Source organism: Oerskovia enterophila (assembly GCF_044748475.1).
In the GTDB taxonomy this organism is placed as follows: Bacteria; Actinomycetota; Actinomycetes; order Actinomycetales; family Cellulomonadaceae; genus Oerskovia; species Oerskovia enterophila.
In genome coordinates, this window is the sequence record NZ_JBIVFZ010000003.1 from 56598 (window position 1) to 113768 (window position 57171).

54 protein-coding genes (1 of these 54 cut by a window edge) are annotated in these 57171 nt (G+C 72.7%); 13 read left to right on the forward strand and 41 right to left on the reverse strand.

The window, feature by feature from the left end; genetic code table 11:
* Window positions 1-74: 74 nt before the first annotated feature.
* From aroB to aroC, 3 genes are read right to left on the reverse strand one after another with little or no spacing between them, the layout of a single operon-like run.
* Complete coding sequence (gene aroB, locus ACIPWA_RS09620) at window positions 75-1241, reverse strand: 3-dehydroquinate synthase (RefSeq protein ID WP_400290716.1); 1167 nt, start codon at window positions 1239-1241, stop codon at window positions 75-77.
* 17 nt (window positions 1242-1258) lie between these two features.
* Window positions 1259-1831, reverse strand: a complete 573-nt coding sequence (locus tag ACIPWA_RS09625) for a shikimate kinase (protein WP_400289756.1) — start codon at window positions 1829-1831, stop codon at window positions 1259-1261.
* A gap of 1 nt (window position 1832) precedes the next feature.
* Complete coding sequence (gene aroC / locus ACIPWA_RS09630) at window positions 1833-3050, reverse strand: chorismate synthase (protein ID WP_400289758.1); 1218 nt, start codon at window positions 3048-3050, stop codon at window positions 1833-1835.
* 141 nt (window positions 3051-3191) lie between these two features.
* Here aroC and ACIPWA_RS09635 point away from each other — a divergent pair, with 141 nt between their 5' ends.
* The gene (locus ACIPWA_RS09635) at window positions 3192-3890 is read left to right on the forward strand and encodes a prepilin peptidase (RefSeq protein ID WP_400289760.1); all 699 of its coding nucleotides are present in this window, start codon (window positions 3192-3194) and stop codon (window positions 3888-3890) included.
* A 1-nt stretch (window position 3891) separates the two neighbouring features.
* Here the strand turns inward: ACIPWA_RS09635 and ACIPWA_RS09640 are convergent, their stop codons facing one another.
* The 8 genes from ACIPWA_RS09640 to ACIPWA_RS09675 form a co-directional block, all read right to left on the reverse strand.
* A complete protein-coding gene (locus tag ACIPWA_RS09640) occupies window positions 3892-4794 on the reverse strand; it encodes a shikimate dehydrogenase (protein ID WP_400289762.1) in 903 nt (300 codons plus the stop codon).
* Window positions 4791-5933 carry an endolytic transglycosylase MltG gene (gene mltG, locus ACIPWA_RS09645; RefSeq protein WP_400289764.1) on the reverse strand — a complete coding sequence of 381 codons (1143 nt, stop codon included), beginning with the start codon at window positions 5931-5933 and terminating at the stop codon, window positions 4791-4793. The genes ACIPWA_RS09640 and mltG overlap by 4 nt, the downstream gene beginning before the upstream one ends.
* Before the next feature lie 55 nt (window positions 5934-5988).
* Entirely contained in the window at window positions 5989-6519 is a 531-nt protein-coding gene (gene ruvX, locus ACIPWA_RS09650; RefSeq protein ID WP_400289766.1) for a Holliday junction resolvase RuvX, read from the reverse strand.
* A gap of 11 nt (window positions 6520-6530) precedes the next feature.
* Complete coding sequence (gene alaS / locus ACIPWA_RS09655) at window positions 6531-9224, reverse strand: alanine--tRNA ligase (RefSeq protein ID WP_400289768.1); 2694 nt, start codon at window positions 9222-9224, stop codon at window positions 6531-6533.
* A 157-nt stretch (window positions 9225-9381) separates the two neighbouring features.
* On the reverse strand, window positions 9382-9723 hold the full coding sequence (locus ACIPWA_RS09660) for a hypothetical protein (protein WP_056652041.1): 342 nt from the start codon (window positions 9721-9723) through the stop codon (window positions 9382-9384).
* On the reverse strand, window positions 9723-10097 hold the full coding sequence (locus ACIPWA_RS09665; protein ID WP_056652045.1) for a DUF948 domain-containing protein: 375 nt from the start codon (window positions 10095-10097) through the stop codon (window positions 9723-9725). The genes ACIPWA_RS09660 and ACIPWA_RS09665 overlap by 1 nt, the downstream gene beginning before the upstream one ends.
* A gap of 142 nt (window positions 10098-10239) precedes the next feature.
* Window positions 10240-10866 (reverse strand): 30S ribosomal protein S4, encoded by a 627-nt coding sequence (gene rpsD / locus ACIPWA_RS09670; RefSeq protein ID WP_056652049.1) that lies wholly within the window; start codon window positions 10864-10866, stop codon window positions 10240-10242.
* Window positions 10867-11154: 288 nt separating this feature from the next.
* Entirely contained in the window at window positions 11155-12687 is a 1533-nt protein-coding gene (locus ACIPWA_RS09675; protein WP_400290718.1) for a replication-associated recombination protein A, read from the reverse strand.
* A 263-nt stretch (window positions 12688-12950) separates the two neighbouring features.
* Between ACIPWA_RS09675 and ACIPWA_RS09680 the strand changes: the two genes are divergently transcribed.
* Entirely contained in the window at window positions 12951-15194 is a 2244-nt protein-coding gene (locus ACIPWA_RS09680; RefSeq protein WP_400289772.1) for an MMPL family transporter, read from the forward strand.
* Window positions 15195-15286: 92 nt separating this feature from the next.
* Here ACIPWA_RS09680 and ACIPWA_RS09685 read toward each other — a convergent pair whose 3' ends face one another.
* Window positions 15287-16132, reverse strand: coding sequence for a GNAT family N-acetyltransferase (locus ACIPWA_RS09685; protein ID WP_400289774.1), 846 nt, complete (start codon window positions 16130-16132; stop codon window positions 15287-15289).
* Window positions 16129-17961 (reverse strand): aspartate--tRNA ligase, encoded by a 1833-nt coding sequence (gene aspS / locus ACIPWA_RS09690; RefSeq protein WP_400289776.1) that lies wholly within the window; start codon window positions 17959-17961, stop codon window positions 16129-16131. The genes ACIPWA_RS09685 and aspS overlap by 4 nt, the downstream gene beginning before the upstream one ends.
* Window positions 17962-18099: 138 nt before the next feature.
* Between aspS and ACIPWA_RS09695 the strand changes: the two genes are divergently transcribed.
* Window positions 18100-18567 (forward strand): PPOX class F420-dependent oxidoreductase, encoded by a 468-nt coding sequence (locus tag ACIPWA_RS09695; protein WP_056652064.1) that lies wholly within the window; start codon window positions 18100-18102, stop codon window positions 18565-18567.
* A 27-nt stretch (window positions 18568-18594) separates the two neighbouring features.
* Here the strand turns inward: ACIPWA_RS09695 and ACIPWA_RS09700 are convergent, their stop codons facing one another.
* The 4 genes from ACIPWA_RS09700 to ACIPWA_RS09715 form a co-directional block, all read right to left on the reverse strand.
* Complete coding sequence (locus tag ACIPWA_RS09700; RefSeq protein WP_400289778.1) at window positions 18595-18807, reverse strand: hypothetical protein; 213 nt, start codon at window positions 18805-18807, stop codon at window positions 18595-18597.
* A gap of 586 nt (window positions 18808-19393) precedes the next feature.
* The gene (locus ACIPWA_RS09705; RefSeq protein WP_400289780.1) at window positions 19394-21580 is read right to left on the reverse strand and encodes an intein-containing Rv2578c family radical SAM protein; all 2187 of its coding nucleotides are present in this window, start codon (window positions 21578-21580) and stop codon (window positions 19394-19396) included.
* A gap of 56 nt (window positions 21581-21636) precedes the next feature.
* Window positions 21637-22323: a flavodoxin gene (locus ACIPWA_RS09710; RefSeq protein ID WP_400289781.1), complete on the reverse strand. Its 687-nt coding sequence runs from the start codon at window positions 22321-22323 to the stop codon at window positions 21637-21639.
* Window positions 22320-23255, reverse strand: a complete 936-nt coding sequence (locus tag ACIPWA_RS09715; protein WP_400289782.1) for a helix-turn-helix transcriptional regulator — start codon at window positions 23253-23255, stop codon at window positions 22320-22322. Before ACIPWA_RS09715 ends, ACIPWA_RS09710 begins: the two co-directional genes overlap by 4 nt.
* Before the next feature lie 148 nt (window positions 23256-23403).
* Between ACIPWA_RS09715 and ACIPWA_RS09720 the strand changes: the two genes are divergently transcribed.
* On the forward strand, window positions 23404-24444 hold the full coding sequence (locus ACIPWA_RS09720; protein WP_400289783.1) for a zinc-binding dehydrogenase: 1041 nt from the start codon (window positions 23404-23406) through the stop codon (window positions 24442-24444).
* A 103-nt stretch (window positions 24445-24547) separates the two neighbouring features.
* Window positions 24548-25429, forward strand: coding sequence for an aldo/keto reductase (locus tag ACIPWA_RS09725; RefSeq protein ID WP_400289784.1), 882 nt, complete (start codon window positions 24548-24550; stop codon window positions 25427-25429).
* Window positions 25430-25564: 135 nt separating this feature from the next.
* On the opposite strand, the gene hisS is transcribed toward ACIPWA_RS09725, so the two are convergent.
* Together hisS and ACIPWA_RS09735 are read right to left on the reverse strand one after the other, a co-directional pair.
* A complete protein-coding gene (gene hisS, locus ACIPWA_RS09730; RefSeq protein WP_400289785.1) occupies window positions 25565-26962 on the reverse strand; it encodes a histidine--tRNA ligase in 1398 nt (465 codons plus the stop codon).
* 44 nt (window positions 26963-27006) lie between these two features.
* The gene (locus tag ACIPWA_RS09735; RefSeq protein ID WP_400289786.1) at window positions 27007-27795 is read right to left on the reverse strand and encodes an MBL fold metallo-hydrolase; all 789 of its coding nucleotides are present in this window, start codon (window positions 27793-27795) and stop codon (window positions 27007-27009) included.
* Between the two features lie 189 nt (window positions 27796-27984).
* On the opposite strand from ACIPWA_RS09735, the gene ACIPWA_RS09740 reads away from it, so the two are divergent.
* From ACIPWA_RS09740 to ACIPWA_RS09760, 5 genes are all read left to right on the forward strand, one after another.
* Complete coding sequence (locus tag ACIPWA_RS09740) at window positions 27985-28701, forward strand: peptidylprolyl isomerase (RefSeq protein ID WP_400289787.1); 717 nt, start codon at window positions 27985-27987, stop codon at window positions 28699-28701.
* Window positions 28698-30461, forward strand: coding sequence for a DUF349 domain-containing protein (locus ACIPWA_RS09745; RefSeq protein WP_400289789.1), 1764 nt, complete (start codon window positions 28698-28700; stop codon window positions 30459-30461). Before ACIPWA_RS09740 ends, ACIPWA_RS09745 begins: the two co-directional genes overlap by 4 nt.
* A 105-nt stretch (window positions 30462-30566) precedes the next feature.
* Window positions 30567-31253, forward strand: a complete 687-nt coding sequence (locus ACIPWA_RS09750) for a hypothetical protein (RefSeq protein WP_400289791.1) — start codon at window positions 30567-30569, stop codon at window positions 31251-31253.
* A gap of 4 nt (window positions 31254-31257) precedes the next feature.
* Window positions 31258-32349 carry a non-homologous end-joining DNA ligase gene (gene ligD / locus ACIPWA_RS09755; RefSeq protein WP_400289793.1) on the forward strand — a complete coding sequence of 364 codons (1092 nt, stop codon included), beginning with the start codon at window positions 31258-31260 and terminating at the stop codon, window positions 32347-32349.
* A 107-nt stretch (window positions 32350-32456) separates the two neighbouring features.
* Complete coding sequence (locus ACIPWA_RS09760) at window positions 32457-33542, forward strand: protein kinase family protein (protein ID WP_400289795.1); 1086 nt, start codon at window positions 32457-32459, stop codon at window positions 33540-33542.
* Between the two features lie 89 nt (window positions 33543-33631).
* Here the strand turns inward: ACIPWA_RS09760 and ACIPWA_RS09765 are convergent, their stop codons facing one another.
* From ACIPWA_RS09765 to ACIPWA_RS09860, 20 genes are all read right to left on the reverse strand, one after another.
* Window positions 33632-34738 carry an ATP-dependent DNA ligase gene (locus ACIPWA_RS09765; protein ID WP_400289797.1) on the reverse strand — a complete coding sequence of 369 codons (1107 nt, stop codon included), beginning with the start codon at window positions 34736-34738 and terminating at the stop codon, window positions 33632-33634.
* 119 nt (window positions 34739-34857) lie between these two features.
* Window positions 34858-37173: a RelA/SpoT family protein gene (locus ACIPWA_RS09770; protein ID WP_068625169.1), complete on the reverse strand. Its 2316-nt coding sequence runs from the start codon at window positions 37171-37173 to the stop codon at window positions 34858-34860.
* Window positions 37174-37229: 56 nt separating this feature from the next.
* Window positions 37230-37802: an adenine phosphoribosyltransferase gene (locus ACIPWA_RS09775; RefSeq protein ID WP_400289800.1), complete on the reverse strand. Its 573-nt coding sequence runs from the start codon at window positions 37800-37802 to the stop codon at window positions 37230-37232.
* A 6-nt stretch (window positions 37803-37808) separates the two neighbouring features.
* The gene (secF, locus tag ACIPWA_RS09780) at window positions 37809-38927 is read right to left on the reverse strand and encodes a protein translocase subunit SecF (protein WP_056652101.1); all 1119 of its coding nucleotides are present in this window, start codon (window positions 38925-38927) and stop codon (window positions 37809-37811) included.
* Window positions 38927-40681, reverse strand: coding sequence for a protein translocase subunit SecD (gene secD, locus ACIPWA_RS09785; protein WP_400289803.1), 1755 nt, complete (start codon window positions 40679-40681; stop codon window positions 38927-38929). Before secD ends, secF begins: the two co-directional genes overlap by 1 nt.
* A 130-nt stretch (window positions 40682-40811) precedes the next feature.
* On the reverse strand, window positions 40812-41234 hold the full coding sequence (gene yajC / locus ACIPWA_RS09790) for a preprotein translocase subunit YajC (RefSeq protein ID WP_400289805.1): 423 nt from the start codon (window positions 41232-41234) through the stop codon (window positions 40812-40814).
* 116 nt (window positions 41235-41350) lie between these two features.
* Window positions 41351-42424, reverse strand: coding sequence for a Holliday junction branch migration DNA helicase RuvB (gene ruvB, locus ACIPWA_RS09795; protein WP_400290719.1), 1074 nt, complete (start codon window positions 42422-42424; stop codon window positions 41351-41353).
* 52 nt (window positions 42425-42476) lie between these two features.
* Window positions 42477-43124 carry a Holliday junction branch migration protein RuvA gene (ruvA, locus tag ACIPWA_RS09800; RefSeq protein ID WP_400289807.1) on the reverse strand — a complete coding sequence of 216 codons (648 nt, stop codon included), beginning with the start codon at window positions 43122-43124 and terminating at the stop codon, window positions 42477-42479.
* 167 nt (window positions 43125-43291) lie between these two features.
* A complete protein-coding gene (ruvC, locus tag ACIPWA_RS09805) occupies window positions 43292-43855 on the reverse strand; it encodes a crossover junction endodeoxyribonuclease RuvC (RefSeq protein WP_400289810.1) in 564 nt (187 codons plus the stop codon).
* 86 nt (window positions 43856-43941) lie between these two features.
* Window positions 43942-44700, reverse strand: coding sequence for a YebC/PmpR family DNA-binding transcriptional regulator (locus tag ACIPWA_RS09810; protein ID WP_056652119.1), 759 nt, complete (start codon window positions 44698-44700; stop codon window positions 43942-43944).
* A gap of 7 nt (window positions 44701-44707) precedes the next feature.
* Window positions 44708-45355, reverse strand: coding sequence for a pyridoxal 5'-phosphate synthase glutaminase subunit PdxT (gene pdxT, locus ACIPWA_RS09815; protein WP_400290721.1), 648 nt, complete (start codon window positions 45353-45355; stop codon window positions 44708-44710).
* Between the two features lie 181 nt (window positions 45356-45536).
* On the reverse strand, window positions 45537-46178 hold the full coding sequence (locus tag ACIPWA_RS09820) for an NUDIX hydrolase (protein ID WP_400289812.1): 642 nt from the start codon (window positions 46176-46178) through the stop codon (window positions 45537-45539).
* A gap of 33 nt (window positions 46179-46211) precedes the next feature.
* The gene (pdxS, locus tag ACIPWA_RS09825) at window positions 46212-47138 is read right to left on the reverse strand and encodes a pyridoxal 5'-phosphate synthase lyase subunit PdxS (RefSeq protein ID WP_369800599.1); all 927 of its coding nucleotides are present in this window, start codon (window positions 47136-47138) and stop codon (window positions 46212-46214) included.
* A 134-nt stretch (window positions 47139-47272) separates the two neighbouring features.
* Complete coding sequence (locus ACIPWA_RS09830; RefSeq protein WP_068708420.1) at window positions 47273-47944, reverse strand: hypothetical protein; 672 nt, start codon at window positions 47942-47944, stop codon at window positions 47273-47275.
* Entirely contained in the window at window positions 47941-49152 is a 1212-nt protein-coding gene (locus ACIPWA_RS09835) for a glycosyltransferase family 4 protein (RefSeq protein WP_169834195.1), read from the reverse strand. The genes ACIPWA_RS09830 and ACIPWA_RS09835 overlap by 4 nt, the downstream gene beginning before the upstream one ends.
* A gap of 2 nt (window positions 49153-49154) precedes the next feature.
* Window positions 49155-50141 carry a phosphatidylinositol mannoside acyltransferase gene (locus tag ACIPWA_RS09840; protein ID WP_400290722.1) on the reverse strand — a complete coding sequence of 329 codons (987 nt, stop codon included), beginning with the start codon at window positions 50139-50141 and terminating at the stop codon, window positions 49155-49157.
* 1 nt (window position 50142) lies between these two features.
* Entirely contained in the window at window positions 50143-50793 is a 651-nt protein-coding gene (gene pgsA, locus ACIPWA_RS09845) for a phosphatidylinositol phosphate synthase (RefSeq protein ID WP_400289814.1), read from the reverse strand.
* Window positions 50794-51360: an HIT family protein gene (locus ACIPWA_RS09850; RefSeq protein ID WP_400290724.1), complete on the reverse strand. Its 567-nt coding sequence runs from the start codon at window positions 51358-51360 to the stop codon at window positions 50794-50796.
* Between the two features lie 81 nt (window positions 51361-51441).
* On the reverse strand, window positions 51442-53442 hold the full coding sequence (thrS, locus tag ACIPWA_RS09855; RefSeq protein ID WP_400289816.1) for a threonine--tRNA ligase: 2001 nt from the start codon (window positions 53440-53442) through the stop codon (window positions 51442-51444).
* A 130-nt stretch (window positions 53443-53572) separates the two neighbouring features.
* Entirely contained in the window at window positions 53573-53779 is a 207-nt protein-coding gene (locus ACIPWA_RS09860; protein WP_056652140.1) for a hypothetical protein, read from the reverse strand.
* 307 nt (window positions 53780-54086) lie between these two features.
* Here ACIPWA_RS09860 and ACIPWA_RS09865 point away from each other — a divergent pair, with 307 nt between their 5' ends.
* Window positions 54087-54938 (forward strand): DUF4184 family protein, encoded by an 852-nt coding sequence (locus tag ACIPWA_RS09865; protein ID WP_400289818.1) that lies wholly within the window; start codon window positions 54087-54089, stop codon window positions 54936-54938.
* Between the two features lie 27 nt (window positions 54939-54965).
* Here the strand turns inward: ACIPWA_RS09865 and ACIPWA_RS09870 are convergent, their stop codons facing one another.
* Window positions 54966-55634, reverse strand: a complete 669-nt coding sequence (locus ACIPWA_RS09870) for a DinB family protein (protein WP_400289820.1) — start codon at window positions 55632-55634, stop codon at window positions 54966-54968.
* A gap of 252 nt (window positions 55635-55886) precedes the next feature.
* Here ACIPWA_RS09870 and ACIPWA_RS09875 point away from each other — a divergent pair, with 252 nt between their 5' ends.
* Window positions 55887-56282 carry a DUF2255 family protein gene (locus ACIPWA_RS09875; protein WP_400289822.1) on the forward strand — a complete coding sequence of 132 codons (396 nt, stop codon included), beginning with the start codon at window positions 55887-55889 and terminating at the stop codon, window positions 56280-56282.
* 122 nt (window positions 56283-56404) lie between these two features.
* The gene (locus ACIPWA_RS09880) at window positions 56405-56995 is read left to right on the forward strand and encodes a DUF1349 domain-containing protein (RefSeq protein ID WP_400289824.1); all 591 of its coding nucleotides are present in this window, start codon (window positions 56405-56407) and stop codon (window positions 56993-56995) included.
* Window positions 56996-57067: 72 nt separating this feature from the next.
* Here the strand turns inward: ACIPWA_RS09880 and ACIPWA_RS09885 are convergent, their stop codons facing one another.
* On the reverse strand, window positions 57068-57171 hold the 3' portion of the coding sequence (locus ACIPWA_RS09885; RefSeq protein ID WP_400289826.1) for a TetR/AcrR family transcriptional regulator. 511 nt of this gene lie beyond the right edge of the window; 104 of the gene's 615 nt are visible here — the last part of the coding sequence; the start codon falls outside the window, past its right edge; the stop codon is at window positions 57068-57070.

Here is a 57171-nt window from a genome sequence, read left to right on the forward strand (position 1 = left end):
CCGTCCCCCCACCGGTGGGGGGGACGGGCCGTGGTGCGTCGTGGCGGCTCCGCAGGAGGCCCGACGACGTCGCGTCAGAGGGCGATCGGCCCACCGCGGGGCGCATCGATCGCGATCTCGGCGTACGCGGCCGCGAGGAGCGCCGGGTCCGGCCCCTCGAGGCGCGAGGGCTTGCCGACCCCGTCCAGCACCACGAAGCGCAGCAGGTCGCCGCGGGACTTCTTGTCGCGGCGCATGGCCGACAGGAGCTGCTCCCAGCGGTCCCCTCGGTACGTCAGGGGCAGCCCGAGGTTGCCGAGGATCTCGCGGTGCCGGTCCACGGTCGCGTCGTCGAGGCGTCCCGCGAGGCGCGAGAGCTCGGCGGCAAAGACCATGCCGACCGACACGGCCGCGCCGTGGCGCCACGCGTAGCGCTCGGTGAGCTCGACCGCGTGGCCCAGGGTGTGGCCGTAGTTGAGGATCTCGCGCAGGCCGGCCTCCTTGAGGTCCTCCCCCACGACGCGCGCCTTGACCGCGACCGAGCGTTCGATGAGCTCGACGACGACGGCCCACGTCGACGCGGGCACCGTGGCCCCGCCCCAGCTCTTGAGCTCGTCGATGTTCTCCTCGACGAGCTCGAGGATCCGCGGGTCGGCGATGAAGCCGGTCTTGACGATCTCGGCGAGCCCGGCGACGAAGTCGAACTTGGGCAGCGACTCGAGCGAGGCGACGTCGCAGAGCACGCCCGCGGGCGGGTGGAACGCGCCCACGAGGTTCTTGCCCTCGGCCGTGTTGATGCCCGTCTTGCCGCCCACGGCCGCATCCACCATGGCCAGCAGCGTCGTGGGGACGTGCACGACCTTGATCCCGCGCAGCCAGGTTGCCGCGACGAAGCCCGCGAGGTCCGTCGTGGCTCCCCCGCCGACCGAGACGATCGCGTCGCTGCGCGTGAAGTCCGCCTGTCCCAGGACCTGCCACAGGAACGCGGCGACCTGCGCGGTCTTGGCCTCCTCGGCGTCGGGGACCTCGGCGATGTACGCCTCGTAGCCCACCGCGAGCAGGTCCTCGCGGACCGTGTCCGCCGAGGTCGCGAGCGCGGCCGGGTGGATCACGAGCACCCGGCGGACGTCCGGCCCGAGCATCGAGGGCAGCTCGCCCAGGAGGTGCCGGCCGATGAGGACGTCGTAGGGCTGGTCGCCCTCCACCCGGACGCGGGCGGGCGTGGCCGGCCGGCCCTGCTCGTCCTCCGGTGCTGTGCTCACGGTCTCCTGCTGGTCGGTCACTGCTCGCTCCTCGTGGTGTCGGCGCGCACCGCGGAGGGCGCCTCGCCGAGTGCTGTCTCGATCTCGTGGGCCACCTGGCCCGGGGTGCGGGCGTCCGTCAGGACCCGCAGCGTGGCGAGCCGCTCGTAGACGGGGCGCCGCCCGTCCATGAGCGCCTGCCACTTGGCGCGCGGGTTGCCGAGCAGCAGCGGACGCGCCTGGTTGAACCCGACGCGCGGCCCGGCGTGCGCCAGGGAGACGTCGAGGAACACCACGACCCCTCCGGCGGCCGCGTAGGCCTCGAGCGCCGCCTGGGTGTACTCGTCGAGGACCGCGCCGCCGCCGAGGGCGAGCACCCCCTCGTGGACCGCGAGGGCCTGGGTCACGGCCTCGCGCTCGAGCGCGCGGAAGCGCGGTTCGCCGTCCTCGAGGAAGACGTCCGCGACGGACTTGCCCGCGACGACCTCCACGTCGGTGTCGGTGTCGCGCGCGGCCAGCCCGAGGCGTTCGGACAGCACCCCCGCGACGGTCGACTTGCCGCAGCCGGGAGGGCCGATCAGGACGACGCGGGGGCCGGTGCTCGACGTCATCTCAGCGCAGCAGCTCGGGTACGGAGGACAGGTAGCCCTCGACGTTGCGGCGGACCTCGACGACCGAGTCGCCGCCGAACTTCTCCAGGACGGCCTCAGCGAGGACCAGCGCGACCATGGCCTCGGCCACGACCGCCGCAGGCGGCACCGCGCAGACGTCCGAGCGCTGGTGCTGGGCCTTGGCGGGCTCGCCCGTCGCGACGTCGACCGTCGCCAGGGCGCGGGGGACGGTCGAGATGGGCTTCATGGCCGCGCGCACGCGCAGGACCTCGCCGTTGGACATGCCCCCCTCGACGCCGCCCGCACGGTTGCTCAGGCGGTGCAGGTGGCCGTCCTCGCCGCGCACGATCTCGTCGTGGGCCTGCGACCCGCGCCGGCGCGCGGTGCGGAAGCCGTCGCCGACCTCGACGCCCTTGATCGCCTGGATGCCCATGAGCACGGCCGCGAGGCGTGCGTCGAGCCGGCGGTCCGACTGGACGTAGGTGCCGAGCCCCGACGGGACGCCGTAGGCCAGGACCTCGACCACACCGCCCAGGGTGTCACCGTCCTTGTGGCACTCGTCGATCTCCGCGACCATCGCCGCCGAGCTCGCGGGGTCGAAGCAGCGCACCGGGTCCGCGTCGAGGCGCTCGACGTCCTGAGGCTGCGGGAGGGCCGCGTCCTCGGGGACGTCGACCGTGCCGATGCCCACGACGTGCGAGACCAGGCGGATCCCCACGGCCTGCTCGAGGAACTTGGCCGCGGCCACGCCGAGCGCGACGCGGGTCGCGGTCTCGCGGGCCGAGGCGCGCTCCAGGACCGGTCGGGCGTCGTCGAACGCGTACTTGCGCATGCCGATCAGGTCCGCGTGCCCGGGGCGCGGGCGCGTCAGCGGGCGGTTGCGCGCGATCTCGCGGACGTCGCCCGTCCCGGCGTCGACCTGCAGCGCCTCCGCGGGCACGGGGTCCGCGCTCATGACGTCGACCCACTTGGGCCACTCGGTGTTGCCGATCTCGATCGCGAGCGGGCCACCCTGCGTGAGACCGAGGCGCAGCCCCGCGAGGATGCGGACCTCGTCCTGCTCGAACTTCATGCGCGCGCCGCGCCCGTAGCCCAGACGGCGGCGCGCGAGCGCGTCCTGCACGTCCTTCGTCACGAGCTCGACCCCTGCGGGCAGCCCTTCCAGGATGCCGACCAGCGCCGGACCGTGCGACTCACCCGATGTCAACCAACGAAGCATGAGCAGAATCCTCCCACGCCGCACGCGCCCGCCCCGAACCCGCCCGCAGTGCGGACCGGTGGGCGGTCGTCCGGCCATCGGTCGGCCGGGCCCTGTGGACGACGCCCGCGGGGCTCCTCGGCGCTGCGCTAGGTTCGCCGGGTGACGAACGCAGGGGGCGGGAGTCCGGCCGTCGCGCCGGGACAGGACAGAGCGAGCACGGTGATGCACGGCGACCACGAGGCACCGAGGCCTCGGGCCGCGCTGTGGCGACGAGCCGTCGACGAGGTCGGCGCGCACCGCGCCGCGATCTGGGCCGTAGGCGTCCCCGTGACGTTCCTGACGGTCGCGGGGACCGTGCACGTCGGGCACCCGCCGGCCTCGCTGCCCGCGACGGCCTTTCTCGCTGCCCTGGGCTCGGCCCTCGCGGTGATCGACGTGCGCACGCACCGCCTGCCGAACGCGCTCGTCCTGCCGGCGTACCCGGTCCTGGCCGTCCTGCTGGGAGCGGCGAGCCTCCTCGGGCCCGACGACGGCTCACCGGTCCGCGCACTGGCCGGCGGTCTGGTCCTCTACGGTGCCTACTTCCTCCTGGCCCTCGCCCCGTCGGGGCTCGGGTTCGGGGACGTCAAGCTCGCGGGGCTGCTCGGCGCCTACCTCGCGTGGTTCGGCTGGTCCGAGCTCGTGGTCGGCGCGAGCGCGGCCTTCCTCCTGGGTGGCCTGGCGGCCGTCGTCCTGCTCGCCACGCGGCGTGCAGGACGACGGACCCTGATCCCGTTCGGCCCGTTCATGCTGACGGGCGCCGCCCTCGGAGCGCTCTGGGGAGCAGGGGTCGTGGGCCCGGTGCTCCTGACCGGCTGAGTCAGGCCCCGGCGACGCTCGGGGCGAGCGCCTCCTCGAGGGCTGCGGCCATCGCGGCCAGCGGCGCGACCTGGCCCGTCATCAGGCGTACCTGCTCGGCCGCCTGGTGCAGGAGCATGCGCTCGCCGCCCACGACCAGGCCCTCCCGGTCCGGCGACCCGGCCGCCCAGGCCCGGGACAGCGCCGTCGGGCGGGGGTCGTAGACCACGTCGAGCAGGACGCCTCGCGGGGCGGGGCCCCCCGCCGCGGCGTCCGCGGTGAGCGCCTCCGCGACCGGGTCCGCCGCCCGCGAGGGCAGGGTCGACACGACCACGTCGACGTCGCGCACGCGCGCGCTCGCCGGGTCCAGCACCTCGAAGCGCGGGGTGACGCCCATCCGGTGCGCGGCCCGCTGGAGGCCGCCCGTGCGCCCGAGCGAACGCACCAGCACGGTCGGGGACGTGCAGCCCAGCTCGGCGAGCGCCGCCAGGGTCGAGGCGGCCGTCGCCCCCGCCCCCAGCACGACGGCGGACACTGCCGGCCGCTCCCCCGGGCCGCTGCCCAGCCCCTCGCGCAGTGCCGCGACCAGGCCGTGGACGTCCGTGTTGGCCCCGACCAGGGTCCGCCCGGAGCCCGTGGGCTGGAACAGGACCGTGTTGACGGCCCCCACGACCTCGGCGAGCGGCTCGACGTGGTCGAGCAGCTCGAACACGACCTGCTTGAGCGGCATGGTCAGGCTCAGGCCCGCCCACGCGTCGTCGAGACCGCCCACGAAGCCGGGCAGCTGCTCCTCGGTCACGTCGACCGCGGTGTACTCCCACCCGTCCAGCCCCAGGGCGCGGTACGCGGCCGAGTGCAGGACGGGCGAGAGCGAGTGGGCCACGGGGTGGCCCAGGACGGCGGCGCGGTGCGTCGCCTCGGTCACGGGTTCTCCGCCTGCCACGCGCGCAGCTCAGCCTTGTACTTCTCGTGCTCCGCGTTCGTGGACGAGAACTTGGTCTCGCCCGTGTCGAGGTTCACCGCGACCCAGAAGATCCAGTCCCCGGGCTCCGGGTTGAGCACGGCCTCGATTGAGGCCTTCCCCGGCGAGGCGATGGGCCCCGGCGGCAGCCCCTTGTGCTTGTAGGTGTTGTACGGGTTGGACGCGTCAGCCAGGTCCGGCTTGGAGAGCGAGGTGCCGGACCGACCGAGCCCGTAGGCCACGGCGGCATCGATCTGAAGGAGCATGTCCCGTTCGAGCCGGTTCTCGATCGCCCGGGCCATCTTGGGGCGGTCGGCTTCGAACTTGGCCTCGCGCTCGACGAGCGACGCCTTGGTGATCACCGTCTCGCGATCGGCGGGCGCGACACCCAGCGCGTCGAGGTTGCTCACGGTCGCCGCGACCATGTTGGCCACGATGGTCGCGGGCGTGTCGTCCGGCTCGAGCAGGTACGTCGACGGGAAGAACCAGCCCTCGAAGTTGCCGCCGGCCTCGGCCGGGAGGCCCACGGCGGCAGGATCTGCCATGGCCGCCTCGAACTCCTCGACCGGCTTCCCGGTCACCGACACGGCGCGGTCGATGACCTGCGCCTTGGTGAACCCCTCGGGGATGGTCAGCTTCGTCTCGTTCTTGCTCTCCTTGGAGAGCAGCAGCGCCACGGCGGCCGAGCCCTTCATCTCGGTGAGCATGGTGAAGTTGCCCGGCTGGATCTTGCTCGCCTCGGGGTTGGCCTTGTAGGCGTCCGTGAACGCCTTGACCGACTTCACGACCCCGGCGTCCACGAGCGTCTGCCCCATGGCCGCACCCGTCGAGCCCGGCTCGATCGTCACGTCGACCGGGTCGACCCCCTGGCCCTCGTAGTCCGAGGCGGCGAACGGGTTCTCGAAGCCCAGCAGGTTCGACGCGTTCGAGACCAGGTAGTACCCGGCCCCGCCGACGAGCAGCAGCGCCACCACCACGATGAGGGTGCGACGACGCCGACGCTGGGCGCGCTTCTTCGCCGCCCTGCGGTCCCTGCCACCCGAGCGGGACGCCCGGGTCGGTTGCTCGTGCTGCACCGGCGGGCGTTCGAATAGGTCGGTCACGGGAGGTTGCCTCCTGACGAGTGCGTGCGCGGCGGTCCTTGCCACGTCACGACGATCAACGTTCTACGTACTCTCCAGCGCGCGCCCCCGCGCTCCGCTCACGGTCCAGAGCGGTCTGGAGGATGATAACCGCCGCAGCCTGGTCCACGACAGAGCGCTGCTTGCGCCCGGCACGGCCCGAGGCCCTCAACGCCTGGTGGGCGCTGACGGTCGTCATCCGTTCGTCGACGAGGTGCACCGGGACGGGTGCGATGGCACGGGCCACCAGTCCAGCGTACGCACGTGCCCCCAGGGTGGCGGCACCTTCTGCCCCGGAAAGATGGCGAGGGAGCCCGATGTACACCACACGTGCACCTCGTTCCTCCACTTCCGCCGCGATCCGGGCGACGTCACTCGGCAGGGGGGACGCGGCGTCGTCGGGCGCCGGAACTGCGGTCTTGAGGTCGCGCGCCAGCGTCTCGACGGGGGTCGCGATCAGGCCGTCGGGGTCGCTCGTGGCGAGCCCGACCCGGACGCTGCCCACGTCGACGCCCAGGCGGGCGCCCCTCGGGAGAGGGACGCCCGCCTGGTGCTCGTCGAACGTCACCCGGTCGCCGCTCAGAGCGCCGAGGCGACGTCGTCGCGGATGCCCGCGAGGGCGGCCGGGAGCGCGGACACGTCGGTGCCGCCCCCCTGGGCCATGTCGTCCTTGCCGCCGCCGCCGCCGCCGAGCACGCCCGACGCCTTCTTCGCGAGGGCGCCGGCCCGCAGGCCCGCCTCGCGCGCCGGCGCGTTGGTGACGATGACGACCTGGGGGCGCTCCTTGCTCACGCCGCCGACCGCGACGACGCTCGGTGCGGAGTCCGCGAGGCGTCCGCGCACGTCGAGCGCGAGCGCGCGCAGGTCGTCGGCCGAGGCGACCTCGCCCGCGTCGTGCACCACGACGCGCGTGGTGCCCACGGTCTCCGCACCGGCCGCGAGGTTAGAGGCCGCGGCCAGGAGCTGGGCCTGACGCAGCGCGCCGAGCTCCTTCTCCGCGTCACGCAGGCGCGAGACGAGCGAGCTCACCCGGTCCGGCAGCTCCTCGGTGCGCACGTTGAGCAGGCCCGTGAGCTGCCCCACCAGGGCGTGCTCCTTGGCCTGGAAGCCGTAGGCGCCGTCGCCCACCAGGGCGTCGACGCGGCGCACGCCCGAACCGATCGAGGACTCGCCGAGCAGCGTGACCAGGCCGAGCTGGCCGGACTGCTTGACGTGCGTGCCCGCGCACAGCTCGCGCGACCAGTCGCCGCCGATCGACACGACGCGCACCTGGTCGCCGTACTTCTCGCCGAACAGCGCCATGGCGCCCAGGGCCTTGGCCTCGGCGATGGGCATGACCTTGTCCGTGACCTCGAGGTTCTCGGCGAGCTGGGTGTTGACGCGCTCCTCGACCTCGGACAGGACCCCCGCGGGCACGGCGCTCGAGGCGCGGAAGTCGAAGCGGATGCGGCTCGGGGCGTTCTCCGAGCCGGCCTGCGTCGCGTCCTTGCCCAGGGCCTCCTGGATGGACTTGTGGATCATGTGCGTCGCGGTGTGGGCGCGGCTGATCGCCTTGCGGCGCGCCGTGTCGATCTGCGCGGTGCCGGGGTCCCCCAGCGCCACGACGCCCTCGACGAGGCGTCCACGGTGGACCGAGAAGCCCTTGATGGGGCGCTGCACGTCGTCGACCTCGATGGTCGCGCCGCCGTCGAGCACGATCGTCCCGTGGTCGGCGAGCTGGCCACCGGCCTCGGCGTAGAACGGCGTGCGGTCGAGCACGACCTCGACGTCGGCCGGGGCCGTCGCGGCCGGGGAGGGCACGCCGTCGACCAGGAGGCCCACGACGTTGACCGACGCCGTGGCGTCGGTGTAGCCGAGAAACTCCACGGGGCGCGCGAGCTCGCTCTGCAGCGCCTCGTAGGCCGCGGTGTCCACCCCGCCCGTGCGCTTGGCGAGCGCGTCGGCACGAGCGCGCGTGCGCTGCTCCTGCATGAGGGCGCGGAACGCCTTCTCGTCCACCTGGACGCCTTGCTCGGCGGCCATCTCGAGGGTCAGGTCGATCGGGAAGCCGTACGTGTCGTGCAGGGCGAACGCCTGGTCGCCGGGCAGGACGGGCGTGCCACCCGCCCCGGCCGTGGTCTTGGCGGCCGCGACCGCGGTGTCCAGGATCGTGGTGCCCGAGGTCAGGGTGCGACGGAACGCCTCCTCCTCGGCGTAGGCGATCTGGGAGATGCGCTCGAAGTCGGCGCCGACCTCCGGGTAGGAGGCCTGCATGGCGTCGCGCGAGACGGGGAACAGCTGGGGCAGCGAGGGGTCCTCGACGCCCAGCAGGCGCATGGCGCGCACCGAGCGGCGCAGCAGCCGGCGCAGGACGTAGCCGCGGCCCTCGTTCGAGGGGCGCACGCCGTCGCTGATGATCATGAGGGCCGAGCGGACGTGGTCGGCGACCACGCGCATGCGCACGTCGTCGTCGGTGTCCGCGCCGTAGCGCTTGCCAGACAGCTCCTGAGCCGCGGCGATGACGGGGAAGACCTCGTCGATCTCGTACATGTTGTCGACGCCCTGCAGGACGAACGCGACGCGCTCGAGGCCCATGCCGGTGTCGATGTTCTTCTTCGTGAGCTCGCCCAGGATGGGGAAGGACTCCTTGGTCCCACCGTCCCCGCGCTCGTACTGCATGAAGACGAGGTTCCAGATCTCCAGGAACCGGTCGCCCGCGAGGTCGATCGCGGGGCCGCCGTCGGGGCCGTAGGCCGGGCCGCGGTCGTAGAAGATCTCGGAGCACGGGCCAGCGGGCCCGCGGGCACCCGTGGACCAGTAGTTGGGTCCCATGCCGAGGCCCTGGATGCGCTCGTCCGGCAGACCGGCGATCTCCTTCCAGAGCCGGCGCGCCTCGTCGTCCTCGTGGAAGACGGTCACCCAGATCTTGTCCTCGGGGATGCCGTAGCCGCCCTCGTCCTGCGACCGCGTGATGAGGTCCCAGGCGTAGGTGATGGCACCTTCCTTGAAGTAGTCCCCGAACGAGAAGTTCCCGTTCATCTGGAAGAACGTGCCGTGGCGGGTGGTCTTGCCCACGTCCTCGATGTCGAGCGTGCGCACGCACTTCTGCACGCTCGTCGCACGCTGCCAGGGCGCGGTCTGCTCGCCCGTCATGTACGGGATGAACGGCACCATGCCCGCGATGGTGAACAGGGTCGACGGGTCCGGCGAGATGAGCGACGCCGAGGGCACGACGGTGTGGTCCTGGGCGGCGAAGTAGTCGAGCCAACGCTTGCGGATCTCGGCGGTACGCATGATGTCCTTCGGAGGTCGGTGATGGAACGGGCCGGGGCACGCCGCTGGGCGGCCGGCACCGGCTAGAACAAGTATGTTCCCGCGCGGCTTCCCTCCCGGACCGTGCGCGCTGCGCGACGGGCGGAGGTCGGCCGGCGGGGGTGGTCCGGCAGGTGGATCAGTAGAACGAGTACCCCAGGAGGTCCTCGTCGTCGTCGATGTCGGGGCTGCCTGTGCGCTCGCGCCGGGCGGCGCGGGCCGCGCGCACGTCGTCGGGGTGCGGCTGGCCCTCAGCGAGCAGGGCCGCGAGCAGCTCGGCCTCGCGGGCGTCGCGCGCGGTGCGGAACTCCTCGCGGAAGACCGCGACGAAGCCCGTGGCCTTCTCCCCGAGCGCGTTGACCTGGTCGGTCGCCTGGTCGACGAGGGAGGCGGGCGCGTAGCGCGCGATCACCTGACGCCCCTTGACCACCACGACGACCGTGATGGCGACGCCGACACCGACCCAGAAGACCCGTCGCATCAGCGACCGGCCCGCGGGCCCGAGCGCCCCGAGGCGCGAGCGAAGGCCTGGCGCACGCCGTAGGTGAACGCCGCGACCTTGACGAGCGGGGCCCCGAAGGTCGCCGCGTACAGCCCGGTCAGCGCCGAGACGTTCTCGCTGACCTGGGCCGCGGACGTCGTGATCGTGTCGACCTTGACGAGCTGGCTGTTCGTGGTCGCGACCGTGGTCGCGGCCTCGTCGAGGATCGGCACCGAGTGGTCCGTGACCTCCTTGATGCTCACGCGGGCCTCGTCGAGGACCCGGCCGAGCTTGACCAGAGGAACCGCGAGGACCCCGACCAGCAGCACGAATGCGATGGCGGCGATCAGCCCGGCCACATCTCCTACGGACATCTCCTGCTCCTCCTTCGATGGCGCGACGCGACGAGCGGCACGCCTCGCGAAACCTTACCCGGATGCACGAACGCCCCGCTCCCCGTCGAAGCGGTGAGCGAGGCGTTCGTGCACGGCACGCGGCAGCTGCCGCGCTGGAGGATCAGCGAGCGTAGTACTCGACGACGAGCTGGACCTCGCAGGTCACGGGGACCTCGACGCGCTTGGGGCGACGCACCAGGACGGCGCTCAGCTTCTCGAGCTGGACGTCGAGGTAGGCCGGGACGGCCGGCAGGACGTCGCGGTGCGCACCGGCAGCGGCGACCTGGAACGGCGTGGTGGCCTGGCTCTTCGGCTTGACCTGGATCGTCTGACCCGGCTTGACCTTGAACGAGGGGCGGTCGACGATCTTGCCGTCGACGAGGATGTGGCGGTGGCCGACGGCCTGGCGTGCCTGCAGGATGGTGCGGGCGAAGCCGGAGCGCAGCACGAGGGCGTCGAGACGCATCTCGAGGTTCTCGACCAGGGCCTCACCGGTCAGACCGGCGTCCTTGCGAGCGTCCTCGTAGGCACGGGCCATCTGCTTCTCGCGGAGCGCGTACTGGGCGCGCAGACGCTGCTTCTCGCGCAGACGGACCGCGTAGTCCGACTCGGTGCGGCGACGGGCGCGGCCGTGCTCACCGGGCGGGTAGGGACGCTTCTCGAAGTGCTTGACTGCCTTGGGCGTGAGCGCGAGGCCCAGCGCGCGGCTCAGGCGAACCTGGCGGCGCGAACGAGTCACTGAAGACACAGTGTGTTCCTGTCCTGTCGTGTTCTTGACGTCACACCCGTGCGGATTGCCGGGTGCGGGACCAGCCGATGAGCCACCGCCGTGATCCGTGAGGATGCGACTCCCCTCGACCTGGGTCGAGGGTGTCCTGCGGGGCTGCGGGGCCGAGGTCCCAGGTGGCCGTCCCTGCCCTGACGGGCGGAGACAACCTGAGAAGTCTACCGCACGGGGCACGGGGGGCGGGCCGCGCACTGGTCACGGGCCGCCGGTGACATGACGACGAGCGCCCCTTGCTCCGTCCGCCGGCCCTCAGTCGCCCAGGATCTGCCGGATCCGCTCGAGCCGCTCGGTCACCGAGCGCTCGAACCCGCGGTCGGTGGGGGTGTAGTAGCGGGTGCCCTGCAGGACGTCCGGGAGGTACTGCTGGCGCGCGACCGCGTGCGGGGCGTCGTGCGCGTACTTGTACCCCTTGCCGTGCCCCAGCTCCTTGGCCCCCGCGTAGTGGGCGTCGCGCAGGTGCGCGGGCACCGTGCCGACCTTGCCCGCCCGCACGTCCGCGAGGGCCGCGTCGATCCCGAGGTAGGCCGCGTTGGACTTGGGGGCGGTCGCGAGGTGCACGACGGCCTCGGCCAGGATGATCCGGGCCTCGGGCATGCCGATGAGCGCGACGGCCTGGGCCGCGGCGACCGCGGTCTGCAGGGCGCTGGGGTCGGCCATGCCGACGTCCTCCGCGGCCGAGATGACGATGCGCCGGGCGATGAACCGGGGGTCCTCACCCGCGGCGATCATGCGCGCGAGGTAGTGCAGGGATGCGTCGACGTCCGAGCCGCGCACGGACTTGATGAAGGCGCTCGTGACGTCGTAGTGCTGGTCGCCGTCGCGGTCGTAGCGGACCGCGGCGACGTCGATCGCGCGCTCCATGGTCTCGAGGTCGACGACCACGGTGCTGCTGGGTCGCGTGCTCGCCGGCGCCTCTGCGGTCTCGGCGGGCTCGGACCCGTCGTCGCCCGCACTGTCGGGCGTATCAGTCCCCTCCCCCGGACCGTCCGTGGCCGCCGGCCCGACGGCGTCGCCCGGGTCCGGCGCGTCGTCGTCCGGACCCGTGGTGCGCACCAGGGCGTCCGGCACCTCCGAGAGCGCGGCGCCCGCCGCGGCCTCGAGGATCGTCAGGGCCTTGCGGGCGTCGCCGCCCGCGAGGCGGACCAGGTGCTCCTCGGCCTCCTCCGCCAGCGTGACGGCCCCGCCCAGACCGCGTTCGTCGACGAGCGCGCGCCGCACCAGGGCGCGCACGTCGCCGGACGTGAGGGGCTTGAGGGTCAGCAGGAGCGAGCGCGAGAGCAGCGGCGAGTTGACCGAGAAGCTCGGGTTCTCGGTGGTGGCCGCCACGAGGGTGACCCAGCGGTTCTCCACGCTGGGCAGCAGCGCGTCCTGCTGGGACTTGGAGAAGCGGTGGACCTCGTCGATGAACAGGACGGTCTCCTCGCCGCCCGTGGCCAGACGGCGCCGGGCGTCGTCGATGACCTGGCGCACGTCCTTGACGCCCGCGGTCACGGCCGAGAGCTCGACGAAGCGCCGGCCCGAGGTCGAGGCGATGAGGTAGGCGAGCGTCGTCTTGCCCGTGCCTGGCGGGCCCCACAGGATGACCGAGCCCGGGGCCGCGCGCGAGGCACCCGGCCCGTCCACGTCGATCAGGCGACGCAGCGGCGAGCCGGCGACCAGCAGATGCTCCTGCCCGGCCACCTCCTCGAGGGCCGCCGGGCGCATGCGGACCGCGAGGGGCGAGCCCGGCCCCGGGCGGGGTGTCCCCTGGGTGCCGGAGGTCGCGGCGTCGAACAGGTCCATCCCGGGAAGCATGCACCGAGCCTACGCACCGCCACCCACACGCACCGACACGCGCCCGCTCGGGCGACCTTGCACCGGCCCGCGCCGGCGCTCGCGCGGGCGGGCCCGGGCAGGTCGGCGCGGCACCTGCCGCACCCGTCGACGAGCCTGCGCCACGCCGTCCCCGGTGCCCTGTCGCACCGTGCCGTCGCGCACGGTGGGAGCGGTCCGCTCACATCCTGCACGACCCGGCGAGGTCCCGGCCGAGGTGCCATGCTGACCGGGTGTTCGAGAGCCTGGGGCGCGCCGTCGCCCACCGTCCCCGCCTGACCGTCGCCGTCTGGGTCGTGCTGACCGTGCTCGGCTTCGCGCTCGCCGTCGTGGGGGTCCACGGCGAGAGCCTGTTCGACCGCCTGACCACGGGTGAGCCCGCGGTCCCGGGCTCGCAGAGCGAGCGCGGTACGCAGATCCTGACGGACCAGGACACGACGGGCGAGGAGATCTCGCTGCTCGTGAGCGGCGCCGACCCGACCGACCCCGCGGTCGCCGAGGCCATGGACCCCGTCCACCAGCAGCTCGGCGCGATCACCGGGGTCGCGACGGTCGTCGACCCGTTCGTGATCCCCGGGGACGTCGAGACCGAGGCCGCCCAGTCCCTCGTCGCGGCCGACGGGGACGGGTTCCTGGTGTCGGTCACGCTCGAGGCGGGCCTCGACGAGCAGACCACGGCCGCCGCGGCGAGCGACGTCGTCGAACGCCTCGAGGCCGTGCCCGCGGACCTGGCCGAGGCCGCACCGGGCGCGACGGGGCTCGTCTCGAGCAACGACCTGATCGTCGAGGCCATCACGTCCCAGGTCGAGAAGGACCTCACCACGGGCGAGATGATCGCCCTGCCCATCGCGCTGCTCGTCATGGTGCTCGTCTTCGGCGGGTTCCTCGCGGCCGCGATGCCCATGGCCGGGGCCATCGCCTCGATCGGCGCGGGCCTGGGCGTCCTGCTCGCCCTGTCGTACCCGCTCACGATCGACGCGTCGGTCGTCAACGTCGTGACGCTGCTGGGCCTGGGCCTGTCGATCGACTACGGGCTGCTGATCGTCTCGCGCTTCCGCGAGGAGCTGCACCGGCTCGTCGACGAGCGGGCCCCCTCCCCGGCCGGCACCCCGGACCCCGCGGCCCGGACCGAGGTCACGACCGCGGTCGTGCGCACCATGGCCACCGCGGGGCGGACCGTCGCCTTCTCGGCGCTGACCGTCGCCATCTCCATCGCGGGACTCATGGTCTTCGAGCCCGACATCCTGCGGGCGATCGGCGCGGCCGGGCTCGCGATCATCCTGATCGCCGTGGCCACCGCCATGACGCTCGTGCCCGCGCTGCTCGCCCTCGCCGGGCACCGGCTGGTGGCCCCCAGCGTCCTCAGCCGCGTCCCCGGCCTGCGGGCCGTCCTGGCGCGCACCGCCGACGTCCAGTCCGACGAGGGCGTGTTCTCCCGCCTGACCGGACGCGTCCAGCGCCACCCGGTGTGGGTCATGCTCGGCACCGTGGCGGTCCTGGTCGTCCTGGCACTGCCCGTCCTGGGGCTGCAGATGCGCAACTCGGGCATCGAGCTCCTGCCCCAGAGCGCGCCCCAGCGCGAGTTCGTCGACGAGGTCACCGCCCAGTTCCCCACGTCCGAGGCCCCCGACCTGCGCGTCGTGACCGACTCCACGCCCGAGCAGGCCCAGGCCTGGGCCGAGGAGATCGCGGGCCTCGAGCACGTCGAGCGGGTGGACCCGGCGGTCGCCGTCGGCACCGACCACGCGGTCGTCGGGGTCCATGTCGACACCGACGACGCGGGCGGCCCCGAGGCCGTGGCCGTCGTGGAGGAGGTGCGGGCCCAGGACCCCGGCTTCGACTTCTACGTCACGGGCCAGGCGGCCGGGCAGGTCGACTTCCGGGCGGCGCTCGCGGACCGGGTGTGGTGGGCCGTGGGGATCGTCGTGGTGGCGACGTTCGTGCTGCTGTTCCTCATGACGGGCTCGGTGCTCATCCCGGTCAAGGCGCTGCTGACCAACGCGCTGTCGCTGGCCGCCTCGCTCGGCGTGCTCGTGTGGGTGTTCCAGGAGGGGCACCTCGAGGGGGTGCTGGACTTCTCGTCGGCGGGCGGGATCGAGACCTACGTCGTGGCGCTCGTGATCGCCTTCGCGTTCGGCCTGGCCATGGACTACGAGGTCTTCCTGCTCTCGCGCATCAAGGAGCTGCACGATGCGGGGCTGTCCAACGACGAGGCCGTGCGGCTGGGCCTGCAGCGGTCCGGGCGCATCATCACCTCGGCCGCGGCCATCATCATCGTGGTCTTCGCGGGCTTCGTGTTCGGCGAGCTCCTCGTCATCAAGGAGGTCGGGTTCGCGCTGGCCGTGGCGGTCTTCATCGACGCGACGATCGTGCGGATCCTGCTGGTGCCGGCCACCATGACGCTCCTGGGCCAGGCCAACTGGTGGGCCCCCAAGCACCTCAGGTGGTTGTACTCGAGGTTCTCGATCACGCACTGACCGGCGCTGCCCCCTGCTCCGTCGAGTGCGGAGCTCTCGTGCGACACGCCGGGTGTGTCGCACGAGAGCTCCGCACCCAATGGCAGGCCGGGTCAGTGGCGGCTCTCGAACTCCTGCACCACGGCGTAGCCCAGCCGGGTGTAGACGCGGCGGGCCGCGGCGTTGTCGGCGTACATGCCCAGGGTCACCCAGCCGGCCTCCGCCAGCCCGGCCCGGGTCACGACGGCCGTGGTGGCCGCGGCGACGCCGTGCCCCCGCCAGGCGGGGTCGGTCGCGATGCTGCCCAGCGCCCAGGGCGTGCCCGGCTCGACCTGCCGGGCTCCGACGACCCCGCGCAACGCGCCGTCCGGGTCGCGCCAGCCCCACCAGCGGGCCCACGGGTCCTCGGGGCTCATCTCCGCGAGCGGGTTCGCGACGTCCAGGCACGCGCGCACCTCGGCCGCGGCCGACGGCCCGGTCAGCGCCTCGACCCGCTCCTCGCCCGGCTGGGCGGCGGGGGCCTCGCGCGTGGCGAGGAAGTCCCAGCTCGACACCGACCGTCCGTCGCCGTCGCGCAGGACGGCCGGCAGGTCCTCGCCAGCGACGCGGTCCGCCAGGAGGCCGAGCGTCCCGCGCGGCAGCCCCGCGCTGACCACACGGTCGCCGATCGCGCCCGAGCCCACGACGCGGGCCAGCAGGTCCGCCGTCGCCCCGGCCGACCCCACGCCCCACAGGCCGACGGCCTGCGCGGGGCGGGCGGCGCCGTCGGGCCCCTCGATCCCGGCCGCCGGGGCCACGAGCGCCACGCTCAGCACGCACGCCTGTTCGTCCTGCCACACCCCGCGCACGTCCCACTCCGCGAGGTCCGTCAGGACAAAGGGGTGGGAGGCCCACCGGTCCGTCAGACCGGTCGAGCCTCCCAGCGTCCTTGCCTGCGTGCGGGTGTCCGGGGAGGTCACGCCTTCCCGGTGACGGCAGGAGCGGCGTCGGTGTCTGCAGCGGTGTCCGGTGCGGGCGCGGCCTTGGGCTTGGCGTCGACGCCCGCCTCCTTGCGCTGCTGCGCCGTGATGGGCGCGGGCGCCTGCGTCAGCGGGTCGAACCCGCCGCCCGACTTGGGGAACGCGATGACGTCGCGGATCGACTCCGACTTCGTCAGCAGCGCCACGATGCGGTCCCAGCCGAACGCGATGCCGCCGTGCGGCGGGGCGCCGAACGCGAAGGCGTCGAGCAGGAAGCCGAACTTCTCCTGCGCCTCCTCCTCGCCGATGCCCATGACCGCGAACACGCGCTCCTGGACGTCGCGGCGGTGGATACGGATCGAGCCGCCGCCGATCTCGTTGCCGTTGCACACGATGTCGTACGCGTACGCGAGCGCCTCGCCAGGGTTCTGCTCGAACGTGTCGATCCACTCGGGCGTGGGCGAGGTGAACGCGTGGTGCACCGCCGTCCAGGCCGAGTTGCCCAGTGCGACGTCGCCCTCGTCGGCGGCCTCTCCCGTGGGCTTGAACAGCGGGGCGTCGACGATCCAGACGAACGCCCACGCGTCCTCGTCGATCTGCCCGGTGCGCTTGGCGATCTCCTGACGGGCTGCGCCCAGCAGGGCGCGCGACTCGTTGGTCCGGCCCGCGGCGAAGAACACCGCGTCGCCCGGCTGCGCGCCGGTCGCGTCGCGCAGGCCCTCGCGCTCGGCCTCCGAGAGGTTCTTGGCGACCGGGCCCGCGAGGGTGCCGTCCTCCTGGAACGTCACGTACGCCAGGCCCTTGGCCCCGCGCTGCTTGGCCCACTCCTGCCAGGCGTCGAACTGGCGGCGCGGCTGCGAGGCCCCGCCCGCCATGACGACGGCGCCCACGTACTCGGCCTGGAAGACGCGGAACGGGGTGTCCTTGAAGTAGTCCGTGAGCTCGACGAGCGGGTTGCCGAAGCGCAGGTCCGGCTTGTCCGAGCCGTACAGGCGCATGGCGTCGTGGAACGTCATGCGCGGGATGGGCGTGGGGATCTTGTACCCGATGAGGTCCCACAGCGCGACGAGGATCTTCTCGCCGAGCGCGATCACGTCGTCCTGCTCGACGAAGCTCATCTCGACGTCGAGCTGCGTGAACTCGGGCTGACGGTCCGCGCGGAAGTCCTCGTCGCGGTAGCAGCGGGCGATCTGGTAGTAGCGCTCCATGCCCGAGACCATGAGCAGCTGCTTGAACAGCTGCGGCGACTGCGGCAGGGCGTACCAGGAGCCCGGGGCCAGGCGCGCGGGCACCAGGAAGTCGCGGGCGCCCTCCGGGGTCGAGCGCGTCAGGGTCGGGGTCTCGATCTCGACGAAGTCCTGCGCGTCCAGCACGCGGCGCGCGGCCTGGTTGGCCTTGGCGCGCAGGCGCAGGGCGTGGGCCGGGGTGGGGCGGCGCAGGTCCAGGTAGCGGTGCTTGAGGCGTGCCTCCTCGCCGATGACCTCGTTGCCCTCGAGGGCCGTGGAGACCTGGAAGGGCAGGGGCGCGGACTCGTTGAGCACGACGACGTCGCTCGCCACGACCTCGATCTCACCCGTGGGGAGGTTCTTGTTCTCGTTGCCCTCGGGACGCCGGGAGACCTCACCGGTGACCTGGAGCACGAACTCGGCGCGCAGCGGGTGCGCGACCGACTCGTCACGGATGACGACCTGGGCGATGCCCGAGGCGTCACGCAGGTCGATGAAGGCCACCCCACCGTGATCGCGGCGACGGTCGACCCAGCCGGTGAGGGTGACGGTCTGACCGATCTGCTCGGCCCGCAGGGAGCCGGCTGTATGGGTGCGAAGCACGGAGAGAGTCCTTCCGGAACATGCCGGGGCGCACAGTGGCGTCCCGGGATGGGAGTGGGGAGTGCGCAGACGACGCACGCGGACGAGTCTAGTCTGTGGGCGGACCACGTTCAGGAGAACTCTCCCCAGGAGGCACGCATGGCCAGGCGGATCGCGACCACGGACCGGATCGGACGCGCGGAGCTCGTCGCGTTCCTGCGCGCCAACCGGCGGGCCGTGCTGCTGACCCGGCGCGCGGGCGGCGCCCCGCAGATGAGCCCCGTCGCGTACGGGGTCGACGGCGAGGGGCGCGTCGTGGTCTCGACCTACCCCGACCGCGCCAAGGCCGTGAACCTGCGGCGTGACCCCGCCGCCTCGCTGTGCGTCCTGGGCGAGGACTTCGACGACGCCTGGGTCCAGGTCGACGGCACGGCCGAGGTGATCGACCTGCCCGACTCGGTCGAGCCCCTCGTCGAGTACTACCGCTCGATCGCCGGGGAGCATCCCGACTGGGACGAGTACCGCCGGGCCATGGTGGCGCAGGGCAAGTCGTTGCTGCGCGTGACGATCACCGGCTGGGGCCCCGTGGCCACGGGCGGGTTCCCGGCACGGCTCGCGCAGGACTGAGCGCGGGCGTCCGCCGGGCCGTCGCGTTCAGCGGACGGGGGCCGTGCCCATCGCGTGGCGGACCACGTACTCCGGCCCGACGTCCACGGACAGCCACGCCCACACCGACTCCGCGTCGTACGGCGTCCAGGAGACGGCGCACGCGAGGACCGCGACCTCGCCGTCCTCGAGCGCAGGCAGGGTCCACTCGAGCCCAGGGCGCTCGGCGGCTCCTCGCTGGTCGCTGGTCGCTGGCAGCACGTGGCCACCCGAGCCGGCGCGGCACCTCGTCCACCAACGACAGGTCGCTCGCAAGCTGGGGATGGTCGGACGTCCACCGCGTGGGGCACAGCCCTCGGAGAGCGAGGCCCCAGACTCCTTCGCTGTCCGGCCCGCCGATGACCAACTCTGTGCGACCGTCGTCGACAGCGAGCGCCGCGAGGTGCTGCCCGTCGGCGGTCCCGACCTCGAGGCCGACGGGCTGATCAGCCATCTCGATGCGCAGGCCCGTCTCGATGGGCGCACCCAGGGCCCGGACCCGCCATGCCACACCCCAGGTCGTGGCCGGAGACCTCCCCTCCTCGTCGAAGGTCGGCAGGGGCGTGAGGATCTGCTCGAGCGACCACGAGGGGCCGCTCCAGTGCAGCAGCCGACCGCCGGCGGGCAGGGCCAACGCGGGGCCGGGAGCGGTTCCCAGGACCCGTCCGGCGCACCGGGCGGACAGGACGACGTCCCCGAACGGGGTCCGGACGTGCGGCGCCACGTCCTCCAGGGCGGGCAGCCCGCGAGAGGTCGGCCAGGCGGGCGTCATGGTGCGAGAGCGTAGCCGTCCTGGTGCATGCCTGTCCTAGAAGAGCAGCTGCTCGGCGCTCGCGGCCGCGCTCGTGCCCGTGCGTCCTGGCGGTCTGCCGCTGTCCCGGTGCTGCGTCACCAGACTCCCGGCCGGGTAGTCGCCCTCGTCGGGCCGCGCTCGCTCGCCAGGGGTCTCGGGGTGCCAGGCGGTCCGGGCGTGGCCGGATGTGCGCGCCTGGGACCGGTGCCCGGCGCTCGCGAAGCCGCGCTCGACGAGCAGGGGGCGCACCCGGTCCCACAACCAGTCCTGGTACGCGCGGCTCGCGTACGACCCGCCCGCGTAGACGCGTTCGTACCCCGCGACCCGCTCGGGGTGGTCGCGGCGCAGCCAGGCCATGAACCACTCGCGGGTGCCGGGCTTGAGGAACAGCGGGAGGACCGTGGCGCCGGTCGCGCCGGCCTCGTGGACCGCGTCGAGCAGGCGCGTGAGGTGGTCGGTCGAGTCGGTGAGCCAGGGCAGGACCGGGGCGATCATGACCCCGCACGGCAGCCCGGCACCCCGGGCGGCGCGGATCAGGTCGAGGCGGGCGCGCGGCGTGGGCGTCCCGGGCTCGACGGCCTGCTGGAGGTCCTCGTCGACGAAGGCCAAGGAGACCCCGATGCCCACGTCCACGCTCTGCGCCGCCTGCGTCAGGCGCGGGAGGTCTCGGCGCAGGAGCGTGCCCTTGGTGAGGATCGAGAACGGCGTGCGCGAGGCCTCGAGGGCGTCGATGATCCCGGGCATGAGCCGGTAGCGTCCCTCGGCGCGCTGGTAGGGGTCGGTGTTGGTGCCGAGCGCGACCGCGTCGCCCGCCCAGGACGGCTTGGCGAGCTCGGCCCGCAGCACCTCGGCGACGTTCATCTTCACGACGATCTGGCTGTCGAAGTCCTCGCCGGGGTTCATGTCGAGGTAGCGGTGCGAGGGGCGGGCAAAGCAGTTGTGGCTGATGACGCCGTTCGCGATGAAGTCCCCAGTCCCTGTCGTGAGGTCGAGAAGGTCGCGCACCTCCCCGGTGTCCTCGACCGACCGGACCGTGAGCGGCGCGTCCGACTTCACGGCGCGCCCGGTCATTGCGAGCTTCCTGCTGATCGCAGGATCGACGATCCTGAAGAACCTCGTCCGCGCCGCCAGCCCACCGACGACCCTGATGGTGGAGACCCCGTTCTCCCTGGGTGGCTCGCGCACGAACGGAACCTCGATCACCGTGAGCGCTCGGGTGATGCGCGTGAGGATCTCCTCGTCCTTGTTCGAGATGCGCAGCGCCCCTTGCGAGCAGCTGCCCTCCGCGTCGAAGATCCCCGCAAGATAGCCGATGGCCCATTCGCGCTCCACCACTGGTGGCCAGCTGATGAGCGCCTGGATCGCGTCGAAGTGCGCGGACCTGGACGTGAAGATGGCCATGATCGATCGTCTCGTGGTGGATCCGGCGCTGAACGGTCGCATCGTGGTGGTGATACCCGCCTGCTCGAGAAAGTCGCGCGATCTGTCGAGGGCTTCCCGGTCCGCCAGTGCGAGCCGAAACATGCTGACGTTGTTGGGGTTCCCGCTGCGGCGCCGGTAGGTCCTCCTGAAGAGCATCCCGTCGCCACGGATCATGCCCGTGAGGTAGCCGCGCCGGTAGGCCGCGTCGTCCCGGGAGGCCGAGTGCGTCTCCAGATCGCCCGTCCCGAATCCCATCAGCTTGTTGTTCGTCGTCAGATACGGCCGCTGGCCCGCCCCGCACTCACCGGGGGCGACATGCTTCCAGCCGCGGTCCGTGAGAAACCTGTGATCGCCGCTCGCCGTGAGACGCGTCCCGTCCTCGAGCGTGATGGCGAAGGCTCGCTTGCGTGTTGCCCAGACGTCTTCGACAGTCGTGAGGACATAGCGCCTGTACCGGCCGCTGACCTCGGTACCGACGACCTGGTCACCCGCCCGGATGTCACGCAACGGCACCTGACGCCCGTCACCACGGAGGATGAGCGTGTCGGGGCCGAGGCAGTAGGAGCACGCATGGGAGCAGCCGCGGTACGGGTTGATCGTCCAGGTGAACGGCATGCGGGACTCCCCCGGCACCTTGGACAGCGCGCTCTTGGCGAGCACCTCGTGGAACGTGACCCCGGCGAACTCCGGGGTTCGCACGGTCCGCACGAGCCCCGCCATGCGGCCGAGCCCGGGCAGCGCGCCGTCGTCCGCCGTGATCGCCTGCCCGTCCCATCTCATGGCGCCATTCGAACACATGTTCGATCATGTTGTCGACGACGGTGGCCCGGGACGACTCAGCCGATCCCCGCTGCGCGCACCCAGCGGTCGATCTCCGGCCCGGCGTCGGCGACACCCTCCCCGCGCACCGCGAGCCCCTCGCCCACGACCGCGTCGGGAGCGAGGGTCGCGTAGACCTCGGGCGCCCGGCCGAGGCCGCTCATGGCGTGCGTCGTGACGGGCAGGATCGTCGTGCCCGCGAGCGAGAGGCCGTCGAGGAACGTCGACATGATCATGGGCGGGCGCACGTTCCAGATCGGGCTCGCGAGGATCACGTTGCCATACCCGGCGAGGTCCGGCAGCGGCTCGGCGATCTGCGGGCGGGCGTCCTCGTCCTGCTCGCGCACGTTGCGCGCCACCGTCTCGTCATAGTCGTGCGGGTACGGGTCGGCGGCGGTGACGCGGTGGAGGTCGCAACCCGTGCGCTCGACGATCATGGTCGCCAGCACCTCCGTGCTGCCGACCTCGAGGTCGCGCCGGCCGCCGTCCCAGTAGTTCTCGCCGGGGCGGGAGAAGAAGACGAGCAGCGCGCCGCCGCCAGCCGTCGCGCCCGTGGTGGGCCGCGGTGCCGTCGTCGGGCCGGCCGCGACAGGCTCGCGAGGCTGCGCCCGACCTCCCGTCCCCGCGCACGAGGCCACGGCGAGGACCCCGGCACCGGCGACCGCGACGCGCAGCAGGTCCCGACGCGAGACGGCGGCCGTCACACGCCCGTCGCCCGGTCGGCGCCCGCCCCGTCGGGCGCGCCCGCCGCACCGACCGCCTCGGCAACCGCGTCGGCGTCGCGGGTCGCCGCGAGCGACGCCAGCAGCGCGAGGGCGTCGGCCGCGGGGCTCCCCGGGGCCGCGCTGTACGCGACCAGGCCCAGCCCCGGCTCCTGGGCGAGCTCCATGACGTCGTAGTCGAGCGCCAGGACCCCGACGGCGGGGTGGTGCATGCGCTTGAGACCCGCCCGGTGCACGCGGACGTCACGCGTGGCCCACAGCTCCCGGAACCGCTCGGAGCGCGTCGAGAGCTCGCCGACCAGGTCGCTGAGCGCCCGGTCGTACGGGTTGCGTCCCGCAGCGCCGTGCAGCGCGGCCACCACGGCGCGGGACACCTCGTCCCAGTCCACGTAGTAGCGCCGAGCCGCAGGATCGAGGAACGCGAACCGCGCGGTGTTGGGCGCGGTACCCGTCTCTCGCGCGAAGTCGTGGACGGGGGCGTGCAGCTCGCGAGCCAGAGCGTTGGTCGCCACGATGTCGCGACGGCTGTCCGTCACGTACGCCGGGGTCGTCGTCATCGAGTCCAGGACGCGCTGCACCGACACCGGGACCGTCGCGGCACGCACCGGCTCGCGCCGCTTGCGGGCCGGCTGGTTGGCGGAGTGCGCGAGATGACGCAGGTGCTGCGTCTCGGCCTCGTCCAGCCGCAGGGCCGACGCGAGCGCATCGAGCACCGCGTCCGACGCCCCGGCCAGGTTGCCGCGCTCGAGCCGCGCGTAGTACTCCGAGGAGACGCCCGCGAGGACCGCGACCTCGTCCCGGCGCAGGCCCGGGACCCTGCGCCGCCCGGTGCTCGGCGGCAGCCCGACCTCGGTCGGGCTCAACCGGGCTCTGCGGCTCGACAGGAAGTCTCGCACCTCGTCTCGTGGGTCCATGCCCTCGACCCTACGGACCCCGCCCCGCCCGAGCCATGCACTGTCAGTACCCCTCTCGACAGGGCGTTCCTCCCTCACCCGGGCGATGGTGGAGTGGATGCAGTGCCGCCGACCGACCGGTGGCCACCCGGACGAAGGGACCGAATCCATGCGAGCGACGTTCTTGCACGCCACGGGCGACATCAGGGTCGACGAGGTCCCCGACCCCGTGATCCAGGAGCCCACCGACGCCCTCGTGCGGGTCGTGCGAGCGTGCGTGTGCGGCTCGGACCTGCACCGCTACCACGCCTACGCCGGCGAGCCCCGCCCCATGGGGCACGAGCTCCTCGGCGTCGTCGAGGACGTGGGGGCCGACGTCGCCACGGTCCGCCGCGGCGACTTCGTGATCTGCCCGTTCGGCATCCAGGACAATACGTGCGTGTACTGCCGCGAGGGCATGCAGACCTCGTGCGTGCACGGGCACTTCTTCGGCACGGGCGGGGTGGGCGGCGCCCAGGCCGAGGCCGTACGCATCCCCCTCGCCGACGGCACGCTCGTGCGGACCGGCACGGCGCTCGCGGACACCGACGAGGCGATGTTGAACTCGTTGCTCTCGCTCTCGGACGTGTTCCTGACCGGGCACCACGCCGCCCACATGGGCAAGGTCGGTCCCGGGCGGACCGTGACCGTGATCGGGGACGGCGCCGTGGGGCTGAGCGCGGTCCTGGCCTCCCGACGGCTCGGCGCCGAGCGCGTCGTCCTCATGGGACGCCACACCGACCGCACCGCACTGGGCGTCGAGCTCGGCGCGACCGACGTGGTGCCCGAGCGTGGCGAGGAGGGCGTCGCCCGGGTCCGTGACCTCACGGACGGGCAGGGGACGCACGTCGTGATCGAGGCCGTGGGGCACATGCCCGCCTACCAGCAGTCGTACGGGGTCGTGCGCGTGGGCGGCGTCATCTCACGGGTCGGGGTCCCGCAGTACGAGGACGCACCCGTCGGGTGGGGCTCGCTGTTCGGACGCAACATCACGCTCACCGGCGGCCCCGCCCCGGTGCGGGCCTACATCGAGGACGTCCTGCCGGACGTGCTCGCCGGACGCGTCGATCCCGGTCGTGTGTTCGACCGCGTCCTCCCGCTCGACCAGGTCGCCGAGGCCTACCGCGCCATGGACGCGCGCGAGGCCCTCAAGGTCGTGGTCCTGCCCTGACCGTCGACGGCGGTCGGGGACCCCCGCTCGGCGTTCCCGACGCCCTCAGCCCACCCTTTCAGCCCTTCCGTCTGCACGACCGGAACCCCCCAAGGAGCACCGCATGACCATCCCCGTCCTCACCCTGAACAACGGCGTCACCCTGCCGGCCCTCGGCTTCGGCGTCTTCCAGACGGCACCCGAGGAGACCGTCTCCTCGGTCCGCACCGCGCTCGAGACCGGGTACCGGCTCGTGGACACCGCCGCGGCCTACGGCAACGAGCGCAAGGTCGGCCGGGCGATCGCCGAGTCGGGCCTCGACCGGGCCGAGGTGTTCCTCGAGACCAAGGTGTGGATCAGCGACTACGGCTACGACAAGACGCTGCACGCGTTCGACAAGTCCGCGGGCAAGCTCGGTGTCGAGCAGATCGACCTGCTGCTCCTGCACCAGGCCCTGCCGAGCCGGTTCGACCTCACGCTCGAGGCCTACCGCGCGCTGGAGACGCTCCTGGCCGACGGCAAGGTCCGCGCGATCGGCGTCAGCAACTTCATGCCCGAGCACCTCGACCGCCTCCTGGAGACGGCGAGCGTCGTCCCGGCCGTCAACCAGGTCGAGGTCCACCCGTACTTCCAGCAGCGCGACCTCCAGGCCGTGGACGCGGCGCACGGCATCCTGACCCAGGCCTGGTCCCCCATCGGCGGCATCACCTCCTACCGCGAGGGCGGTGCCCGCACGTTCGACGACCCCGAGATCCTCGCGATCGCGAAGGCGCACGGGAAGTCCGCCGCGCAGGTCATGCTCCGCTGGCACCTGCAGGAGGGCCGCTCCGCGATCCCCAAGTCGACCAAGCCCGCCCGCATCGCCGAGAACTTCGACGTGGCCGACTTCACGCTCACGGACGCCGAGCTCGCCGCGATCGACGCGCTCGACCAGGGCGTGCGCCGCGGCCCCGACCCGGCCGACATCACCCTGGAGACCTTCGGCCGGGACATCCCGGAGGCCTGAGCGGCCCTCACCGAGGCGCCGTCGCCGCGCCCGGCGGCACGGCGCACCGACCCGCAGCACGCGTGAGGCCCGGCAAGGGGAATCCCCTGCCGGGCCTCACGCACGTCCTCCCGGGTCAGCGCCCGGACAGCGGGCTCACTCTCCCGCGGGCACGACCCGCGGCCACAGGTCCTCCTCGGCCGGGGCCCACACCGCCGGGTCAGCGGCGACCTGCTCGCCCGAGCGGATGTCCTTGACCTGGTGCGCAACGACCTCGCCGTCCGCACCGATCCCCGCGGGGAACCACACGAACGGGATGCCGCGACGGTCCGCGAACTTGATCTGCTTGCCGAACTTCGCCGCGCTCGGCGCGACCTCGACCGGGATGCCCCGCGAACGCAGCGCGACCGCGACCGCGTCCGACGCGGCACGCGTCTCCTCGCTCGTGACCGCGACCACGACCGCGCTCGGCACCGACCGCGTCGAGCGGACCAGGCCCGCGCTCAGCAGCCGCGAGACCAGCCGCGAGACGCCGATCGACAGCCCCACCCCCGGGTAGGTGTTCGCACCGTCCGAGGCCAGGGTGTCGTAGCGCCCGCCCGAGCAGATCGACCCGAGCTGCTCGTGCCCCACCAGCACCGTCTCGTAGACCGAGCCCGTGTAGTAGTCCAGGCCGCGCGCGATCTTGAGGTCGGCGACCACGACCCCCGGCGCCCGCACGGCCGCCGCGTCGATCAGCGCCGACAGCTCGCGCAGGCCCTCCTCGAGCAGCTCCGAGGTCACGCCGTGCTCGCCCGCGAGCGCCCGCACCCGCTCCGCGACGCTCGCGTCCGAGCCGGAGATCGCCGCGAGCGCGAGGCACGCGGCCGCCTGCTCGGGCGTCGCGCCCGTCTCGGCGACCAGCAGCGCCCCGACCTTGTCCGGGCCGATCTTGTCGAGCTTGTCGATGCTGCGCAGCACGCCCTCGACGTCGTCCAGCCCCAGCCCGCGGTAGAAGCCCTCGGCGACCTTGCGGTTGTTCACCAGGATGCGGACCTCGGGCACGCCGATCGAGCGCAGCTCGCCCAGCGCCTCGGCCATGACCAGCGGCAGCTCGACCTCGAAGTGGTAGGGCAGCTCGCCCGCACCCACGACGTCGATGTCCGCCTGCACGAACTCACGGAAACGCCCGTCCTGGGGGCGCTCGCCGCGCCACACCTTCTGGATCTGGTGACGCTTGAACGGGAACGCCAGGTGACCGGCGTTCTCCAGCACGTAGCGCGCGAACGGCACGGTCAGGTCGAAGTGCAGGCCGAGCTGCTTGTCGGCCTTGCCCGACCGCTCGTCCGCGGCCCCCTCCGCCGTCTCCTCCTGGAGCCGGCGCAGCACGTACACCTCCTTGGAGGTCTCGCCCTTGCGCAGCAGCTGGTCGAGGGGCTCGACGGCTCGCGTCTCGATCCCCGCGAAACCATGGAGCTCGAACGTGCGACGCAGCGTGTCGAGCACGTGCTGCTCCACGACGCGTCCAGCAGGGAGCCATTCGGGGAAACCGGAGAGAGGTGTAGGTCGGGCCATGGGACCCGATCTTTCCAGACTCCAGGACCGGACGAGCAATCCGTTCACAGACCCCGCAGGTACGGGTTGGTCCGGCGCTCGCGGCCGATCGTGGTCAGCGGCCCGTGGCCCGGGACCACCTGGAGGGCGTCGTCGAGGCGCCCGACGACGTCGCGCAGGGTTCGCTGCATCGTCTCGCCGTCGCCGCCGGGCAGGTCGGTGCGCCCCACCGACCCTGCGAACAGGACGTCCCCGGCGAGCACGACCCCGGCCTGGGCGCCGCCGTCGCCGCTCGGGTCGGGTCCCACCACGACGGGCAGATAGAGCGTCGAGCCCTGGGTGTGCCCCGGAGCGTGCAGGGCGTCGACCAGGACGCCGTCGAGGTCGAGCCGTTCGCGGGCCCCGGCCCCCGGCTCGCCGGCCGTACCGAAGGTGCGCACGTCGCCCGGAGCCCGGTAGTCCTCGACCCGTGCCCCGCCCGCGGCGAGCGCCGCGGCCAGGGGGCCGGGCACGACCCGGCCGTCGGGCCCCGCGGGCGGGGCGCTCTCGATCGTGCCCAGAGGGTCGGCGAGCCGGTAGGCATCTGCCGCGTGGATCCAGAACGGGACGCCGTAGAGCTCGCACAGCTCGGCCGCGTCCCAGGTGTGGTCGGCGTGCCCGTGCGTGGCCAGGACCGCGCGAGGCGCGAGCCCCTGCTCGCGCACGAGCTCCACGACGCCCGGGACGACCCCGGCCCCTGCGTCGACGATCACGCAGGGGCGCGCGACGTCGTCGGGCAGCGGCCCCTCGAGGCGGGGCACGACGAGCGTGCAGTTGGTGCCGAACACGGGGGCCACCACGAGGAAGAGGTCCATGGGACGACACTAACGACCCGCACAAAGGGGGCACCTGATACCGGACCGTGACCTGAAAGGCGGCACGACACGGCGCCAGAACGCTCCCGATGCCTAGACTGTCCTCTGAAACCGTGGATCACCCGTGCACAGAACGCGCCCTCGCGCCCGCACGCGGAGCGGCCCGTGACGTGAGACGAAGGAGTTGGGGTGACGACGAGCAAGCGCGAACGCGAGCGTGCCCGCCGCCGCGAGGAGAAGTGGACCCAGCGTCAGGCGCAGGCCCGCGCCCGCAAGCAGCGGACGTGGACCATCGTCGGCGCGGTCGCCGCGCTCGCCGTCGTGGGCGGTGTCGTCGTGCTGGCACTCTCCGCGAACTCGGACGCCGGCGCGACCGACAAGACCTTCACGCTCCCTCCCCCTTCCGCCGCCGAGGACCGCGAGTGGACGGGCGAGCTGCGCACGAGCGCGGGCGACATCGAGTTCACGCTCGACGGGCAGGCCGCTCCTCAGACCGTCGCGAGCTTCGTCTCGCTCGCCCAGGGCGGGTTCTTCGACGGCACGCAGTGCCACCGCCTGACGACCTCGGGGCTCTTCGTCCTGCAGTGCGGCGACCCCACGGGCACCGGGACCGGGGGTCCGGGCTACTCGTTCGGGCCCGTCGAGAACACGCCCGAGGACGGGTTCTTCCCCGCAGGCACCATCGCCATGGCCCGTGCCCAGACCACGGACTCCCACGGCAGCCAGTTCTTCCTCGTCTACGAGGACACCACCTTGCCGACCGACACCGGTGGGTACACAGTTTTCGGCAAGATCACATCCGGCTTGGACGTCGTCCGAGCAGTCGCTGACGCGGGGACAGCGGACGGGGCCCCTGACGGCTCCCCCGCGACCCCGGTCACCATCGAAGGAGTTGAGACCCAGTGAGCGAGAGCACCGAGAACCACGCGAACTCTCCGGCGCAGGCATCCGAGGAGGCCACCGCAACGGAGCAGGTCGAGGTGCCGGCGGTCGCTGAACCGGCCGAGGGTGCCGAGGCACCCGCCGCCACGGAGACCGTCGAGACCGACGCGCCCGTGGCAGCAGCCGACGAGGCCCCCTCCGTCGAGGAAGCCGCGCCCGTCGCGGACGAGGCTCCTTCCGAGGCCACGGCCGACACCGACGCTGAGGTCACCGACGCCGCACCTGCAGCGGACGCGACGGACGCCGCACCGGCCCCCGTCGCCGAGGCCGAGGCCGAGGCCGAGCAGGCCCCCGCGGCCGACGCCCCTGAGGCGGCGCCGGCCCCCAAGCCCAGCCCCGCGCCCAAGCCGAGCGCCGTCCCGGTGCCCCGGCCCCCGCGCCCGGGTGCCCCGGCTGCTGCGACCCCTGCCGCCGCGTCGATCGCCCCGGCCGCGGCCGCGGCGGTCATCCCTGACGACAGCGCCGCTGCGAAGGCCGCGGCCGGGTTCGGCCGCGTCGACGAGGAGGGCACGGTCTACGTGACCGAGGCCGCGGGCGAGCGCAGCGTCGGGCAGTTCCCCGGGGTCACCCCCGAGGAGGCGCTCGCGCTCTACGTGCGTCGCTACCTGGACCTGCAGGCCAAGGTCGCGCTCTTCGAAGCCCGGCTGACCGGTACGGACCTGTCCGTCAAGGAGATCGACTCGACCCTCGCCAAGCTCGGTGAGGAGACCGCCGAGCCCTCGGCCGTCGGCGACCTGGACGGCCTGCGCGCGCACGTCGAGTCGCTGCGCACGGTCGCGGCTGCGCGCCGCGCCGAGCTCGAGGCCGAGCGCAACGCTGCCAAGGAGGCGGCGCTCGCCGCCCGCACCGAGATCATCGAGGCAGCCGAGAAGATCGCCTCGACGGACCCGGCGCGCATCCAGTGGCGTCCCGCGGGCGAGGAGCTGCGCAAGCTGCTCGACCAGTGGAAGGACGCCCAGCGCAACGGGCCGAGGATCGACCGGGCCAGCGAGGAGGCGCTCTGGAAGCGCTTCAGCCACGCCCGCACGGCCTTCGACCGCGAGCGTCGGCACTACTTCGCCGAGCTCGAGCAGCGCAACTCCTCCGCGAAGGAGGTCAAGGAGAAGCTCGTGCAGCGGGCCGAGGCCCTGCAGAACAGCACGGACTGGGGCGCCACGGCCGGCGCTTTCCGCGACCTCATGACCGAGTGGAAGGCGGCCGGGCGCGCCAACCGCCGCGACGACGACGCCCTGTGGGCCCGCTTCCGTGCAGCGCAGGACGCGTTCTTCGAGGCCCGGGACGCGCTCAACGCCGCCACGGACGCCGAGTACGCGGAGAACCTGGTCGTCAAGGAGGCTCTGCTGGAGCAGGCCGAGAAGCTCGTCCCCGTGACGGACCTCGCGCAGGCCAAGACGGCCCTGCGGGACATCCAGGAGAAGTGGGAGGACGCCGGCAAGGTTCCTCGCGCCGACATCCAGCGCGTCGAGGCCCGCCTGCGCGCGGTCGAGACCGCGGTCCGCGACGCCGAGCAGTCCCAGTGGTCGCGCTCCAACCCTGAGACGCGTGCGCGCGCCGAGGGCGCGGCCGCCCAGCTCGAGTCCGCGATCGCGGGCCTCGAGGAGGACCTGGCCGTTGCGACCGCCAAGGGCGACAAGCGCAAGATCGCCGAGATCGAGTCCTCGATCGCGGCTCGCCGCGCCTGGCTCGAGCAGGTCGTGAAGGCCGCCGAGGACTCCCGCGGCTGATCCTGCACCATCCGAGGGGCCCGGGCGGGCCTGTGGACGACGAGAGTTTCCACAGGCCCGACCGGGCCCCTCGCGCATGTCCGGACGGGGCGCCAGGCTGGCCCCATGTCCACCGGCACCGCTCCCCGCGCCCACGCGCCCGCCCCACCGGGCACCGGACCTGCTGGACCGCACCACCCGGCGGACCTCGCCATGGCCGTCCGCGTGCCGCCCGCGCCCGAGCTCGTGCGGCCGGCGCACGTCGGCGGTGCCGTCGCGTTCGCGGACCTGGTCCGCTCGGGGGCGCTGGTGCGTGTCCGGGGAGACGTCGCCGTGCGCCCGACGACGCCGCTCACCCCCGCGGTCCGTGCGGCCTCCCTGGCTCACCTCGTGCCCGAGCGCACCGTGGTCGGCGGCCTGAGCGCCGCATGGGTGCACGGCGGGACGCCGGCTCCCTCGACGGTCGAGGTGATCCACCCGCTCGGCGTCCACCGCCCGCCACCGCTGCCCGGGCGAGCCCCGCGGCAGAGCGCCCTCCTGCGTACCGAGGTCGCGCTCCTCGGTGGCGTCCTGGTGACGACGGTCGAACGCACGGCCCTGGACCTCGCGTGCCTGCACGACCCGCGGGCAAGCGGCCCCGTCCTGGTCGCGCTCGTGGCACGGTGCGGGCTCGACCTCGACGCGGTCCGTGACGCGCTCGACCTGCGCTCTCGGCGCACCGGCGCGCCCAGGGCCCGCCGGGTCCTGGACGCGCTCGCCGGACGCCTGCGGGCCGCGCCCGCAGGCGGCGAGCCCGGCCCCCGTCTACCGTGAACAGATGCCTCGTTCCACGACCCCGGCGGTCGAGCTCGACGTCGACGGACGCACCGTGCGCGTCACGAGCCCGGACCGTGTCGTCTTCCCGGGCCGCGGGCTCACCAAGCTCGACGTCGTCACGTACTTCCAGTCGGTCGGTCCCGGGATCCTCGCGGCGCTGCGCGAACGGCCCACGACGCTCGAGCGCTGGCCCAAAGGCGTGTTCGAGGGGGCCAGGCTCAGCACGCGCACCGACAGCAGCGGCGACGCGTTCTTCCAGAAGCGGCTGCCCCAGGGGGCCCCGGACTACGTCGAGACCGCCCGGATCGCGTTCCCCAGCGGCCGCACCGCCGACGAGGTGCGTCCCACCGAGCTCGCGGTGGTGCTCTGGGCCGCGAACCTCGGCACCCTCACGTTCCACCCGTGGCCGGTCACGGGGGCCGACGTCGAGGCTCCCGACCAGCTCCGCATCGACCTGGACCCCCAGCCCGGGACCGACTACACGGACGCGGCCAGGGTCGCGCCGCACCTGCGCGAGGTGCTCACGGAGCTGGGGCTCGAGGGGTTCCCCAAGACGTCCGGCGGGCGCGGTCTGCACGTGTTCGTCCCCATCACGCCGAGCTGGGGCTTCGTCGAGGCACGCCGGGCGACCATCGCGATCGGGCGCGAGCTCGAGCGCCGCCTGCCGGACCAGGTCACCACGAAGTGGTGGAAGGAGGAGCGGGGCGAGAAGATCTTCGTCGACTACAACCAGATGGCCCGCGACCGCACGATCGCCTCGGCCTACTCGATCCGTACCAACGCCCGCGCCACCGTCTCGGCTCCCCTGCACTGGGAGGAGGTGCCCGACGTCGGGCCCGACGACTTCGACGTCCTGACCATGCCGGCGCGCTTCGCCGAGGTCGGCGACCTGCATGCACGCCTCGACGCCACGAGCCCCGGCGAGCGGTACTCGCTCGAGGCAGCGCTCGAGCTCGCGGCGCGCGACGAGCGCGACCACGGGCTCGGCGACCTGCCCTACCCTCCCGAGCACCCCAAGATGGCGGGCGAGCCCAAGCGGGTCCAGCCCAGCAAGGACGCCTCGCGGCACGAGGAGCACGACGAGAAGGCTTGACCGCTCTCCGCGTGCCTCGACCGCTCGTGCACGTCTCTTCGGGCCCAGGCCGCCAGTCCAGCGCCTGGCCCCAGAGTTCACTGCCCAGCTGCGGGCACAATGGCGTGATGCTCAGCACCCGGCGTGCCCGTCACGACCTCGCGTCAGCCTCGCTCGCCGCCCGCGACGACGACGAGCTGTCCGCGTTCCTCCGTGATGCACCGACCAGCGCGGTGGGCGTCGGCGGTGGCACCTGCGTGCTCGACGTCGACGGCATCACGGTGTTCGCCAAGCGAGTCCCGATCACCGACCGTGAACTGGCGCATCCGCACAGCACGGCGAACCTGTTCGACCTGCCGACCTTCTGTCAGTACGGCATGCACCGACTCGCCGGCCCGGGCTTCGGCGCGTGGCGCGAGCTGGCCGCGAACGTCACCGTCACCGAAGGTGTCCTCGACGGTGAGTCGGAGTCCTTCGCCCTGCTGCACCACTGGCGGGTGCTCCCGGGACGCCCACCGGTCGCGCCCGAGCATCGGGACATCGAGGCGGTCGTCGCCCAGTTCGGAGGCGACCCGGCAGTCCGGACCCGCTTCGAGGAGCTGGCCGACGCGACCTCCAGCCTCGTGCTCTTTCTCGAGCACCTCCCCGACCGGCTGGTCGAGAGGCTGGAGAACCCGGTGGAGAGCGTCGAGACGTTCGAGCGGCAGCTCTTCGAGGCCGTCGCGTTCCTGCGTCGCAGGGAGGTGCTGCACATGGACGGACACTTCGGCAACCTGCGGGCCGACGACGACCAGATCTACCTCGTCGACCTCGGGCTGGCCACCTCGCCTCGTTTCGACCTGTCCGACGCCGAGCGTGACTTCGTCGCGGACCACGTCGACCACGATGCCGACTATGCGGCGATGCGACTGGTCAACTGGCTGGTCACCACGGTGTGCGATGTACCGTTGCCGGCCAGCGACGGCCATGCTGCACGCAACGCCTTCGTGCGTCAGTGCGCGAGCGGCGACATCCCGCCGGAGATGCCGGCGGCAGTGGCGCGCGTCCTGGCCCGGCACGCTCCCACGGCGACCCGGATGAACGACTTCTCGTGGCGACTGTTCGACGGCGACCTGCAGGCGCGCTATCCCGGGGCAGCCCCCACCCCGTCCGGCCCAGCGCTCACTCCTACCCCGTCCCTACCAAGCCCCCAGCCGCTCGGTGGACAGGAGTGACACTCGCCGATGCCTGCGCAGTCGGTCCTTGCGTCGTTCCGGTTCTGTGACCACCGAGCCCGGGTGCATCGGCCGGCGACGGCGTCCGCTCACGCCGCCCCCGGCGCCCCCGGAAGCAGCTCGTCGAGCCGGTAGCTCACGGGCTCCTCGAGCTGCTCGTACGTGCACGAGCCGGGCTCCCGGTCCGTGCGCCAGCGCCGGAGCTGGACCGTGTGCCGGAACCGGGACCCCTCCATGTGGTCGTAGGCCACCTCGAGGACCTTCTCGACGCGCAGCGGCACGAACGACAGGTCCTTGGTGCCGCTCCACCGCGACTGCGCGCCGGGCATGCGACCGGACCCTGGGCTCTCCCACCCCGCCCAGGGGTGCTCGGCGGCCTCGGGGCTCCCGGGGTCCAGCACGAGCGGCGCCAGCTCCGCCACGAGCTCGGCCCGTCGCGCCATGGGGAACGATGCCGCCACCCCGACGAACTGCAGCGCTCCCGCGTCGTCGTACAGGCCCAGCAGCAGCGAGCCCACGAGCGGGTCCTCGGGGGTCGAGGTCTTGTGCAGCCGGTATCCCGCGAGCACCACGTCCGCCGTGCGCTCGTGCTTGACCTTGAGCATGACCCGCTTGTTGGGCTGGTAGGGCGCGGCGAGCGGCTTGGCGACGACGCCGTCGAGGCCCGCGCCCTCGAAGACCGCGAACCAGTCCTGGGCCACGGCACGGTCCGTCGTGCGGGGGGTCAGGTGCACGTGCGGGCCGTGGAGCCCCAGCCCCGCGAGGAGCTCCTGGCGACGGCTCAGCGGCTCCTGCGTGACGTCGTCGTCCCCCAGCGCCAGCAGGTCGAACACCACGAGGCTCGCCGGCGTCTCGGCGGCCAGGCGGGCGACGCGCGAGGCCGCGGGGTGGATGCGCTGCTGGAGTGCCTCGAAGTCCAGCCTGCCGCCCTGGGCGAGCACGATCTCGCCGTCGACCACGCACCGCTCGGGCAACGCGTCGAGCACGGCCGCCACGACGTCCGGGAAGTAGCGCTCCATGGGCTTGGCGCTGCGGCTGTCGAGGCGGACCTCGTCGCCGTCACGGTAGACGATCGCGCGGAAGCCGTCCCACTTGGGCTCGAACACGAGCCCGCCGTCGACCGCGGCGGGGTCAGGGACGCCCGAGACCGACTTGGCGAGCATGGGCAGCGTGGGCGGGAGCACGGGCAGGTCCATCCCCCGATGCTGCCACCGGGGGCACCGTGGCACCCGTCGAGCGCGCCCCTCGCCCGGACGACGAACGCCCCACGTGCGCGACGTCGTCGGGCAGGTGGGGCGTTCGGTAGTGCCCGGGGTCAGGCCGGCAGCTGAGGTTGCTCGGCCGCCTTGGAGCCCGTGATGCGGTAGACGTCGAACACGCCGTCGATCTTGCGGACCGCGGACAGGACCGTGGCCAGGTGCCCGGGCTCGGCCATCTCGAACACGAACCGGGACATCGCGACCCGGTCGTTCGAGGTGGAGACCGTCGCGGACAGGATGTTGACGTGGTGGTCCGACAGGACCCGGGTCACGTCCGAGAGCAGACGCGAGCGGTCGAGGGCCTCGACCTGGATCTGGACCAGGAACAGGGCGTTGCTGCCCGTGGTCCAGTCGACCTCGACGATGCGCTCGGGCTGGTTGCGCAGCCCGACGACGTTGGCGCAGTCCGCGCGGTGGACGCTGACGCCCTGGCCGCGCGTGATGAAGCCGATGATCTCGTCGCCCGGCACCGGGGTGCAGCACTTGGCGAGCTTGACCCAGATGTCGTCCACGCCCTTGACGACCACGCCCGGGTCGCCCGTGCGGGGGCGGCGCGAGGTGTGCCCTGGGCGCGCGACCTCCGCGAGGTCCTCGGACGCGCCGTCCTCGCCGCCCATGGCGTGCACGAGCTTCTGCACGACGCTCGCGGCCGAGACCTGCCCCTCGCCGATCGCGGCGTAGAGCGCCGAGACGTCGGGGTAGCGCATCTCGTTGGCGAGCGCCACGAGCGACTCGTGGCTGAGCAGGCGCTGGATGGGCAGGTTCTGCTTGCGCATGGCCTTGGCGATCGCGGTCTTGCCGTGCTCGACGGCCTCCTCGCGGCGCTCCTTGGAGAACCACTGGCGGATCTTGTTGCGCGCGCGGGGGCTGTTGACGAACGCGAGCCAGTCGCGGCTGGGCCCGGCGGTCTCCGACTTGGACGTCAGGACGTCGACGACGTCGCCGTTCTCGAGCGTCGAGTCGAGCGGCACCAGGCGACCGTTGACCCGGGCCCCCATGGTGCGGTGCCCGACCTCGGTGTGCACGGCGTAGGAGAAGTCGACCGGGGTCGACCCCGCGGGCAGCGCGATGACGTCGCCCTTGGGCGTGAAGACGTAGACCTCCGCGCCGCCGATCTCGAAGCGCAGCGAGTCCAGGAACTCGGAGGGGTCCGCGGTCTCGCGCTGCCAGTCCACGAGCTGACGCAGCCAGGCCATGTCGTTCTGCGCGGGCTCGGGAGCCCCGCTCGCCTTGGCGATCTCCTTGTACTTCCAGTGCGCCGCGACGCCGTACTCCGCGCGGCGGTGCATGTCGTGCGTGCGGATCTGGATCTCGACGGGCTTGCCGCCGGGACCGATCACCGTGGTGTGCAGCGACTGGTACATGTTGAACTTGGGCATCGCGATGTAGTCCTTGAACCGGCCCGGCACCGGGTTCCATCGCGCGTGCAGCGCACCGAGCGCCGCGTAGCAGTCGCGCACCGTGTCCACGAGGACGCGTGCGCCGACCAGGTCGTAGATCTCCGCGAAGTCGTGCCCGCGCACGATCATCTTCTGGTAGATCGAGTAGTAGTGCTTGGGGCGGCCGGTCACGGTCGCCTTGATCTTGGCGGTGCGCAGGTCCGCCGTGACCTGCTCGCGGACCACGGCGAGGTACTCCTCGCGGGCCGGGGCACGCTCGGCGACCAGGTGGACGATCTCCTCGTACACCTTGGGGTAGAGGGTCGCGAACGACAGGTCCTCGAGCTCCCACTTGATGGTGTTCATGCCCAGGCGGTGGGCCAGGGGCGCGTAGATCTCGAGGGTCTCGCGCGCCTTGCGCTCGGCCGAGGAGGACGGCACGAACTTCCAGGTGCGGGCGTTGTGCAGGCGGTCGGCCAGCTTGATGACCAGCACGCGGATGTCGCGGGCCATGGCCACGACCATCTTGCGCACGGTCTCGGCCTGGGCCGCGTCGCCGTAGGTCACCTTGTCGAGCTTGGTGACGCCGTCGACGAGCATCGCGATCTCTTCGCCGTACTCCTCGGTGAGGCGCTCGAGCGAGTACTCGGTGTCCTCGACCGTGTCGTGGAGCAGCGCGGCGGCCAACGTCGCGCCGTCGAAGCCGAGGTCCGCGAGGATCGTGGCGACCGCGACCGGGTGGGTGATGTACGGGTCGCCGCTCTTGCGCATCTGGCCGCGGTGGGCCTTCTCCGCGGTCGCGTAGGCCCGCTCGATCACCGAGAGGTCGGACTTGGGGTGGTTGGTACGTACCGCCTGCAGCACCGGTTCGAGGGCGGGCGTGCCGCCCTGGCTCCCCCGCACACCGAACCGCACGAGGCGCGAGCGTACGCGCGCCGCCGAGGACGGCCCGCTCTCACCGGACGATCGACCCGTCCGTGTCTCTTCGCTCATGCGTGCCTCCTCTCCCTGGTCGCCGGAGAATCTCGACGTCCGTCGGAGTGGCAATCCTACGACTCCACGCGCAGGAGCGTGTCGACCTGGTGGCCTGCGAGCCGCGCGCGCCCGCCGAGGCCGTCGAGCTCGAGGAGGAACGCAACCCCCGCGACGACGCCTCCGCAGCGCTCGATCAGCTCGACCCCCGCCGCGGCGGTGCCGCCCGTGGCCAGGACGTCGTCGACGATCAGGACGCGCGCGCCCTGCGGGAGGGTGCCCGTGCGCAGCTCGATCGACGCCGTGCCGTACTCGAGGTCGTAGGTCACGGTCTCGGTGGGCGGCGGGAGCTTGCCGGCCTTGCGCAGCGGCAGGAAGCCGACGCCGAGGCGTGTGGCGAGCGGTGCGCCGATCAGGAAGCCGCGGGCCTCGAGACCGGCGACGAGGTCGACGCCCCCCGCGGCGAATGCCGCGAGGGAGTCGACCACGTCGCCCAGCGCCCTGCCGTCGGCGAGCAGACCGGTGATGTCACGGAACGTGACGCCGGGCTGGGGGTAGTCCGGGACGTCGCGGATCAGTCCGAGGACCTCGGCCGCGCGCTCGGACCCCAGGCCCGTCAGTCCGACGGGCAGGATGCTGCTGGTGCTCATGAGGGGTCAGTGCCCCCGCTTGCGTCGCGGCTGCGCCTTGACGCCCTGGTGCGATCCGGGCTGGAGCTGGCCCGTGGCCTGGACCCCGGCCGCGGCGAGCTGGGCGTCGCGCGAGGCACCGCCCGTGCCCTCGGCCGCCTCGGCGACGAGCGCGGCGCGCTTGTCCAGGACCTTCTGGGTGTGCTCCTTGATGGCGGGCTCGCGCTCGCGCAGCGAGACCTCCAGGGGCGTGGCCAGGAAGATCGAGGAGTAGGCACCCACGGCCATGCCGACGAAGAGCGCGAGCGCGATGTCACGCAGCGTGCCGGCGCCGAGCAGGAACGCGCCGATGAACAGGATGGCGCTGACGGGCAGCAGGGCCACGACCGAGGTGTTGATCGACCGGACGAGCGTCTGGTTGACCGCGAGGTTCGCGCGCTCGGCGTAGGTGCTGCGGGTCTGGTCGAGGATGCCGGCCGTGTTCTCGCGGACCTTGTCGAAGACCACCACGGTGTCGTAGATCGAGTACCCGAGGATCGTCAGGAAGCCGATCACGGTCGCCGGGGTGACCTCCCAGCCGATCGCCGCGTAGATCCCGACCGTGATGATGAGGTCGTGGAAGAGCGCGATGAGCGCGGCCGCGGCCATGCGCCAGTTGCGGAAGTAGATCGTCATGACCACGCCCACGAGCGCGAGGAAGACGATCAGGCCTGTGATGGCCTTCTGCGAGACGTCCTTGCCCCAGCTGGGGCCGATGAACGCGGTCGTGACGTCGTTCTCGGTCACGTCGTAGGCGCCGGCGAGCGCGTCCCTGACCTCGGTGACCTCGTCCGCCGTCAGGCGGTCGGTCTGGACGCGGATGGCGCTGCCGCCGACCGTCGTGACGCGCGGCACCTCGGCGGGGGCGACCTCGGACACGGCGTCGATCGCGGGCTGCTGGCTCGTGTCGCTGACGTTCGAGACGACGAACTCGGAGCCGCCACGGAAGTCGATGCCGAGGTTGAAGCCCTTGGTGAGCAGGACCCCGAACGACAGGAGCACCATGACGATCGCGACGATGTAGAAGCGGCGGCGGTTGCCGACGATCTGGTAGGACTTGCGCCCCGTGTAGAGGTCGTTGCCCCACTGGGCGAATCCCTGCGCCATCAGAGGTTCTCCTCGTTCTTGTCGCCCTCGGTCGAGGAGTCGGTGGTGGTCGAGCCGGACTCGGCCGCGCGCCGTGCGGCTGCGCGGCGCTCGGCGATCGTCTGCCGGGTCCCCTCGCCCGCCGTGGCGGTGCCGACGCTCGCGCCGACCTTCTCCCGCGTGGGGCTGCCGAAGGGTTCGTCGCTCGACGTGTCGCTCACGGGTGCGTCCTGGGTGCCTTCGGCGCCCTGCCGGGCGACCCGTCCGCGCCCGGCGTACCGGGCGCTCGCGCCGAGGCGGCGCGGGTCGAGGCCCGAGGCAGGGTGCCCGTTCGCGAAGAACTTGGTGCGTGCGAGCAGCTGCATGACCGGGTGCGTGAACATGAAGACGACGATCAGGTCGATCAGCGTCGTCAGACCCAGCGTGAACGCGAAGCCGCGCACGCCGCCCACGGCGAGGAAGTACAGCACGACCGCAGCGAGGAAGTTGACCGCGTCCGAGGCCAGGATGGTGCGCCGTGCGCGGTCCCAGCCCTTCTCGACGGCCGAGTTCAGGGTGCGTCCGTCGCGCAGCTCGTCGCGGATGCGTTCGAAGTACACGATGAACGAGTCAGCGGTGATGCCGATCGCGACGATGATGCCCGCGACACCGGGCAGGGAGAGCCGGTACCCGATCGTCCAGGACAGCAGCAGGATCACCCCGAAGGTGAGCACGGCCGCGATGCCGAGCGAGGCCACCGTGACCAGGCCGAGGGCCCGGTACTGGAAGAGCGAGTAGATGACGACCAGCAGCAGTCCGATCGCGCCGGCGATGAGGCCCTTCTCGAGCTGCTCGCTGCCGAGCGTCGCGGAGATCTGCTGCTCGCTCTGGACCTCGAAGGTCAGCGGGAGCGAACCGAAGTTGAGCTGGTTGGCCAGCAGCGCGGCGCTCTCGCGCGTGAAGTTGCCGGAGATCTCGGCCTTGCCGTCCTGGATCGCGACGTTGGCCGTCGGGGCGGAGATGACGAGCCCGTCGAGGACCATGGCGAACGCGTTCTGCGGGGCAGGCAGCGCGACCAGGCGCGTGGTGGTGTCGCGGAAGGCCTTGGTGCCCTCGGCGTTGAACTCGATGTTGACGACCCACTGGCCGGTGCTCACGCCCTGGGCCGTGGTGCCGAGGCCCGAGCTCGCGTTGGAGATCTCGGTGCCCTCGATCTCGACCGGGCCCAGGATGTACTTGACCGTGCCGTCGTCGGCGCACGTGACGAGCGGGGCGTCGGCGTCGTCACCGGTGCCGCCCGTCAGGTTCTTGGGGTCGGTGCAGTCGAGCGCGTCGAACTGGGCCTGGATCTCCGGGGTGATCTGGGCCAGGTCGCTGGGGCTCGTGGGGGTCACGGGCGCGGTGGGCTCGGTGGGCTCCTCGGCCGGCGTCTCGGAGGCCACCGGGGTGGGTGCTCCGTACGTCAGGACCGGGCGGAAGCGCATCTGCGCGGACTTCCGCACGAGGTCGAGCGTCTCGTCGCTCGGGGTGCCGGGCAGCCCGACGACGATGTTCTTGCCCTGGCTGGTGATCTCGGCCTCGGTGACTCCCGAGGAGTCGACACGCTGGCGGATCACGTTGATCGCCTGCTGGATCGTCTCGTCGGTGACCTGCCCCTCGGAGGCGATCGGCGTCAGGATGATCTGCGTGCCGCCCTCCAGGTCGAGGGCGAGTCCGGGCGTGGTGCTCGCGTCCGACCACTTGGTGCCGGCGAAGATCGACGCGAACAACGCGACGATCAGTGCAGCGAGGATCACCAGGGTACGTACGGGCCTGGCGCGTCGTGTGTTGGAGGTGGCCAACTATCCGTCTCTTCTCGTGCGCGCGACATCGAGCGTGCGATGACGCGGATCGACGTCGCGCCCCGGGATCGGGGCGCGACGTGTGTCACTTGCTGTCGGTGCCGTCGTCCCGCTTGTCCCCCGGCTTGTCCGTCAGTCCGGACAGGTCGTCCGGGACGTCGAGCACGTCGTCGACCGTCGAGGTCGAGTCGGTGTCCCCCAGGACCGAGCCGTCCTCGTCGTCGTCCTCTGCCGGGTCCTCGGCGACGGGCGGCTCGACGAGCTTGGCGATCGCCGCCCGCAGCCAGCGGGACTGGTTGCCGGGGGTGGACTCGATCGTGATGATGTCCTTCTCCTCGTCGACCGCGACGATGGTGCCGAACAGGCCGGAACCGGTCATGACCTCCTGGCCGGGGGCCAGGTTGGTCCGGAAGGCTGCTGCTTCCTTCTGGGCCTTGCGCGACCGGCTGGTCATGAGGAACATCGCACCTGCGGCGAGGGCGAGGATGAGGATGAGACTGAAGTCCATGACGGGGTAACCGATTCCTGTTCTGTGCTGGGATCTGCGCGGCAGTCTAGGCGCACGCGTACGGATCACCAACGAACCGTACGACCGTGGAGTTCCGCCGCTCAGACTCCCCCAGTCTAGGCCCCGGTGTCGAACAGGGTTCGCCCCGTCCGTCCGGAGCCGTTCCGTCCCCCTGTCAGGCCGCCCGGGCCGCGGGGCGCAAGGGGGTCGGGGGGTGTGAGCCCGAGGTGCGCCCAGGCGGCCGCGGTCGCGACGCGCCCACGCGGGGTGCGCCCGATCAGCCCTTCGCGCACGAGGAACGGCTCGACGACGGTCTCGACGGTCTCCGCCTCCTCGCCCACGGTCACGGCCAGGGTGCTCAGCCCCACGGGGCCGCCGTTGAAGCGGGCGCACAGCGCGCCGAGCACGGCCCGGTCGAGGCGGTCCATGCCGAGCTCGTCGACCTCGTAGACCTCGAGCGCCGCCCGCGCGGCCCGCAGGTCCAGCGAGCCGTCGCCGCGCACCTGGGCCCAGTCGCGCACGCGGCGCAGCAGGCGGTTGGCGATGCGGGGGGTGCCGCGCGAGCGGCCCGCGATCTCGTGGGCGGCGTCGGCGTCGAGCCGGACGCCGAGCAGGCCGGCCGAGCGGACCAGGACGCGCTGGAGCTCGTCGGGCGAGTAGAAGTCGAGGTGCCCGGTGAACCCGAACCGGTCGCGCAGCGGCGCGGGCAGCAGCCCGGCGCGCGTGGTGGCCCCCACGACCGTGAACGGCGGCAGGGCCAGCGGGATCGCGCTCGCCCCGGCGCCCTTGCCCACGACCACGTCGACCCGGAAGTCCTCCATGGCGACGTAGAGCAGCTCCTCGGCGGGGCGCGCGAGCCGGTGGATCTCGTCGATGAACAGGACCTCGCCCTCCTCGAGGGAGGACAGGACCGCGGCGAGGTCGCCCGCGTGCTGGATCGCGGGGCCCGACGTCACCCGCAGGGACGCGCCGAGCTCGGCCGCGATGATCATGGCGAGGGTCGTCTTGCCGAGCCCGGGGGGGCCCGAGAGCAGGACGTGGTCGGGGGTCGCTCCGCGGGCCAGCGCGGCCTGCAGGACCAGGGAGAGCTGGTCGCGCACGACGAGCTGGCCGACGAACTCCTCGAGCCGCCGGGGGCGCAGCGCGGCCTCGGCCGCGCGCTCGAGGTCGTCCGCGGCCGGCGCCACGATCCGCTCGGACGTGAAGGGCTCCTCGCCCTCGGCGTACCCGACGCGGTCGAAGTCACCCACGGGGGCCGCCCAGGACGCGCAGCGAGGCGCGCAGGGCGCCGGCGATCTCGTCGGGGGCGACGACGTCGACGCCGGCCTGGGCCAGGACCGTGGCGAGCGCGTCCTCGGCGGCCTTGGGGTTCCAGCCGAGCCCCACGAGCGCCTGGACGACCTGGTCGCGCTGGTCGTCGACCACGGCGGCGCCCGTGCCTGCCGCCTCCTCGCCGGTCCCGTCGCCGGCGCCCGTGGGGGCCCCGAGCCGGTCGCCGAGCTCGAGCGCGATGCGCTGGGCGCCCTTGCGCCCGATACCGGGCACGCGCATGAGCGCGGCGATGTCCTCGGAGGCCACGGCGCGGCGCAGGGCGTCAGGCGTGTGGACAGCGAGCATCGCCAGGGCCAGGCGCGGGCCGACGCCGCTGACGGTCTGCACGGCCTCGAAGACGGTGCGCTCGTCGTCGTCGGCGAACCCGAACAGGGTGAACGAGTCCTCGCGCACGACCATGCTCGTGGACAGGCTTGCCGCCTCGCCCACGCGCAGCGTGGACAGGGTCGCGGGGGTCGCGTGCACGAGGTACCCCACGGCTCCCCCGGCGCCGCCCACCTCGATGACAGCGCGGTCCAGGCGGACGTTCGCCACCGTTCCCGACAGCGAAGCGATCACTGTGCCTCCATGCATCCTCGCGGGCCCCGGCCGCGCGCGACCGATCCCGAACACCTGTACGAAACTGCGGCCACTCTAGCAACGGGCGGGCGTGCGCCCGGGTGAGCCTCGCCGTCGGGCACCTCGACGCACCGCGCTCCCCCGGCACGTGCCCCTGCCGCGGGCACCTAGCGGCGCGGGCCGCGCGAGGCCTGCTCTGCCGCGGCCCACGCCCGCTGGGCGGGGGTGAGCTGGTGGCGGTCGCCGCCCTGCAGCGCGCCCGCGGGGCGCCACATGTGGCAGATCGCCAGCGCCAGGGCGTCGGCGGCGTCCGCGGGCTTGGGCAGCTCGGCCAGGCCCAGGATGCGCGCGACCATGCGCTGGACCTGGACCTTGTCCGCCCGGCCCGTGCCGGTCACGGCCGCCTTGACCTCGCTGGGGGTGTGCATCGCGACCGGGACCCCGCGGCGGGCCGCGGCGACCATCGCGAGCCCCGCGACCTGCGCGGTGCCCATGACGGTGCTCACGTTGTGCTGGGCGAAGACCCGCTCGACGGCCACGACGTCCGGGACGTGCTCGTCCATCCAGGCGTCCAGGCGTTGGGCGATCGTGAGCAGGCGCAGGTCCACCGACATGTCCGGGGGGCTCTGCAGGACCCCGACCGCGACCATCTGCGCGCGCCGCCCGGGCAACGAGTCGACGACGCCCACGCCGCAGCGGGTCAGGCCTGGGTCCACTCCGAGCACGCGCACGCGCTCACCTTCTCACGCGCCACCCACGACGAAGGGCTCCCACGCGAGCGGTCGCGCGAGAGCCCTTGGTCACACCGGGTGGTGGGTCAGTCGTCGTTCTCGAGCTCGGCCATGACCTCGTCGCTCGCGGTGAAGTTCGCGTAGACGTTCTGCACGTCGTCGCTGTCCTCGAGCGCGTCGATCAGGCGCAGGATCTTGCGGGCGCCCTCGGCGTCGACCTCGACCTCCATGGACGGGTGGAAGACCACGTCCGCGGAGTCGTACTCGATGCCGGCGTCCTGCAGCGCGGTGCGGACCGCGACCAGGTCGGTGGCCTCGGTGAGGACCTCGAACGTGTCGCCCTCGTCCGTGACCTCCTCGCCGCCCGCCTCCAGGACGGCCTCCATCACGTCGTCCTCGGTGGTGCCCTCCTTGGGCACCACGATGACGCCCTTGCGGGAGAACAGGTAGGACACCGAGCCCGGGTCCGCGAGCTGGCCCCCGTTGCGCGTGAACGCGATGCGGACCTCCGCGGCGGCACGGTTCTTGTTGTCCGTGAGGCACTCGACCAGGACGGCGATGCCGCCCGTGCCGTAGCCCTCGTACATGATCGTCTGGTAGTCGGCGCCGCCGGCTTCCTGGCCCGAGCCGCGCTTGAGGGCGCGGTCGATGTTGTCGTTGGGGACCGAGGACTTCTTGGCCTTCTGGACGGCGTCGAAGAGCGTGGGGTTACCGGCGAGGTCCCCGCCGCCCGTGCGGGCCGCGACCTCGATGTTCTTGATGAGCTTGGCGAACAGCTTGCCGCGCTTGGCGTCGATCACGGCCTTCTTGTGCTTGGTCGTAGCCCACTTGGAGTGTCCTGACATACCCCTGTTACTCCTTCACGATTGCGACGAAGAGCTCGTGCACCCGCGCATCGCCCGTGATCTCGGGGTGGAAGGAGGTGGCGAGCAACGTTCCCTGACGTACTGCGACGATTCTACCTGCGTCTTCGCCCGCGCCCGCGGCGGGCACGGCGCCCGACGCGGGCGCGGAGGCGCCCCGGTGGCGCGTGCGCGCCAGGACCTGGACCCCCGGGCCGGCCTGCTCGACCCACGGGGCCCGGATGAACGCGGCGGGCACGGGCCCGCCCGGCACCCCGGTCATCTCCACGGACGACTCGAACGAGTCGACCTGACGCCCGAACGCGTTGCGGCGCACCGTGACGTCCAGGCCACCGAGGGTCTGCTGGTCGTGGGTCGCCCCCAGCACCCGGTCCGCGAGCAGGATCATGCCCGCGCACGAGCCGTACACCGGCAGACCTGCGGCGATCGCGGCCCGCAGCGGGTCGAACAGCTCGAAGATCCGCAGCAGCTTGTCGATCGTCGTCGACTCCCCGCCGGGGAGCACGAGGCCGTCGAGCGCGGCGAGCTCGGTGGGGCGCCGCACGGTGACGGCGCGCGCACCGGCCACCTCGAGGGCGGCCACGTGCTCACGGACGTCGCCCTGCAGGGCGAGGACTCCAATGACCGGTTTCACGATCGCCCATCGTACGCGCCGCGCGGCGCGCGGTGCGGGGGTGCCCGACGACGGCGCTCGCGGCCGGAGGGCGGGTGCGGCCCGGACGCGGGGCCGGGTCCGAGCGCCCCGGTCGGGCGCGGCGCGCCTCGGGACGCGGGTGCCGTACGGCACCCGCGTCCTCCGCGCGGTGCGGCGTGGTCGGCTACTCGGTGGCCTCGCCGAGGTGGCGGGTCCGTCCGTCCCACCCGTCGAGGAGCGGCTCGAGGAGGTCGGGCAGCCCGGCGGGGAAGACCTCGATGGTGACCTCGCGCAGCTCGGGCAGGGCCCACCAGCGCATCTCGTCGACGACGTCGTGCTCGATCTGGGTCCAGCCCTCGCGCGTCAGGGGCACGGCGGCCTGGGTGCTGGTGATGCGGGCGAGGTAGAAGACCTCGTCCTGGCGGCAGCGTTCGCGGTAGAAGTCGAAGACGGCCGACCGGGTCCACACGGGGCCCTGCAGGTCGGCGGGGTCCAGGCGCAGGCCCGTCTCCTCGAGGACCTCGCGCACGGCGGCGTCGCGGTCGCTCTCGCCGGGCTCGATCCCGCCGCCGACCGTGAACCACCAGGACCGCTCGGGCTGGTCGGTGTCGTGGCCACGGGCGAGCAGGACGCGCCCGGCGTCGTCGAGCAGCAGGACGCGTGCCCCGCGCCGGTGGCGCATGCCGTCGGCGCCCAGGACCCAGTCGGGTCCGAGCGCGGTGGGCGCCACCTCTTCGGTGGGCGCAGCGGGGGCGGCGGGCGCCGCCGGGGCGGGCGCAACGGGTGCGCCCGCCCCGGTCGGGACACGGCCGGGCGTGCTGGTCATCGTGGGGTCACCGGACCAGCAGCACGACAGGAGTCACCAGCCGCGCTCGGCCAGGCGGTGCGGGACGGGGATGTCGTCGACGTTGATGCCGACCATGGCCTCGCCCAGGCCGCGCGAGACGTCCGCGAGGACGGCCGGGTCGTCGTAGAACGTGGTGGCCTTGACGATCGCCGCGGCGCGCTGGGCGGGGTTGCCGGACTTGAAGATGCCCGAGCCGACGAACACGCCCTCCGCGCCGAGCTGCATCATCATGGCCGCGTCGGCCGGGGTCGCGATGCCGCCCGCGGTGAACATGACCACGGGCAGCTTGCCCGTGGCGGCGATCTCCTTGACGAGCTCGTACGGGGCCTGGAGCTCCTTGGCCGCGACGAACAGCTCGTCCTCGGGCAGGGAGGTCAGGCGGCGGATCTCGCCGCGGATGGTGCGCATGTGCGTGGTCGCGTTGGACACGTCGCCCGTGCCGGCCTCGCCCTTGGAGCGGATCATGGCCGCGCCCTCGGTGATGCGGCGCAGGGCCTCGCCCAGGTTGGTCGCCCCGCACACGAACGGCGCGTCGAACGCCCACTTGTCGATGTGGTTGGCGTAGTCGGCCGGGGTCAGGACCTCGGACTCGTCGATGTAGTCGACGCCGAGGGCCTGCAGCACCTGGGCCTCGACGAAGTGGCCGATGCGCGCCTTGGCCATGACGGGGATCGAGACCGCGGCGATGATGCCGTCGATCATGTCGGGGTCGCTCATGCGCGAGACCCCGCCCTGGGCGCGGATGTCGGCCGGGACGCGCTCGAGGGCCATGACGGCCACCGCGCCCGCGTCCTCGGCGATCTTGGCCTGCTCGGGCGTGACGACGTCCATGATGACGCCGCCCTTGAGCATCTCGGCCATGCCGCGCTTGACCTTGGCCGAGCCGACGACGTCGCCGGTCACCTGGGGGCTGTTCTCGCCGGAATTCTCCACGGACACCGCGAAACCTCACATCTTCACGTTGGGACGCGCGAGCAGGGGTCACGCTCGCGCCGCCGACATGCTTGCACGTCACCGCCCAGTCTACGGAGGTCCGCCCACCCCTCGGGCAGCCCCCGAACCCGACCGGCCGGTCAGGGGTTGCGGTCGAGCGCGGGCGGCCAGGCGTCGTCGAGCTCGACCGTGACCGGCATGGGCGCGTGCCCGGCGAGCGAGAACGCCCGGGCGTACCAGGTGCGGCGCAGGCGCTGGGTCTGGGCCACGGCCTCGTTGTGGAAGCGGCGCGCGATCTGCGCCCGGTACCAGGCCCCGGCCAGCGCCGCGAGCAGCTCGGCACCCACGGGCGAGGCACGGATCTCCCGCACCTCCTCGGGGTCCTCCAGGGCCGCGCGCAACGTCGCCGACAGGTCGCTCTCCGCCCGCGCCCGCTCGGCGCCCACCCCCGCCAGCAGGCGAGGCGCCCGCTCGAGCGAGGAGGCGCCGTCGGGCCCGGCGGCGGACCCCGGCGAGGCCACCAGCTCGGCCAGACCCGGGACCACGGACGCGACCTCGCGCGTGCGCAGGTCGTCGTCCAGCACCTCGTACGCCGCCTCCGCGACCAGGACCGAGCTCGCCGGGTCCAGCTCCCCCGCCCCCGCCAGGTCCAGCGCCGCCGACGCCCGCCGCTCCAGCTGCGCGTCCAACGCCAGGCGCGAAGCCATGACCTTGCGGTGCAACCGGTCCAGGCGCGAGGCGGCCACCCACAGGGCCCACCCCGCGACCAGGACCACGGCCACCACGATGATGGCGATCTCCGACCACGTCACGACGGGTTCCTCTCCTGCTCCGGACGGGGCCACAGCCCCAGCCGACGACCACCGCGCAACGACGCCGGGTCCTCGTGCACCGGGATCACCGCGTCCGAGGCCGCCAACGCCATCTCGTACACCGCGAGCACCTCCGCGGTCACCGTCGACCAGTCGAACCGGCGCACGAACGAGATCGCCCGCTCGCAGTACCGCTCCCGGCCCGCCGGGTCCGCCAGGACCCGCAGCACCGTGTCCGCCAACGCGACCGGGTCCCCCACCGGGAACAACGCCCCCGCCTGCCCCTCGTCCAGCACCCGCCGAAAAGCCCCCAGGTCCGAGGCGACCACGCAGGCCCCCGCGCTCATCGCCTCCACCAGCACGATCCCGAAGCTCTCCCCACCCGTCTGCGGCGCGATGTACACGTCCACCGACGACAGCAGCGACGCCTTCTCCTCGTCCGAGATCGACCCCAGGAACTCCACGGCGCTCGCGGACTCCCCCAGCGCCTCGAGCGCGTCCGCGCGCCCCTGGTCCCCGCGGCCCGCGATCAGGAACCGGGCCCCCGGGACGGCCTCGAGGATCCGCGGGATCGCGGCCGTCAGGACCGGCAGACCCTTGCGCGGCTCGTCCAGGCGCCCCAGGAACGCGATGGTCGGCGCGTCCGGGGTCCCCTGCCACCTCGCCGACGGCGCGGCGTCCGCGAACGTGTCGACGTAGACACCGTTGGGGATCACCACCGCGTCGCCCCCCATGTGCTCCACGAGGGTGCGCCGGGCGTCCTCCGAGACCGCGATGCGCGCCGAGATCTTCTCCAGGCTCTGACGCACCAACGGGTAGACCACCTGCAGCGCGCGCGAACGGATCAACGCCGTGTGGAACGTCGCCACGATCGGCCCCTGCGCGATCCACAGCGCCAGCATGCTCAACGACGGCGTGACCGGCTCGTGCAGGTGCAGCACGTCGAACTTGCCCGCGTCCAACCACCGGCGCACCCGCGCAGCAGTGACCGGACCGAACGTCATGCGCGCCACCGACCCGTTGTACTTGACCGGCACCGCACGGCCCGCGGACGTGATGTAGTCCGGGATGGGCGTGTCCTCGTCCGCAGGGGCCAGCACCGACACCTCGTGCCCCTGCGCCATGAGCGCCTCCGCCAGGTCCCGGATGTGGAACTGCACCCCACCCGGCACGTCGAACGAGTACGGGCACACGATCCCGATCTTCAGGCTCATGCTGAGCCCACCGCCCCTCCACCAGTCGCACCCTGCGCGTCCTTCGCCCGGGTCCGGGCGTACCGGTCCGGGTCCAGGTCCGCCACGAACACCTTCTGCAGCATGTGCCAGTCCTCCGGGTCCGCGGCGATGGCCTCCGCCAGCTGGTCGACCCACGCCTGCGTCACCGCCGCGACCCGCTCGCTGCGCGGCACCCCGTCCGGGACCGCGACCTGCGGGAAGAACCGGATGACGATCCCCCACGGGGTCCCCGCCGCCCGCCGACGGGGACCCGTCAGACGCTCGTACCGGATCGACGCCGTCAGCAACGGCGCCCCCGTCGAGACCGCCAGCGCCGCAGGCCCCGCAGCGACCCGGGCCCGCTCGCCGAACAGGTCCACCTCCACGCCCCGCGCCGTCAGGTCACGGTCCGCGAGCAACGGGATGAGCTTGCCCGGCCCGCGCGCCCCGCGCATCAGCTCACGGAACACGTCACCGTCGCCCAACGCCAGGATCTCGATCCCCAACGAGTTGCGGAACGCCAAGAACTCCTGGAACAGCTCCTCGGGCTTGAGCCGCTCCGCGACCGTCAGCACCGGCGCGATGTGCGGCGTCGCATACGCCCCCGCCAGGTCCCAGTTGCCCATGTGCCCCAGCGCCAGCAACGGCGTCACACCCTGCGACGTGAACTGCAGGCAGTTCTCGTACCCCTCCAGACGCACCCGCGCCTCGATCTGCGCAGGCGACGCCCCCGGCAGCGTGAACGCCTCCCGGTAGTAGCGCATGTACGACCGCATGCCCGCCCGGCTCAACCGGCGCAGCCCCCGCGCGTCCAACCCCGGGCGCACCCGCGCCAAGTTCCTCTCCAGCTGCGGCACACCACCCCGGCGCGTCGCCCACGCCACGTCCGCGATCACCGTGAACAACCCACGCAGCACCGGCTCCGGCACCTTGTGCGCGTTGCGCCACGCGAACGTGAACGCCTTGTCCGCACTCACCCCCACCTCAGGCACCACCCTCGGACGCCGCAGCGTCCCCCGCAGAGGCGGCCCCGGCAGCAGCGACAGCCTGACGACGCACCGTCGCCATGCGCTGCACCACCGTCACGGCGCTCGCGGCCGCGAGCAGCCCCAGGACCACGACCAGGACGGCTACCGGCAGCCCCAGGCCCACCAGGCCGGCAGCCACGAGCGTCACGACCAGCCGGTCGGCACGCTCCGCGATCCCGACCGCGGCCGTCATGCCCAACCCCTCGGCCCGAGCCCGCGCGTACGGGACCACCGAGCCCAGGACCAGGCACGCGAGCCCCACCGTGATGCCCCACGTGTTCTCGGTGCGCACGAACCACACGATCAGCCCCGTGAAGATCGCGGCGTCGGCCAGCCGGTCCAGCGTCGAGTCCAGGAACGCCCCCCACGGGCCCGAGCGCCCCGACAGCCGCGCCATCACGCCGTCCAGGGCGTCCGAGAACGCGAAGACCATGATCGCCATGGTCCCCGCGAACAGGTGCCCCGTGGGGAACAGCCACAGCGCGGAGGCCACCACGCCCACCGTGCCCACGATCGTCACCGCGTCCGGGGAGACCCCGATCCGCAGCAGGAAGGCCGCGACCGGCGTGAACAAACGCGTCACGACGGCGCGAAGTCGCCCGAACATCTAGCTCTCCTCGAGTGTGGGCGCCGCAGGAGACGCCGGGTCGTCGTTCGTCGGGTCCGGGACCGGCTCACCATGAGCCTCCCAGGCCGCCGCGAGCCGCGCGCGGGTGTCCCCCAGCAGCTCCGGCACGGCCTTGGTGTGGGCCACGATCGGCAGGAAGTTCGCATCCCCCGACCAGCGCGGCACCACGTGCTGGTGCAGGTGCGCCGCGATGCCGGCCCCCGCGACCGCCCCCTGGTTCATGCCCAGGTTGAAGCCGTCAGGGCCCGACACCGCACGCGTCACCCGCATCGCCTGCTGCGACAACTGCGCCAGCTCGTCGGTCTCCTCGGGGGTCAGCCCCGTGTAGTCCGACACGTGCCGGTACGGGCACACCATCAGGTGGCCCGGGTTGTACGGGTACAGGTTGAGCACCACGAAGCACCACGTGCCCCGCGCCACGACCAACCCGTCCTCGTCGGACAGCGCAGGGATCCGGCAGAAGGGGCACGACGACGACCGGTCGTCGACCGGCTTGTCCTGACCGCCGATGTAGACCATCCGGTGCGGCGTCCACAACCGGTCCATCCCGTCGTCGAACCGCGGATGCCCCTCCGGACCCTCCACGGAGTACCCCGACCCCGTCCCTGCGCCGTCCGACGTCACGCGTCAGACCTGGCTGCGCTCGCGGACCGCAGACACGATCCGCTCGATGGCCTCGGCCACGGGCACGCCGTTGTCCTGGCGTCCGTCGCGGTAGCGGAACGAGACCGCACCGGCCTCGACGTCCTCGCCACCGGCGATGAGCACGAACGGCACCTTCTGGGTGCTGGCCGTGCGGATCTTCTTCCCGAAGCGGTCGTCCGAGTAGTCGACCTCGGCGCGGATACCCTGCGCGGCGAGCTGGGCGACGACGTCGGCCAGGTAGTCGTTGAAGGGCTCTGCGACCGGGACGGCCACGACCTGGACCGGCGCGAGCCAGGCCGGGAACGCACCCGCGTAGTGCTCGGTGAGCACCGCGAAGAAGCGCTCGATCGAGCCGAACAGCGCACGGTGGATCATGACCGGGCGCTGACGCGTGCCGTCCGAGGCCTGGTACTCGAGGTCGAACTTCTCCGGCAGGTTGAAGTCGAGCTGGATGGTCGACATCTGCCAGGTGCGGCCGATCGCGTCCTTGGCCTGGACCGAGATCTTGGGCCCGTAGAACGCGGCGCCGCCCGGGTCCGGCACGAGGTCGAGCCCGGACTCCTCGGCGACCTGGCGCAGCGTCTCGGTCGCTTCCTCCCAGGCGTCGTCGGTGCCGACGGACTTCTCGGGGTCGCGCGTCGAGAGCTCGAGGTAGAAGTCGTCGAGCCCGTAGTCCTTGAGCAGGTCGAGGACGAAGTTCAGCGCGTTCGTGAGCTCGGACTTCATCTGGTCGCGCGTGCAGTAGATGTGCGCGTCGTCCTGGGTGAACCCGCGGGCGCGGGTCAGGCCGTGCACCACGCCGGACTTCTCGTAGCGGTAGACCGTCCCGAACTCGAAGAGGCGCAGGGGCAGCTCACGGTACGAACGCCCACGCGCGTCGAAGATCAGGTTGTGCATGGGGCAGTTCATGGGCTTGAGGTAGTAGTTCTGCCCGGCGCGGCGCAGCGTGCCGTCCGCGTCGCGCTCCTCGTCGAGGTGCATGGGGGGGTACATGCCCTCGGCGTACCAGTCGAGGTGCCCGGAGACCTGGTAGAGCTTCTCCTTGGTGATGTGCGGGGAGTTGACGAACGAGTAGCCCGCCTCGATGTGGCGCTTGCGCGAGTACTCCTCCATCTCGTTGCGGATGATCCCGCCCTTGGGGTGGAAGACCGCGAGCCCCGAGCCGATCTCGTCCGGGAACGAGAAGAGGTCGAGCTCGACGCCCAGGCGGCGGTGGTCACGACGCTCGGCCTCGGCGAGGCGCTCGGTGTACGCGCGCAGCTCGTCCTTGGTGGGCCAGGCGGTGCCGTACACGCGCTGGAGCTGGGGGTTCTTCTCGCTGCCGCGCCAGTAGGCGGCCGCGCTGCGCATGAGCTGGAAGCCGTTGCCGATGAGGCGCGTGCTGGGCAGGTGCGGGCCGCGGCACAGGTCCTTCCAGGCCACCGTGCCGTCGCGACGGACGTTGTCGTAGATGGTGAGCTCGCCGGCGCCGACCTCGACCGACACACCCTCCCCCGCTGCGTCGTCGGCCGAGCCGGAGCCCTTGAGGCCGATCAGCTCGAGCTTGTAGGGCTCGTTCGCGAGCTCGGCACGGGCCTCGTCGTCGGTGACGACACGACGCTCGAACGTCTGCCCGTCCTTGATGATGCGCGCCATGACCTTGTCGAGGGCCTTGAGGTCCTCGGGCGTGAACGGGGTCTCGACGTCGAAGTCGTAGTAGAACCCATCGCGGACGGGCGGGCCGATGCCGAGCTTGGCGTCGGGGTTGACCTGCTGCACGGCCTGGGCCAGGACGTGCGCGGCCGAGTGACGCAGCACGTCGAGCCCGTCGGGCGAGTCGATGGTCACGCCCTCGACCTCGTCGCCCTCGGCGACGGGGGTGTCGAGGTCCTTGAGCTCACCGTTCACGCGGAGGACGACGACCTCGCGGCGGCCCGAGAACAGGTCCGCGCCGGTCGTCCCCGTCTCCACCGTGGTCCGTTCCCCGTCGAGAGTGATGGACAAAGGTGACGATACGACGTCTGACACGGTGCGCGCTCCTAGCAGCTCAACAGGGCATTCGAAAGGGCGCCGCCAGACGGCGGCGCCCTCCGATGTTACCGACCTCGGCCGGTACCGTGCGTTCCTCGCCCGGTCAATCGTTCACTTCCTTGGCCTTCTCGGCGAGCGTGTCGACGTGGCCGTCGACCGAGTCGGGCGCGATTCCCTTGATCTTCTCGGCGACGTCGTCGATCCGGTCGTCGGTCAGGAACTCCTTGGCCTTGTCGAGCAGGCCGCCCAGGCCCTCCTTGGCCTCGCCGGCAGCGGCCGCAGCCTTGTCCTTCGCCTCGTCGATACCCATGTTCGGCTCCTCGCGTCACGTCCTGCGGCGGGGCTCGTGCCCCACCACAGGGCAAACTACCGCCGCCCCGCAGATCCTTCCTGGGCAGGACACGCCCGGTCGAGCTGAGATCACCCGGAGCCCCCCCTCGTCTGGGCTTGGTGGTGAGGCGCAGATGGAGGTGGTCTGTTGGAGGATACGCGCTTGGCACACTATTTTCCTCCGAACCAGAATGTGTCCATAAAGTGTGAGATGTCCGACTCTGGCGCTCCAGCCCATCTCCTGGCAGCCCTGTCGGCCGGCTCGACGAGCGGGCATCATGTCGCCCGTGCCCTACACCCCTGTCCATGCCCTGGTCGCGCTCCCCCTCGCCGGCGGGTCGGCGCGGCGCGCGCTCTCCCCCGCTCTCCTCCTCTGGGCGCTGCCCGCGTTCGCGATCGGTGCGATGGTCCCGGACGCTCCCCTGTTCCTCGACGTGCTGTGGCCCGGGACCGACGAGCTGGCCCACGCCACGCACCGTCTGCTGGGCGTCGTGACCGTCGACCTCGCCCTCGCCGTGGCCTGCACGGCCCTGTGGGTCCTCGTGGTCCGCGGGCCCTACCTGGCCGCGCTGCCCCGGCGGAGGCCCCTCTCCCCCGACGTGTCGACCCGCGCCGCGAGCCCCCTGGTGATCGCGGTGGCCGTCGCAGGGTTCGCCGTGGCGGGGACCCTCACCCACGTCCTCTGGGACGACTTCACGCACCTGCGCGGGACCGCGGTCCAGACCTGGGACGTCCTGCGGACCCCGGTCGCCGGGGTCGCGATGTACAAGCACCTCCAGCACGGGAGCTCGTTCGCCGGGTTCGTCGTGCTCGTGGCGCTCGTGGTGCGCTGGTGGCGGGCCTCCCTGCCCGTCGCCGCCCCGCAGCACCTGCGCTCCGCGGTCCTGAGCGTGACGGCCGGCGCCGTGGCGGGGATGCTCGGAGCGGTCGTGCGGCTGCTCGCGACCGACCACGCGGTGACCGTCTTCTCGCTCGCCCGCCTCGCCGCGACCTACCCGGTGCTCGGCGCGGGCCTGGGTGTGGTCGTGTGGGCGGCCGTGCGGACGGCGGCCTCCCGTCGGGAGGCCAGGAGGCCCGTGGTCGTGGGCGCTCAAGTCACGCCCCAGGACCACGGGGGCCCGACGACGTCACGCGCGTGACGCCGTCGGCTCCACCGGGTGCTCCGGTCAGGTGCGGCGCGCGTCCGCGCGGTGCTGCGCCTCGTCCGCGACGGCTCGCAACCGCTCGACGTGGGCCCACCAGTCGTGCGCCGACAACGGTGGGAGGTTGTCGTTGTCCACCCGGAGACCCGCGCTCCCGTCGGTGAGCTCGCGCAGGATGTCGGCGTGCCCCGCGTGGCGGGCCAGGTCGCTCGTGACGTGCACCATGACCTGGAGCAGCGTGATCCCGGAACGGTCGTCGGGCCACCAGGGCACCCGGCCGGTCGCGTCCAGGTCCAGGGTCGCGATCGTCTCGTCGGCGAACGCCCAGACGCGGCGGTACAGGTCCACGACCGAGCCGATCGACTCCTCGGCCGTCGCCCACATGTCGGCGTTGTCCTCTCCGTCGGCGGCGTCCTCGGCCATCCACGGGACGTCGTCGGGCGTGGGCCACTCGCGCCCGAAGGTCTGCCCGAAGTAGCCGAACTCGACCCCGGCAGCGTGCTTGACGAGGCCGAGCAGGTTGGTCCCCGTGGGCGTCCAGGGCCAGCGTGCGGCCCGTTCGTCGAGCCCCTCGACCTTCCAGACGAGCGCGTCACGCGCGGCCTGGAGGTACCGGTGCAGCGTGGCCTTGTGGTCGGGTCGGACCACGGCGTCGGTCGGCGCGGACGCCGCGCCGGTCTCGGTGCTCTCCATCGGTCGAGTCTGCTGCCGCGCCCGAGGGGTGGCAAGGCGAGCCCCGAGAAGGAGCGCAGCGCGCTCTGCCTCGTCGCCGCGGGCCTGTCCGACGCAGAGATCGGCGGGCGGTCGTGACGGTCCGGTCCTGGTACCAGCACGACCTTCCACGCGGGACCCTCCAGCCGTAGGTTCGATACCGCGGCCTGCCCCGGACCCTGGTCCGGACCACGGCGTGCACCGACCCAACGACCGACGCGAGGAGCGATCACCATGACGGGACCGACGACGGCGGCCTGGACCGCCCAGGAGCTGGACAGGATCGGCCGGGCCGAGGAGCTGGAGGTCTCCTCGGCGCGGCCCGACGGGACGCTGCGGCCGTACGTGACGATCTGGGTCGTGCGCGTGGGGGACGACGTCTACGTACGCTCTGCCTACGGCCGCGAGAACGGATGGTTCCGCCGCGCCCTGGCCGACCCGCGAGGCCGCGTCCGCGCCGGTGGCATCGAGAAGGACGTCACGTTCGTCGAACCTCCCGGCACCGTGCACCCGGCCGTCGACGCGGCCTACCACGCGAAGTACGACCGCTACGGTCCGGCGATCGTCGGTTCGGTGACCGGAGTCGCCGCGGCCGCGGCGACGTTCCGCCTCGAGCCGCGCGAGGCCTGACGCCGTCACCTGGCGGCACACGGTGTGCCACCGGCACGCGCAAGCACGACCCCCGACGGCGCGACGCCTGCCACGCGGGAGCGCTTCCACGCCAGGGGGGCCCAGGTGGGTAGGGTGTGCGCGTGACGAAGATCTCCCTCCCCACGCTGCACTTGTTGTCCCACGAAGGCGCAGGTCAGGTCGACGGCGACACCGTGACCCTCACCGCGCCGGCCGGCACCGACTGGACCGACGACGCCCTGGGCGCCCCGCCCCAGCACGCGGCCCCGGCCCTGGTGTTCGACGCCGCTGCCGAGCTCGCCCTGTCCGCACGGGTCCGGGTGACCACCCGGCGCACGACCTTCGACGCGGGCGCGCTGGTCCTGTGGGCCGACGAGCGGCACTGGGCCAAGCTCTGCTTCGAGCAGTCTCCGCAGGGGCAGGCCATGGTCGTCTCGACCGTGACGAACGAGTTCACCGACGACTGCAACTCGTGGGACGTCGACGACGAGACGGTGCACCTGCGGATCGTGCGGACGGGGCCCGCGTGGGCCTTCCACGCCTCGCGCGACGGCGAGACCTGGGAGTTCGTCCGGCTCTTCCGGCTCTACACCGACCTGCCCGTGAGCGTCGGCTTCCTCGCACAGGCACCCCTGGGTGAGGAGTGCACCGCGGTCTTCGACCGGATCGTCCTGGAGGACAGTGCGCCGGGCGACCTGCGTGACGGGAGCTGATCACCCCGATTCCGCACGCCCCGGAGAACCTGACGCCGCCCTGCCCGCCAGGAGTGGACGGAACAGGGGCCGCTAGGGCGTGGAGACCTGCTCCGCCAGGGGCGGCTGCGACTCGAGCAAGATGCGTGCGACGGTGCGCGCTCGTTCGAACGGGTGAGCGAAGGTCTCCATCCCGA

Excerpts from the sequence above, each read along its gene's own strand:
- ligD (WP_400289793.1), top strand. The coding sequence starts at position 31,258 with ATGCCTCGTTCCACGACCCCGGCGGTCGAGCTCGACGTCGACGGACGC.
- ACIPWA_RS09675 (WP_400290718.1), bottom strand. The coding sequence starts at position 12,687 with ATGGACCTGTTCGACGCCGCGACCTCCGGCACCCAGGGGACACCCCGC.
- ACIPWA_RS09775 (WP_400289800.1), bottom strand. The coding sequence starts at position 37,802 with ATGAGCACCAGCAGCATCCTGCCCGTCGGACTGACGGGCCTGGGGTCC.
- ACIPWA_RS09820 (WP_400289812.1), bottom strand. The coding sequence starts at position 46,178 with ATGACCAGCACGCCCGGCCGTGTCCCGACCGGGGCGGGCGCACCCGTT.
- ACIPWA_RS09735 (WP_400289786.1), bottom strand. The coding sequence starts at position 27,795 with ATGGACCTCTTCCTCGTGGTGGCCCCCGTGTTCGGCACCAACTGCACG.
- ACIPWA_RS09660 (WP_056652041.1), bottom strand. The coding sequence starts at position 9,723 with ATGCGACGGGTCTTCTGGGTCGGTGTCGGCGTCGCCATCACGGTCGTC.
- yajC (WP_400289805.1), bottom strand. The coding sequence starts at position 41,234 with ATGGACTTCAGTCTCATCCTCATCCTCGCCCTCGCCGCAGGTGCGATG.
- pgsA (WP_400289814.1), bottom strand. The coding sequence starts at position 50,793 with ATGTTCGGGCGACTTCGCGCCGTCGTGACGCGTTTGTTCACGCCGGTC.
- ACIPWA_RS09725 (WP_400289784.1), top strand. The coding sequence starts at position 24,548 with ATGACCATCCCCGTCCTCACCCTGAACAACGGCGTCACCCTGCCGGCC.
- aroC (WP_400289758.1), bottom strand. The coding sequence starts at position 3,050 with ATGCTTCGTTGGTTGACATCGGGTGAGTCGCACGGTCCGGCGCTGGTC.
- ACIPWA_RS09875 (WP_400289822.1), top strand. The coding sequence starts at position 55,887 with ATGACGGGACCGACGACGGCGGCCTGGACCGCCCAGGAGCTGGACAGG.
- ACIPWA_RS09860 (WP_056652140.1), bottom strand. The coding sequence starts at position 53,779 with ATGGGTATCGACGAGGCGAAGGACAAGGCTGCGGCCGCTGCCGGCGAG.
- ACIPWA_RS09720 (WP_400289783.1), top strand. The coding sequence starts at position 23,404 with ATGCGAGCGACGTTCTTGCACGCCACGGGCGACATCAGGGTCGACGAG.
- ACIPWA_RS09665 (WP_056652045.1), bottom strand. The coding sequence starts at position 10,097 with ATGTCCGTAGGAGATGTGGCCGGGCTGATCGCCGCCATCGCATTCGTG.
- alaS (WP_400289768.1), bottom strand. The coding sequence starts at position 9,224 with ATGCGTACCGCCGAGATCCGCAAGCGTTGGCTCGACTACTTCGCCGCC.
- secF (WP_056652101.1), bottom strand. The coding sequence starts at position 38,927 with ATGGCGCAGGGATTCGCCCAGTGGGGCAACGACCTCTACACGGGGCGC.
- ACIPWA_RS09810 (WP_056652119.1), bottom strand. The coding sequence starts at position 44,700 with ATGTCAGGACACTCCAAGTGGGCTACGACCAAGCACAAGAAGGCCGTG.
- ACIPWA_RS09850 (WP_400290724.1), bottom strand. The coding sequence starts at position 51,360 with ATGGACCGGTTGTGGACGCCGCACCGGATGGTCTACATCGGCGGTCAG.
- ACIPWA_RS09765 (WP_400289797.1), bottom strand. The coding sequence starts at position 34,738 with ATGGACCTGCCCGTGCTCCCGCCCACGCTGCCCATGCTCGCCAAGTCG.
- ACIPWA_RS09760 (WP_400289795.1), top strand. The coding sequence starts at position 32,457 with ATGCTCAGCACCCGGCGTGCCCGTCACGACCTCGCGTCAGCCTCGCTC.
- ACIPWA_RS09770 (WP_068625169.1), bottom strand. The coding sequence starts at position 37,173 with ATGAGCGAAGAGACACGGACGGGTCGATCGTCCGGTGAGAGCGGGCCG.
- ACIPWA_RS09750 (WP_400289791.1), top strand. The coding sequence starts at position 30,567 with ATGTCCACCGGCACCGCTCCCCGCGCCCACGCGCCCGCCCCACCGGGC.
- ACIPWA_RS09870 (WP_400289820.1), bottom strand. The coding sequence starts at position 55,634 with ATGGAGAGCACCGAGACCGGCGCGGCGTCCGCGCCGACCGACGCCGTG.
- ACIPWA_RS09695 (WP_056652064.1), top strand. The coding sequence starts at position 18,100 with ATGGCCAGGCGGATCGCGACCACGGACCGGATCGGACGCGCGGAGCTC.
- ACIPWA_RS09705 (WP_400289780.1), bottom strand. The coding sequence starts at position 21,580 with ATGAGATGGGACGGGCAGGCGATCACGGCGGACGACGGCGCGCTGCCC.
- ACIPWA_RS09625 (WP_400289756.1), bottom strand. The coding sequence starts at position 1,831 with ATGACGTCGAGCACCGGCCCCCGCGTCGTCCTGATCGGCCCTCCCGGC.
- hisS (WP_400289785.1), bottom strand. The coding sequence starts at position 26,962 with ATGGCCCGACCTACACCTCTCTCCGGTTTCCCCGAATGGCTCCCTGCT.
- ACIPWA_RS09715 (WP_400289782.1), bottom strand. The coding sequence starts at position 23,255 with ATGGACCCACGAGACGAGGTGCGAGACTTCCTGTCGAGCCGCAGAGCC.